Here is a 53577-nt window from a genome sequence, read left to right on the forward strand (position 1 = left end):
GCGCCGTTGTCGGCGTGAACGACCAGGCTCCCGAACCGTTCGCCATGGTGGTGCCGAGCAGCGCGCCATTGTCATAGACCGAGATGGTCGCGCCCGCCTCGGCGCCTGTCCCCGAGATTGCGGGGCGCGTGTCGTCGGTGGCGCCGCCATTGGCGACGACGCCCGTCACCGCGCCGACATCGTCAGTCACCGCACCGATCGCAGGCACGCCCGGCGTCGTCGTATCGACCGTCACTGTATAGGCTGGCGACGGTGCGCTTACATTGCCAAGCGCGTCGGTGGCAGTGGCGGTGAAGCTGTGCGCGCCCTGCCCCAGTGCGGTCGCTGGCGTGAAGTTCCAGGCGCCATTGGCATCGGCGGTGGTGGTGCCGACCTGCGTACCGTTGTCATAGATCGTGATGGTCGCGCCCGCTTCGGTGCCCGTGCCGGACAGCGTGGGCCGCGTATCGTTGGTCGCGCCGCCATTGGCGACCGCGCCGGTCACCGGCGCCACATCGTCGTTGACGGAACCGATCGTCGGAACCGGGGGCGCCGCCGCATCCACGGTCACGCTGCTCGGGCCGGACGTGTTGCCCGCCGCGTCCGTGGCCGTTGCGGTGACCTTGGTGCCGTTGGCGATGGGTGTCGTCGGCGTGTAGGTCCAGTTGCCGGATGCATCGACCTGAACCGTCGTGTCGGTGGTACCGTTGCCGTCGAGGTCCAGATTGACCTTGGCATTGGCTTCGGCCGTGCCCTTGATCACCTTGCCGTTGGTCGGTGAGATGGTGGGCGCGGCAGGCGGCGTCCGGTCGACGGGCTCCGCAGGCGGATTCTTGCTGCCGCCACCACCGCCGCCCCCCGCCGCTGCGGCCGCTCCGCCAAGCACGAGCGCGCCGAGGCCCAGCAACGGTGCGACACCCATGCCACCGCGCTCGCCGACGGCTTCAAATGAATAGGCGATCGGGCCGGAATTGCCGGCCGGTGCCACGCCATCCGCCACGCCCTGGCACGTAAGGCCGCCTAGCGAGACCGACCATGCGCCGTTGCCGCTGGGATCGACGAAGTCGAGTTGATAGGCCTCCTGCCCCGCGCAATCGAAGTAATCCTGCAATCGCACGACAGTTCCATCATTGAAGCGGATGATCAGATCGTCGCCGTCACGTTCTATTCCGGCAACGTCAGCCTTCGACGCTTCCACTTTTACAGCCGCAGGGCCCTTGGCTTTGAGAACCGCATTCTTCTGCTGGACAACATGGCTTTCAGAAGCGCCAGTCGCACGATTCTTGATATCGATACGCTTAGCCATCACTCACCCCTTACTTGAACCAAGTGCCAAGGGGAGGCCTTATCTAGCGAACGATATATTTCAAATCATGATTAAATCCTTGTTAACCCGGGTATATTGCACCCATTTTGGGTATATGGAACCAAAATCGAATGACGGTGTTCTTGGCGGCTATTTCACCATTTCGTCAAATAGAGTTAATATGGTTTTTCAATTCCAGTCTCGATAATGTATGCAATTAAGATCTATATCTTCCGACTCGGAACTGACAGACCATTGCGATGACGAATCCAGTGATGCCTTCGGCATTTGATCACGATCTGCATTGATCCCCGAATTTCCGAATGATTTTCGAGATCGAAATCCAGCAACCTTGATCAATCCGGATATTCTATCAAAACATGATCATTCACGGTGACTGGCAGCATGGCGATTTGAATTTCAATCCGGTGATCAAATTGGCTGGAGATCGAAATCACCATGGAAATATCTCTTCGCGGCCGGATACCCATAAGTCTCCCCATCCATCGCGAAGAATGAACGCGTCGCCGGAGCGGATGCCGCAGCGCCTTTCGGCGGACGCCCCGGCTTGATCCAGGGCGCCACCGACGGATCAGGCCGCTGCCGCCAGCGGTCCGGGATCGAGCGCGGCGACCCGTGCAAGCGCTTCAACCGTCGCGGCTTCGCGCTGCTCCACGCCCAGGGCAACGCCCTCCGCCACCACGAATTCGGGATTCGCGATACCGACGAAATCCAGCATGGCGCGAAGATGCCTCCCGGCATGCTCGTTCGTCGCCGCAGCCCCCGAATAGACGCCGCCCCGCGACTGCGCGACGATGACGCGCTTGCCGGCCGCCAAACCCACCACACCCTCCGGACCATAGCTGAACGTCCGCCCCGCCACGAGGATATGGTCGAACCAGCTCTTGAGCTGCGTCGGAATGCCGAAATTATACATCGGAACGCCGATCACCACGATATCGGCGGCCAGGAATTCCTCGATCGCCGCATCAGCGTCGGCGCTGGCGAGGCGATCGAGCGTGAGGTGCGGCAATGGCTCACTCGACAGGTCGCGATAATGCAACTCGATCGCCGGATCGGCAGCGCGCAGCCGGGACACCACCGCGGCCGAGACAGCGCGGCTGACCGAAGCGTCGCCCTGAACGGAGGAATCGATGTGAAGAAGTTTCATGGGGTGCTTTCCAAACGAGACGAAGACCCCAACTAGCTATGGCCGGCACATAGCCCCGCCAAGAACGCATATTTATAGGGCCTAGTCATATGCAGATGACCAAGATCGACCATGGCAATCGCAACTGCGCGCGGGTGAGCGAACTGCTCGGCCGGATCGGAGATCGCTGGACGCTGCCGGTGGTGGTGACGCTGAACGACGGCCCGCTGCGCTTCAATGCGATCCGCCGCGCCATCGCGGGCATTTCGCAACAGATGCTCACGCGAACACTCCGGGCGCTCGAACGCGACGGCATGGTCAGCCGCACGGTGCATCCGTCGGTTCCCCCGCAGGTCGAATATGCGCTGACGCCGCTCGGCCTTTCGCGCGCCGAAGAAGCATTGCGGCTGGGTCAATGGGTGCAGGCGCATCTTGCCGAGATCGACGGACATCGCGCCGCCTTCGACAATCGCGGATGAACTGAGGCGATATAGTGATCGCATCGCCCTTCCACCGGTTATTGCATACGTAGTCACAACTGCTATGCAGGATCGATGGGCAACGGGCCAACCCAGAACAGGAAAAGGCGCGCGACGTCGTACGACGTCGCCAGGCTCGCGGGCGTCTCGCAATCGGCGGTGTCGCGCAGCTTCAAGCCGGGAGCCAGCATCGCCCCCGAAACGCGCGACCGCGTCATGGCCGCCGCGATGCGGCTGGGCTATCAGCCCGATGCGATCGCACGCGGCCTGATCACGAAGCGATCGGGCATCGTCGCGATCCTGATCTCCAACCTGACCAATCTCTACTATCCCGAAGTTCTGGCCGAACTGTCGCAGGAACTCTCCGCCCGCGACATGCGCGTGCTGCTCTTCTCGCTGGCGAACGAGAGCGAGGTGGACCGGGTGCTCGACCAGATCTGGCGCTACCGCGTCGACGGCGTGATCTCCGCCGCGCGGCTGACCGACGCGCAGATCCGCCAGTTCGGCGAACGCGGCGTGCCGTTGGTGCTCTACAACCGCGCGGCGGAGGCGGTGCCCTGCGCCAGCGTGAGCTGCGATTCAGCGGGCGGCGAGCGCGAACTGGTCACCCGCCTGCTCGACACCGGCCATGCCCGCTTCGCCATCCTTGCGGGGCCGGAGGATTCGACGGTGGGCGAGGAGCGCGTGGCCGCGGCGCGCGCGCTGCTCGAACGCGCCGGCCATTCGGATATTCCACTGGCGCGCGGCAGCTACAGCTATGAAAGCGGCGAAGCCTGTATGCGCGAGCTGCTGCGCCAGGGCGACGCGCCCGATGCGGTGATCTGCGCCAATGACGTGATGGCGATCGGCGCGATGGATGCCGCCCGCGCCCATGATCTGCGCGTTCCCGAACAGATCTCGATCGTCGGCTTCGATGGCGTCGCCCCCGCGCGCTGGGCAAGCTATCGGCTGACCACCATCCGCCAGCCCGTACGGCGGATGACGCGGGCGGCGATCGCGATGCTCGCCGAACGGATCGACAACCCGGATCTGATCGCCGAGCGCCGCGTCTTTTCCGGCGAACTGATCCTTGGCGCCTCGGCCCGGATTCCGGCCGCATGAAGGATCATCGATGACGGACGCGACGCTGCTCTTCCTGCCCGGCCATATGTGCGATGCGCGCGCCTGGGCGCCGGTGGCCGATATGCTGGCGGCCGACGGCCACGACATCGCGCACGCCCGGCTCGATCGCGACGACAGCATCGATGCGATGGCGGCGCGCGTGCTGGCCGACCATCCCGGCCGGCTGGTGCCGATCGGCTTCTCGATGGGCGCCATCGCCGCACTGGCGCTCCACCGCGTGGCGGCGGTCCGGATCGACGGGCTATGCCTGGTCGGCATCAATGCCGGGCCGGACCTGCCCGAGCGATCGGCGATGCGGCGCGAGCAACAACAGGCGGTGCGCCACGGTGCACTGGCGCGGATCGCTCGCGACGGTCTGGTGCCGCATTATTTCGCGAGGGGCACCGCCAATGCCGCCGCGCTCGGCGACCTTTGCGTCGACATGGCCGAAGCCGTCGGGGCGGACACGTTCGTCCGCCAGAGCGAGGCGCTGCGGCTGCGCCCGGACGGACGGCCCGGCCTTGCCGCCATCGCCTGCCCCACGCTGGTGATCGGCGCGGAGGAGGATCGCCTCTGCCCACCCGACTGGCACCACCAGACCGCATCCGCGATACCGGGCGCCGAACTCCATATCATCGGCGATGCCGGGCATATGGCGCTGATCGAACGCAGCGACATCATGGCCGGGCTGATCCGCGACTGGCTCGACACGCACAGGCTGGGGAGCAAACATCATGCATGAGTTGAAGGCGCGGCTGGCGCGCGGCGAGCGGATCGTCGGCACCTGGGTGAAGACGCCGTCGCAGATCGTCGTCGAGGTGCTGGCGATGACCGGGCTCGACTGCCTGTGCCTCGACGCCGAACATGCGCCGTTCGACCGGCTGACGCTCGACGCCTGCCTGTTCGCCGCACGCGCGGCGGGCAAGCCCGTCCTGGTGCGTACGCCCAGCGCCGCGCCCGAGCATATCTTGAACGCGCTCGATTGCGGCGCCGACGGCGTCGTCATCCCGCATATCCGCTCGGCCGAGGATGCACGTGCGGCGGTGCGCGCGAGCCATTACGGCCATGGCGGGCGCGGCTATGCCGGTTCGTCGCGCGCCGCCGGCTACACCACCCGCGCCATGGCCGATCATCGCGCGCGCAGCGCGAACACGATCGTCATCCTCCAGATCGAGGATCCCGAGGCGGTCGATGCGATCGACGAGATCGCGGCCGTTGAGGGCGTGGACGCTCTGTTCATCGGCCGCGTCGACCTGACGGTCGCACTCGGCGCCGACAGCCAGGACGATCCGCGCGTGCTCGCAGCGGTCGAACGTGTCTGCCGCGCCGGCCGCGAGCATGGCCGCACGACCGGCATGTTCCTCGCGCGCGCCGCCGATGCGGAGACATGGGCGGCCCACGGCGCGAGTCTATTCCTGCTGGGGTCCGATCACGGATTCCTGCTGTCGGGCGCCGCCGCACTGATGCGCGAGGCGGGTGGCCCGCCGGCCTGAACCAGCCGCCCATTGAACAAGGGTCATGCCCCCGGCTTGCCACCGAGCGTACAAATGCCGGCGGCAACCGGATGATAGCCTGCGACCTCGAAATTCGAAGACGGCCCGTCCCTGTAGATTACCGCATAACCGCTATTGCCAGGATGCGAACCTTCAAAGACGAGCTTGACGCCCGTCCGGGGCGAAAAGGCATTGGGCGGTTCGCCGTTGGGGCCCATCGCACGGCTCACAATTTCGAATTCACCGCCAGCCAAGGCCTTGGCGGAGACCGGAAATCTTCCTGATCCATTCTTTGCGTACAGGATTTCGACTTCATACTCGAAACCCTCCCTTGCCTGCGGCCGTATCGCTACGCCGAACGTGTCGAAGAGCTTTCCGTCACCGCCGAAAACCTCGCAACTGTACAGGCGCGCAAGATGCGCCCGCTCCGCCGCCGCAGCTTGCAACGATGAGAACAATCCAACAGCCGCCCAGACGGCCGCTATCAAGGGAAGAGCGCGTCCCATCACCCGATTATTCCTCAATGGATGAATGTCCGCAACTGGGGCGTCAGCGGGATGGCAGCTCGCAAGTTGACGGCCAGATATCCGCCCCGAAAAAAATCAGGCGGTCACCACCACCTGATCGATCCATTCAGGTGCGGTCGGCGCGTCGCCGCCATGCACGGCGAAGACCACCGCCCCCTCCCCGGCCGCGAAGCTGCGCGACTGGCCGATGGGGATGGTGAGCGTGTCGCCCGGCGCCATCGTCACGACATCGTCGCCCGACCGCACCGTCAGTTCGCCCTGCTGGACGAACAGCACTTCGGGCTCGGCGCGGCGGTGATCGGGCACATGTCCGCCGGCATCGAAGGCGATGCGGCGCACATGGAAGCCATGCGACCAGGCCATCTGCCCCGCTTCGATCCGCTCGGCGGCATTGGCCGGGCCGATCACCGCGACTTCGGTGACGCCGTCGAAGCGCGACAGCGGCCCCGGCGGCAGGGCATCGAACGCATCGGCACGGACGACGCAGGCCGCGATCGCCGCCGCGCCGAAACGCTGGACACGCGCCACGGCAGCGGCATCGGTCGGCGGCATCGGCTTCACGCCCGGCGGCGGCACATCGCCCCTGACGGTATCGACCAGGCTGCCATTCTCCATCAGCATCAGCCCGAAACGGCTCGCCATCTCGAACACATAGGGCGCCCACAGCACGCGGCCCGGATCGTCGCCGCCAAGCACCGACCAGATAAAGCCGAGATCGGTGCCGATATTCTCGAAACCGCGAAACAAGTTGGTCGGCAGCGAGATGATGTCGCCCGGGTGCAGCTCGATCCGCGCATCATCGCCGGTTTCGCCCAGCTTGAAAGACCAGGTGCCGTTCAGCACCACGAACACCTCGGCGGTCTCGTGGCTATGCTGCGAATTCACGCAATGCGGCGGCTGGCGCGCGCCGCCGATATTGAAGCCGTGCGCCTCCGCGATGTGGATATGCTGGTCAGGATTTTCGGAAACGCCGGGGCCGATGATCGTGAAATTCTCCTTCGCCTCCGATCCCGGCGAACGCGTGTCGATGAACGCGTTCAGGCAGGGCACGAGCGCGTCGTAGCGGACGAGCCGGTCGGCAAGGGACTGGGGGGAAGACGCCATCGGAAAACATACCTGGAAAAGAAAGGCGGACGGCGCAGGGCACGCCATCCGCCAGGGGAGGATCAGAAATCGACTGACAGCTTCACGCCATATGTGCGCGGCGGCTGGAAGCTTTGCTGGATGCGCTGGCTGTTGCCGAGCACGCTGCGGTTGAGCACCGCGACATTGGTGATGTTCTCGACGAACGCCTCCAGCCCGAACCGCTCGTCGGTCGAACGCCACATCAGCCGCGCGTCGAACTTGTCGTACGGCTTCTGCCGGTCGAGCACGGTGTTGTAGTCGAGCGTGAAATAGCTGCTCGAATGCAGCCAGCTCAGATACGGCGTCAGCGTGCCGATGCCCGGCAGTTCGGCGTCGTAATAGATGTTGCCGGTGAATTTCCACTTGGGCGACATCGGGATGCGCTTGCCCGCGAAGCTCAGCAGGCGGGGATCGCCGTTGGTGGCGGTGTAGAAATCATTGGGCCGCGTATAATCGTCGAACTCCGCCTCCAGATAGGTGGCGCTGCCGTTGACATGCAGCCCGCGCGACGGCGCCAGATCCAGCGTCACGTCGAAGCCCCGGCTGTGCGCCTTGCCCGCATTCTGGATATAGCTGAGGTTGGTCGCCTGGTTCAGGATCGTGATCTGCAGATCCTTGAAGCGATAATCGAAGGCCGAGAAATTGACCTGGACCTTACCGCCGGCGAAGCGGTTCTTCGATCCGATCTCCCACGCCATCACGTTTTCCGGGCCGAAGGACTCGGGGATCGCCGCATTGGCGGTGTTGTTGTTGATGCCGCCCGATCGGAAGCCCGTCGACGCGCTGACATAGAGCATGTTGCGCGGCGTCACGAAATAATCGAGCCCGGCCTTCCAGATCGTCTTGTTGTAGGTCGGCCCGCCCGAGGTCGATGTGCCCACCACTTCGCCACCCGTGCGCGGGTAGCTGTAATTGACGATCCCGAACTCCTTCTTTTCGTGCGTGTAGCGGATGCCGCCGGTCACGCGCAGCGTATCGGGCAGCACATAATAGGATGCCTGCGCATAAGCGGCATAAGCGGTGATATCGAGCTTGGTGACGCCGCGCGTATCCGCCGCGGTCGCGGCCGGCGCCGTGTAGAACTGGCTGTAACGCTCGTCGAGCTTGTCCTTCAGCCCATAGAAACCGACGATCCACTGCAACGGATTGGTCGCGACCGACGCCACCTGGAATTCCTGGCTGAAGGTCTTCGCGTTGGTGTCGTTCTCCTGATAGCCGCTGGCGGCGAAGCCGGCGGTGACGCCCGGCGCAGGGAAGACGACGGCGGTCTGGTCCAGATCGGCGGTGCGATCGGTGCGGAATTTCTGCCAGCCGGTGATCGAACGCAGCAGGACGTTGCCCAGCGTGTAGCTGATCTGCGCGCTGGTCAGATATTCGTGCGTCCGTTCGAACGGCGCATAATCCCAGTTGTTGGTATATTTGCCGCCGACCACGGGCACGCCGACATCGACGCCGGCGATATCGGCGATGCCGTCGCGCACCGTCGGATTGTAGAAAACAGGCGTGCCGTTGATGGAGCGCTGGCCGGTCGCGGTATTCACCAGCGTGCCGGTGACGCGATAGCCATAGGCGCCGCCGCCCTGCCCGCTATTCTTCCAGTAACCGGCGCGCAGCACGATCTCCAGATCCTCGGTCGGCGTCCAGCGCGCCGACGCGCGGCCCAGCCATTCGTTGCGATCGAACAGGCTGATGCGCGGATTGGCGGTGCTCTTCACGAATCCGTCGGACCGGTTGCGCGCGCCCGCGAAGCGGAACGCCAGCGTGTCGCTCGCCGGCAGGTTGAGATAGGCTTCATATTGCTGGGTATCGAAGTTGGAGGCGCGGATGGAGGCGCCGCCCAGCACGCGATCGGTGGTCGGCAGGTTGGTGACGACGCTGACATTGCCGCCAAAGGTGTTGCGGCCGTACAGCGTGCCCTGCGGCCCGCGCTGCACCTCGACGCGCGCGATATCGACCAGCGGGATCAGCGCCTGTTGCGCGCGGCTCTGATACACGCCGTCGAGATAGAAGCCGATCGAAGGATCGTTGGTGGCGTTCACCGTTTCAGTGCGCACGCCGCGGATCGACGGGCGCGCATCCGAACCGGAACGGCCGAAGGTGAAGCCCGGCGTCACCTGTTCCAGCCGGCTGACGTCGCTGACGCCGGCGCGCTCGAGATCGGCGCCCGACAATGCGGTGATGGAGATCGGCACATTCTGCACGCGCTCGTCGCGCCGCTGCGCGGTGACGACGATATCGGCGACGCCCTGCTCCTCCGTCGCGGCGTCCTCCGCCGGGGCCGGAGCCGCATCCTGCGCATGGGCGGGCGCGATCGCGAGGATCACCCCGGTGGCGAGCGCGGTGACGATCGCCAGCCCTGATTTACGCGTGCCTGATTTACGCATGACGGGTCTCCCTGTGCCGTTGTTATGCACCAAGAGTTAGTCGGATTTGCATACGCATGCAACAAATTTGCCATCATGTGTGGATGAACGCGAACGGATTCAAAATCAACTCATTGATTCATATGTAATTTACTTACTCCATCTCACCGGTTCCGATTGCACAAAACGCCCCTCAGATCGACGCCGTGTCACCCTCCATGAAGACGGGCAGGAAGCTCCGCCGCTCGACGCCCGATTGCGAGTCGGCGATACGGCCGACCAGCAATTCAATCGCCGCATCGGTCATCTGGTCCATGGGCTGCTGCATGCCCGTCAGCCGGTAGCTCTGCCAGCGCGCCGGCCCGAAACCGCCGAATGTGACGACCGAGATATCCCCCGGCACCGCGCGCCCGAACGCGCTGCGCAACTGATCGAGGCACCCCGCCGCCACGGTATCGTTGACGCACAGCAACGCACCGGGCAGCGCGCCATCGTCACGCTGCAGAAGCTTCAGCGCCTCGGCCGCGCTTTCGTAGCGATAATCGACATGTGCCACGCTCAGCCGCGCATCGGGGCATCCGGCCAGCGCCGCGCGCACGCCGCGCTCCACCTCGGCGCCGACGAACGACCCCTCCGGCCCGCCGACCAGGCCGATATCGCGGTGCCCCGCCTTCAGCAGCCGCGTCGCCAGATCGCGCGCGCCCGCCGCGAAATCGCAACTCACGCTCGAAATCGGCAGGTCGAATACGCGGTTGAACATCACCAGCGGCAGGCCGTGCTGCTCGAAGGCGGAAACCGCCGCCTCGTCGAGCACGCCGGTCGCGAGCACGGCATCGACGCGGAACGACCAGATCCGGTTGATCGCATCCTGCACCGACGCGGCGTCCCCGATCGGGAACAGCAGCACCTGATAGCCGCGCTCCGCCAGCCGCCCGCTCAGCTCGTAGAGGAGTTCGGGGTAGAGAAGATTGGTCTGCCGCGCCAGGACGACGCCGATCAGGTTGGATTTGCCCGCGATCAGCCCGCGCGCGAGCAGGTTGGGCCGATACCCCACTTTCTCCGCCGCCACGAAGATCCGGTCGCGCAATGCGGGGGAGATCGAAGCCCCCGGCGTGAAGGCGCGCGACACCGTCGATTGCGAGATATTCAGCGCTTTCGCGACATCGCGCGACGTCACGCCCGTCCCGTTGCCCGCACCCCTAGCCTTGCGTCCCGCCACGCCATTTTCCTCCGGTTGTTGCATACGTATTCAAACAGCTCTACGCTCAGGAACGAATCGAGCGCCGTCCTGCGCATAGTGGATCGTATCAGACAAAAGCATCCGCCTTTGTCCGGGGTCCGATCCGCTAGGCCATTGTCTGGCGTCGCCCATCGAAGTCAGGGAGCAGTTCATGAGCAAGCCAGGCGAAGCCAAGTCCGAAAGCGCGGACGTCACGGCGCTGCGCATTCCCGCCACGCCCGATCCGCGCGAAACCGTCAGCCGCGTGCGCCAGCGTCCGGTCAAGGATCTGCTTTCCCCCCGCAGCATACGAACCCAGTCGCTCGACGGTTTCGAGGATGTCTATTCCGACATCGTCCATTACATCGCCTATTGCACGCACCGGATCTGGGCCGAAAAGGGCGTCGGGCTGATCTACAGCCATTATGACGACGCCGTCGTCGTCCATACGCCCTACGGCACCCAGACCTCTGTCGAGGAAGTGGTGGCGGGCACGATCCAGATGATGCAGGCCTTTCCCGACCGCGAAAGCCGGCTGGGCAATGTCGCCTGGACGGGCGACGACAAGCAGGGCTTCTACACCTCGCATCTCGGCACCAGCCGCATGACCAATCTCGGCCCCTCCATCTACGGTCCCGCGACGGGCAAGAAGGTGCGCATCCGCCACATCGCGGACTGCCAGATCCGTCGCAACCTGATCTATCGCGAATGGCTGGTGCGCGACAATGGCGCGCTGGTGCGCCAGCTCGGCCTCGATCCGGTGGAGGTCGCGACGAAGCTGGCCGCCGCCGCCGCCAGATCGGGCGTGCCGCCGATCGTGTCGGGCCTGCCGGAGCGCGGCAGCGGACAGAAGCATCCCGAACCGCTGGACCTCCCCTCCGGCCCGCAGGCCTCGATGGAGGACAATCTGCGCCACATGTTCCACGACGTCTGGAACCGCCGCCGCTTTGACCGGATCAAGGATTATTTCGCCGCCGACGTGAATGTGCAGACCGCGCCGGGCCGCGAGGTCCATGGCGTTCAGGGCATCATGTGGACGGTGATCAGCATGCTTGCCTCTTTCCCCGACGCGGTGATGCATTTCGATCATTTCTGCGACACGCATGAGACCGACGGCTATATCGCCGCGGTGCGCTGGAGCCTCAACGGCACGCATCTGGGCAATGGCCAGTTCGGCCCGCCCTCCGGCAAGCCGGTCAGCATCCTGGGCATGAGCCATTTCCGCTTCAAGAACGGCAAAATCGTCCAGGAATGGACGGTGTGGGACGAGATCGCGGTGCTGATGCAGATCCATTCGCCGCACAATTCCCTGATGGTCGCGGCCGACTGAGCCGGAGCGGAGACGAACCATGGCAGTCTATCTGAAGCGCGGCGCGACCGCGGATGCAAAGGCCAGCACCGATCGGCAGGTGCGCGACACCGTCGAACAGATCCTGGCCGATATCGAGGCACGCGGCGACGATGCGGTTCGCGAACTCTCGATCCGTTTCGATCAATGGGATCGCGACAGCTATCGCCTGACCGATGACGAGATCCAGGCGTGCATCGACACGCTGAACCCGCAGGATATCCGCGACATCGAATTCGCCCAGGCGCAGGTGCGCAATTTCGCGCGGATCCAGCGCGACAGCATGAAGGATGTCGAGGTGGAGACGCTGCCCGGCGTCGTGCTGGGCCACAAGCATCTGCCGCTCAACGCGGCGGGCTGCTACGTGCCCGGCGGCAAATATCCGCTGCTCGCCTCCGCCCACATGTCGGTGATCACCGCCAAGGTGGCGGGCGTGCCGCGTGTCGTCACCTGCGCCCCGCCCTTCCAGGGCAAGCCCGCCCCCGCGATCGTCGCGGCGCAGGCGATGGCCGGCGCCGACGAGATCTATTGCCTGGGCGGCATCCAGGCGGTGGCCGCGATGGGCATCGGCACCCGGTCGATCGCCCCGGTCGACATATTGGTCGGCCCCGGCAATGCCTTTGTCGCGGAGGCCAAGCGCCAGTTATTCGGCCGCGTCGGCATCGATCTGTTCGCCGGCCCCACCGAAACGCTCATCATCGCCGACGAGATCGGCTGCGATGCCGAACTCGCCGCCACCGATCTGCTCGGCCAGGCCGAACATGGGCCGGACAGCCCGGCGGTGCTGCTCACCACGTCCGAGAAACTTGCGCGCGAAACCATGGCGGAGGTCGAGCGGCTGCTGGAGATCCTGCCGACGCGCGACATCGCCCGTCGCGCCTGGGACGCGTTCGGCGAAGTGATCGTGGCGGAGGACGATGCGGAGATGGTGCGCATCGCCGACGAGATCGCGTCCGAACATGTGCAGGTCATGACCGCCGACCCCGATTATTTCCTGGCCAACATGACCAATTACGGCGCGCTGTTCCTGGGCGCGCGCACCAATGTCAGCTTCGGCGACAAGGTGATCGGCACCAATCACACGCTGCCGACGAAAAAGGCGGCGCGCTATACCGGCGGCCTATGGGTCGGCAAGTTCATCAAGACCTGCACCTATCAGCGCGTGCTGACCGACGAGGCTTCCGCGCTGGTCGGCGAATATTGCAGCCGGCTGTGCGCGCTGGAGGGCTTTGCCGGGCATGGCGAACAGGCCAATATCCGCGTTCGCCGCTATGGCGGGCGCAATGTGCCCTATGCCGGCGTCGCACTGCCGGCCGAGACCGCCGCATGACCGACGCGCGCTGAGCTGAAAGGAACCGCCGATGAGCACGACCGCAAGTGAATGGCGCAGCGGCTGGCCGGTCGTGTTCGGCGCGGCCCTCGCGCTCGGCACCGCGCTGCCGGTCTGGAACTATGTCTCGAGCCTTTTCGTGGCGCCGATGACCGCCGAATTCGGATGGACGCGCGGGCAGCTCGCCAGCGCGTCCGCCTCCGCCTTTTTCGGGTCGCTCGCGGCACCGGTGATCGGCAAGGTCGCCGATATCTTCGGCGCCCGCCGCGTGCTGATGCTGGGGCTGCTCGGCTATGCCGGCGCCTTCCTGGCGCTTGCTTTCCAGCCGGGCACGCTCGCCGCCTATACCGTCATCATCATGCTGCACACGATGATCGGCATCGCGTGCGGCGGCGCGATATTCTCGCGCGCGGTCGCCGGCTGGTTCGATCGCAGTCGGGGGCTGGCGCTGGGCCTGACCATGACGGGCGTGCCGCTTGCCGCCGCGCTCATCACCCCCGCGCTCCATCTCGTCATCGCCGGCTGGGGTTGGCAGAGCGGCTTCATCTTCCTCTCCGCGCTGTCGCTCGTCATCGGTATACCCTGCGTGTTCCTGCTCGTGCGCGAACGCGACCATGTCCAGACCGCCGGCCCGGGCGAAGGCCCGCCCCCGGCACAGGACGGCGCGAACTGGAGCGAGATCGCGCGCAGCAGTGGCTTCTGGCTGCTCGCGCTTGCCCTGCTCCCGATCAATGCGGCCGGCACCGGCATCATGAGCGCGATGGCGCCGATCCTCACCGACGGCGGCATGTCCCCCGCGCTTGCCGCCGGGCTGGTCTCGATGTTCGCCATCTCGGTGATCGCCTCGCGGCTGGGCGGCGGCTGGCTGATCGACCGGTTTCCGCCGCACCTCGTCGCGGCGGGCGTCGCTGCGGTCCCCGCGATCGGCTGCGCGCTGCTGCTGGCGGGCCAGGCCAATGTCGCGCTCGCGGCGGTCGCGCTGATCCTGATCGGCGTCCAGCAGGGCGCGGAGATCGATCTGGTCGGCTATCTGCTCGCCCGGCTGTTCGGCATGAAGAATTATGCGAGCGCCTATGGCGTCTGCGTCGTTTTCCTGGGTCTTTCCGGCGCGTTCGGCGTCGCCTGGTTCGGGCGCAGCTTCGATGCGCATGGCAGCTACGATACCGCGCTCGCCATCTCCGCCCCCTGCTATCTGGCGGGCGCGGCGCTGCTGTTCGCGCTGCGCGGCCCGATCCGCCGGTCCGCGCGCGCGGTGGCCGGCCATGGCCATGGCGGCGATGCCGCCGTGCCGGTGCAGGCATGACGCTGCCACGCACGCCGAGCTTCCGGCTGGACGGCCGCCGCGCGCTCGTCACGGGCGCCGGGCGCGGCATCGGCCTGGCGCTGGCCGCCGCGCTTGCAGAGGCCGGCGCCGAAACCGTGCTGGTCGCGCGCTCCGCCGACGAGGTCGCGGCCGCCGCCGATGCCATCCGCGACGCGGGCGGCACCGCGACCGGCGCAGCGCTCGACGTGACCAATGTCGATGCGGTGCGCGATTTCTTCGCAAGCCAGGCCGCGTTCCATGTGCTGGTCAACAATGCCGGCACCAACCGGCCGATGCCGATGCAGCAGGCGGAGCCCGAGGATTTCGACGCGGTTCTGGGTCTCAACCTGCGCAGTGCCTTCTTCGTCGCCCAGGCCTGCGCGCGGCGCATGATCGCGGAGGGCGTCTCCGGCAGCCTGGTCCATATCGGATCGCAGATGGGCCATGTCGGCGGCTCCAACCGCTCGCTTTATTGCGCATCCAAATGGGGGGTGGAGGGCATGTCGAAGGCCTTCGCGCTCGATCTCGCCGCCCATGGCATCCGCTCCAACGTGATCGCCCCGACCTTCATTGAGACGCCGCTGACCCGACCGTTCTTCGAGGATGCGGCGTTCAGGCAAAGCGTGCTCGGCAAGATCAAGCTCGGTCGCATCGGCCGGGTGGAGGATCTGATGGGCGCCCTGCTCTACCTCGCATCGGACGCCGCCGCGCTCGTCACCGGCACCAGCCTGCTCGTCGATGGCGGCTGGACCGCCGAATAGGGGCGATTCAGCAGATCCATTGCCTGCACGGCGCAACTCCGCCTAAGCCCGTGGACGAACACGGGAAAGGATCGCCATGTCGCGCCGGATTGCCGCCACGCTCTTGCTTGCCGCTTCGCAGGTCGCCGGCCCCGCCATGGCCGCGCCCGGCGGCTTCGACGCGGCGCTCGCCGATTTCCGCAAGCTCCACCGCGCGGAGGTGCAGCGCGCGGGGATCGCCGGCAGCAGCTTCTATGTGGTGCGCGACGGCGCGACCGTGGTCACCGATCATCTGGGCGAGCAGGACGCCGATGCGCATGTGCCCGTCGATGCGCAGACCGTCTATCACTGGGCGTCGATCACCAAGACGATGACGGGGATCGCGATCATGCAGTTGCGCGATCGCGGATTGCTCTCGCTCGATGATCCGATCGTCCGCTACGTGCCCGAACTCAAGGCGGTGCATAATCCCTTCGGCGACACCGACAGGATCACGCTGCGCCAGTTGATGAGCCACAGCGCCGGCTTCGGCGGCGCGACCTGGCCGTGGCGCGATCATGACTGGCAGCCCTTCGAACCCAGGGGCTGGGCGCAGCTCGTGGCGATGATGCCCTATACCCAGGTCGGCTTCCGCCCCGGCACGCGCTTCAGCTATTCCAATCCCGGCATCGTCTATCTGGGCCAGGTGATCGAGCGCCTTTCGGGTGAGGATTTCGAGGTCTATGTCGACAAGAACATCCTGAAGCCGCTGGGCATGCATGCCAGCTATTTCGACCGCACCCCGCCCCATCTGCTGCCCCACCGTTCGCACAGCTATTACATCCGTGACGGCAAGCGCGCCGCCGCGCCCTTCGATATCGATACCGGCGTGACCGTCTCCAATGGCGGGCTCAACGCGCCGATGCCCGACATGGCGAAATATCTGGCCTTTCTGATCGGCGATCCGCGCCGGACGGCCGATTTCGATCTGATCCTCAAGCGATCCTCGCTCGGGGAGATGTGGCGGCCGCAGATTTCTGCGGGCGAGGATTTCACGCAGGGCCGCATGGCGGCGACGACCGAGAGCGGCCTCTCCTTCTTCGTCGATCGCGGCAAGGGCGTGCGCCTGGTCGGCCATAATGGCGACCAGAACGGCTTTCGCGCCTATCTGAGCTTCTGTCCGGAACAGCGCGCGGGCAGCCTGCTGGCGTTCAACACCGAAACGCGCGGCGTCCAGAACAGCCCCGCCAATCGCGACACCGCGGAATCGCGTGTCGCCCTGGCGACCGACGCCCTGTGCGAGGCACTCGTCACACGCTAGCCGTAGCCGCCATCTGCGCGCTGCGTGGCGCCGCAAGGCTGCACTGGCCGAAAAGCGCGGTCAGCACGGCGACCGCGCCGGCCGCGACCGACACCCAGAAACCGCTGCCGGCGCCGAAGGCATCGATGACCCAGCCCGAGGCGAAGGAACCGACGGCCATGCCGATGCCGATCCCTGCCGTCACCCAGGTGATGCCCTCGGTGAGCCTGGCGGCGGGCACCAGCCGCTCGACCAAGCCGAAAGCGGTGATGAAGGTGGGCGAAACCGCCGCGCCGCTGGCGAACAACGCCAGCGCCAGCATCGGGACATTGCCGACGAACAGCAGCGGCACCGTCGTCGCCGCCGCGATCGCGACGGCGATGGCGAACTGACGAGCGAGCAGCATCTCGATCCGGAGCGCGCCATAGACCAGGCCGACGAACAGCGAACCGACCGCATAGCCGCCCAGCACCAGCGTGGCCGCCGCCGCATCGCCGAACTCGGCGGTGAGCGCGATCACCGTCACCTCCGCCGTGCCGAAGATCGCGCCGACCGCGACCAGCGCAAAGGCCAGGATCTGGACGGGGCGCAGCGCGATCGCGGGCGCGCCGCCGTCCTTTGCCACAGGCTGCACCACAGGCTCAGTGCGCTTCTGCAGGATGAAGGCGACGGAACCGATCGCCAGGAAAAGCGTGGAGGCGAGCGGCCCTGCTTCCGGGAACAAGGAAACGCTGAGGCCGACGGCCAGCGCCGATCCCGAGATATAGACAAGTTCGTCCGCGACGGATTCGAAGGCGAAGGCTGTGCGGAGCTTCGGCGTGCCGCGATAGAGTGCGGTCCAACGCGCGCGCACCATCGCCGGGATGCTCGGCATCGCCGCGGCGAGCAGCGCGAATGCGAACAGCATCCAGTCCGCCCCGCCGAACCGCGTCGCCGCGATCAGGCCGGCGAAGCCCGCGACCGATAGTGCCGCCGCCGGGGTCAGCACGCGGCTCTGTCCCAATCGATCGACCAGACGCGAGACCTGCGGCGCGACGAGCGCATTGGTGAGCGCGAACGTGGCGGCGACCGCGCCCGCCAACCCATAGGCACCCCGCGCCTGTGACAGCATCGCGACGATGCCGATCGTCGCCATGGCGAGAGGAAGACGGGCGATGAAACCCGCAGCCGCGAAGCCCTTGGCGCCCGGCGCCGCGAAGATCGCACTGTACGGATTGAGCATTGGAACACTCCTGCACGCCGCACCGACTCATTGACATACGCAGCGTATGCAAATGCGAGCTAGTGACATACGTCGCGTATGTCAATATATATACGGCGCGTATGTGACGGAGGAAGGTCGATGGCGCGCAGGCCGCGCAGCGAAATGATCGCGGAAACAAGGGCGAAACTGATCGACGCGGCACGCCGCGCATTCGGCACCTTCGGCTACGCCGATGCGTCCATGGACGATTTCACCGCAGAAGCGGGGCTGACGCGCGGCGCGCTCTATCATCATTTCGGTGACAAGAAGGGACTGCTCCAGGCGGTGATTGCGCAGATCGACGCCGAAATGTCGGCACGGCTGAGCGTGATCGCCGCCGCCGCGCGCGATCCCTGGCAAAGCTTCGTCGACGAGAACATCGCCTATATCGAGATGGCGGTGGAGCCCGAGATCCGCCGCATCGTCATGCGCGACGGCCCGGCGGTGCTCGGCGATCCGTCGACCTGGCCGTCGCAGACTGAATGCGTCCGTTCGATGACCGCCAGCCTCCAGCGGTTGCGCGACGAGGGCTATGTGACCGACATCGATCCCGAAGGCACTGCGCGGCTGTTGACCGGCGCGGGCCTGTACGCCGCCCAGTGGATCGCCAATGCGGACGATCCGGCCGCCACCTCGAAACGGGCGGTGCAGGCGTTCAGGGCGCTACTGGATGGGCTTCTGGCGAAAGTCGCCCCTGCATCGGACGGCGGATAACCAAAGGACCGGCGCCACTCATCCTTGCTTCCGGCCAAAGCCGGAGGCGGGCCTCCGCGCACTCGGTGATGAGTATGGTCGCGGCTCAGGGCCGATCCGGCCGAGTTCCTCCAATCTTTCGCGAACCCTCTCGTCGAACCGGTCATAGGGATCCGTATCGCCGGGCTCGGCATCCGCCACCGGCCGGGCCGGCCCGACAGGCGGCTTGGGCAAGACCGGAACGCGATCGTCGCGTCGCACCACACCGAACAGCCAGCGCAGCCATGCCGGCCGAATTATCGCCAATATGATGAAGACCATCATCATGATGCCGACGATGCCGCCAAATGCTGGCGGCGGCCCCGGTGGGGCGGTTGGCGCAGACGTGGCCTGGGGTCCAAACAGGCCTCCATTCGCAATATGCGCGGCCGAACGCTCCTGACCAGGCATCTCCCATCGCTGTAGGACGGGCCGCTGCAAAACGGCCCCGAATTGACCAGTCGCGCGACGGTCACCATCGCCCCGGGTGCGAATTTCGCCGCCAGCTTGGCCGGGTCGCCATCGGCGGGCCAGTGGAAGACGAGCAGGAACATCGCGACCGCCGCGACGGGGATCACCATTCTCGGCGTCAGACCGATCGCATTGCGCCGATCGCTGACCCGCCATTCGTACCAGGCGACGCAAGCCCGCTGCCTTTCGCGCCATGCCGCATGATCGGTGAAGAACAAGGCCGGCGTGCGCAGCCCTTCCGTCTCGGGCTGCTCCAGTGGCCGCCCCTCCCGATCGTAGAGCGCGTCGTTGCGTCCGAATTGCGGACGCGCCGGCATGCGGGTGTCGCGCCGCTCGCGGTTCGGATCCATCAGGCCGGCGCCCAGCGTCGCGATCGCGCGGAGCCGATCCTGCACCGCTGGATGGCTGTCGCCTTCATGGTCGGCCGGTCCGTCGAACAGCACGCCGCCAAATGGCGGATATCCCGTGCTCTATTTGCTCGATTCCTATTGGATGTTTGGCTCGGCGGTCGACAATGCACGCCTGAATCAGCCCGATGTCATGATCGTCGGCATCGGCTATCCGCTAGACGATCCCGCTTTCATCGCGCGCGCGACCAGTGCGATCGACGATCACCAGGCCACTCTCCTCTCCGACGCGCCGGCCCGGCTCAAGGCGATCTACAGCTTGCGTACCCGTGACCTGAGCCCGCCGATCAGCGCCGATATCTGGCAGATCGGCGGTGCCCCGGAGATGGCCGAAAGCTCGGCGCGATTATCCGGGGGACTGGATGATTTCCTGGAGATGATCGAGCGGGAAGTGAAACCGCGCGTCGCGGAGATCGCGCCCATCGACACCAGCAAGAAGGCATTGTTCGGCCATTCGCTGGGCGGCCTCGCCGTGCTCCACGCGCTGTTCACCCGGCCGGAACGCTATGACAGCTTCATCGCCGCCAGCCCCTCGATCTGGGCGGCGCCAGTGCTGTGGACGAGCAACAGGCGTTCAGCCGCCGTGTCGAACAGGGCCTGACGCCGCCCCATATCCTGTTGACCATGGGAGAAAAGGAGCAGGACGGGCCCGCCGCCCCCGCGAAGATGGTCGATAAATATGCGCGAGATGGCGCGGCGCCTGCGCACAATCCAGAGCCTGGGCAAGCCACTCCCCGTGCAGGACGTCGTCTTCACCGACGAGGATCATGGCAGCGTGCAGCAGCACTCGGTCAGCCGCGCCATAGCCTTCGCGTTCGGCAAGGCGGAGCAGTAGGGTATCCATCGCGGCACGGCTTCCGTGTCGCTCCCGGACCATGTAGGATCGCCGGCCATGGTGCGTGATCGCCCCAGCAAAGCGGCGGGAAGATGCGATTTCTTGGCGTTGAGTCGACCGGAACGGTTCGCGGCCTTCACTCTCGAACGATAGCGGAGCGCGCTCGCCATCTGGCGATCGCCGCCAGCGGCGGTTCGGGCATCGACGGATGATCCCGTCCAACGGAATCAGCCGCCTGTCCGCCGTCTCCATCGCCTTGGGCGCCTGGGCTGTCGTCACGCTGATCAGCGCCGCCCAGGGTCAGCTTTTCGCCGCCTATCATGGTCGCCAGCAGGATTGGTGGCCAACGCTGGGTTACACAGCCACCGTCTTTTCGGTCTGGGCGCTGCTGGCTCCCGCCATATTGAAGGCGGTCGAGAGCATCCGGACGGCAGCGCTGCCCCGCCTGACCACGGCGACGCTGCTGGTGCTGGGATATCCGATCACCACCACCGTCCATGTCATGCTGTTCGTCGGCTTGTTCTGGCCGGTCTATGGCGCGAAAGCCGCATCGCCATTCGCGATGATCGAGCCCGTGCTGCTGGCGAACCTCGACAAGTCCGCTTTCGCCTATCTGGCGTTGATCGCGGTCGCGCGTTTTCGCTGGCACCTGCGTGAACGCGCGGCGACCGAAAAGCCGGCCGAAGCCACCCGGGCCGATGATGAAGGCCTGTGGATCCGCGTTGCCGGCGGCACCCACCTCATCCGCTTTCCCGAAATCGATTGGATCGCGGCTGCCGGTGACTATGCCGAGGTCCATGCCGGCGACCGGCGCCTGCTGACCGACCGGTCGCTGGCCGCATTGACCGAGGAACTTCCGGAGCAGGAGTTCGCGCGTATCCATCGTGGCGCCATCGTGCGACTCGACCGCGTCCGCGAAGTTCGGCGGCTTGGTCGCGGCGACGCGAGCATCCTTCTCCATACCGGCCACGCGCTCCGCCTCAGCAGGCGCTATCGCGATAAGCTTGCCGCCCATCTGCCGCTCTGAACCCGTTCGGCGAACGGGCGGTCCCGCTCACCGATCGACGCTAGATTGCCGGCGCGCCTCCGTGGAAGCCCGCACTGCGATGACAATGACGGGGTTCGCCGCAATGGACTTGATGCGTTTTATTTCCCTTCTCGCGCTGCCGCTCTTCGCGGCCACGCCCACCGCCAATGCCGCAAGCGCCGACGATTCGGTGCTGGTGATCGGCGCGCTCCATGGCCTTCACGATCGCGAGCCGGCCTTCGGCTACGACCGGTTGCACAGCGCGATTACCAGCTTCGCCCCGGATGTGTTGGTGCTGGAGGTTCGGCCAGACGAACTCGCCGAGCGCAAGCAGACGCCCGGCCGGCCGGAATATCCGGCGGTGATCTGGCCCCTGCTCGCGCAAATGCGGCTGAAAACGGTTGCGATGGAGCCCGGGGGAGAGTTGTTCAAGACCATCACCAGCGAAGCGGGAGCGGCATTTGAGGCGTTGAAGCGGAGCAACCCCGATGGCGCGGCCACACTCTCGCGCCTCGACACCGCCGTCGAAGACGCGTTGCTCGCCTATTGGCAGCGCCCCGAACAGGTGCAGGACGAAACGACGGCATCGCTCGCCGCCAGCGTGCAGACCGCGCAGTTCGCGCTGGCCGGCCGTGCATTCGCCGAAGCCCAGTCGCGCTGGGAAAGCCATATGACCAGCCAGGTGCTGGAGACGGTGCGCGCCAATCCCGGCAAACGGGTGATGGTGATCGGAAGCTACCGGAACCGCGCGATGCTGGAGCGTGCCGTGCAAGATGCCGCGCCGCTTCGCGCCGTCGGCGCATCGAACTGGTTCGGACGAACAAGCAAGGAAAACCTCAATCAAGGAAGATGACGATGAAGCGTTTGTATCGGGGAAGCTGCCATTGCGGCGCGGTGACGTTCAAGGTCAGCATGGATGTCGGCGCGGGCACCGGCAAATGCAATTGCACCTTTTGCTGGAAGCAGCGGAACTGGAGCGTCGGAGGGCTGAAACCCGAGGATTTCGAACTATTGACCGGCAGCGAGGCACTGTCGACCTATGCGCGCAAGACCGAGGCATTCGAGATATCCCACAATTTCTGTGCGAAATGCGGAACCCAGACGCATGGCAGCGGCTATCTCGAGGAACTGGGCGGTGCATTCGTCTCGGTGCGGGTCGCCGCGATCGACGACCTGAGCGTCGAAGACCTGGTTTCAGCGCCAGTCACCTATGCCGACGGCCTGCACGACAATTGGTGGAACAGCCCGGAGGAGAAGCGCCATCTTTGATCCGGTGGCGGCCGCCGCTTGAACTCAAGAGGCGGCCGCCGGCTTCGCCGAAAAATACTTGTCGAACTTGTCCGCCTCGCCGCGATGTGCGTCGGCGTCTGCCGGCGCGTCTTTCCGGCGCGCGATATTCGGCCAAAGCGCCGCATAGGTCGCGTTCAGTTCCACCCAGCGGGCGGCATCCTTGTCGATATCGGGCAGGATGGCGTCGGCGGGGCATTCCGGAATGCAGATCGAGCAGTCGATGCATTCGCTGGCATTGATCACCAGCATGTTCTCCCCCTCGTAGAAACAGTCCGCAGGGCAGGCTTCGACGCAATCCATATATTTGCACCGGATACAGGCATCGGTGACGACATGGGTCATGTCTCATCCCTCCTCTTGGTGTTCGGAGCGCCCCGCTATCGGTTCATCGCTCGACGAAGGCGCGTTCGATCACATAGTCGCCCGGTTCCCCCACCCCCGGCGAGATCGCGAAGCCGCGCGCGTCGAGCAGAGCGGACAGATCGTTCAGCATCGCATTGCTGCCGCAGATCATCGCACGGTCCAGCGCCGGATCGAGCACGGGCAGGCCAAGGGTTTCGGTGAGCTTCCCGGTATCCAGCGCCTGGGTGATCCGGCCGGTGTTGCGGAACGGCTCGCGCGTGACGGTGGGATAATAGAGCAGCTTCTGCCGGACGTCCTCGCCCAGCCAGGGATTTTGCGGCAGTTCGTTGGTGATGAAATCCGCATAGGCCAGTTCCTGGCAGGTGCGCACGCCATGGACCAGCACCACCCGCTCGAACTTCTCATAGGTTTCGGGATCCTGGATGATGCTCATGAACGGCGCCAGGCCGGTCCCGGTGGCGAGCAGATACAGGTTGCGCCCCGGCCGGAGATCGCGAACGACCAGCGTGCCGACCGGCTTGTTGCTGACAAACAGGTCCTGCCCTGGTGCGATATGCTGGAGCCGCGAGGTCAAAGGGCCATCCGGCACCTTGATGCTCAGGAATTCCAGTTCCTCGCTGTGATTGGGGCTGGCGATGCTGAACGCGCGCAGCAGCGGCTTTCCGCCGAGATCGATGCCAAGCATGACGAAATGGCCGCTCTCGAAGCGGAACGACGGATCGCGCGTCGTCTTGAAGCTGAAAAGCCGGTCGCTCCAGTGATTGACGCTGAGGATACGTTCGGTGCGCAAGCTGGCCATTGGGGATGCTCCTGATGAGCCTTGCCTGTTACGCCGGCGCGCTAAATTGAAAAAACTGGTAATATCTCTATGGATCATCGATAAAACAGCTATGCGTTTCAGCCTGCGCCATTTGCAGATCTTCACGGTGACCGCGCGGCTGGAGAGCATCTCCGCCGCCGCGGCGGAACTGTCGATGTCGCAATCGGCGGCGAGCGCCGCGCTGCTCGAACTCGAACGGCGCTATGACAAGCCGTTGTTCGATCGCGCCGGCAAGCGTCTGCGGATCAATGAAACCGGCCGATCGCTGCTACCCGCCGCGCGCGACCTGCTCGATCGCGCAGAGGAAATCGATGCCCTTCTGAGCGGACACCGGGGCCCCGGATCGTTCAGGCTGGGGGCGACGCAGACAATCGGCAATCATGTCGCGCCGCTGCTGATGGAACGCTATGCGCGCGCATATCCCGAAGCGCCGCTGACGCTGGAGATCGCCAATACCGCGATGATCGCCGGCAAGGTGGCGGATTTCTCGCTGGATCTGGGGCTGATCGAAGGCGAGTTGGCGCACCCGGACCTGTCGATGACCGAATGGCTGGGCGACGAACTGGTGCTGATCTGCAATCCGTCGCATCGGCTCGCCCGTCAGGCGCCCACGCCGATCGCTGCCCTGCTGGCGGAACGCTGGGTCGTTCGCGAAAAAGGATCGGGCACGCGGCAGACGCTTGACCGCGCCATGCATCCTTATAGCGATCGATGGCGGATCGGCCTGGAGCTCCAGCAGGGCGAGGCGATTGTCGAGACAGTTGCCGCGAGCGCGCTGATTGGATGCGTGTCCCATCTCGCCGCGCGCGATGCGCTCCGGCTCGGGCGCATCGTTCGCCTAGTGGTACCGGACCTCGATCTCCAACGGCGCTTCTTCATCCTGTCGCACCGTGAGAAATATGTGACGCCCGGCATTCGCGCCTTTCTGGGGATTTGTGCCGAGACCACCTCGCCGAACACCAGCAACTAGCGACGTCGCCAGTCATTGTCGCCGGGGCATCGGCCTCTCCTCATGCGCTGGCGGATGGACGCGTCCGTCCTTCAGCATCAGCCGCCCGTTGACGAAGGCGGTGGTGACGCGCTCCAGCGCGTTCAAATCCTCATCGGGATTTCCGTCGACGACGATGATGTCGGCCAGCTTGCCCAGCTCGATCGTACCAAGCCGATCCGCCATGCGCAGGATCTCCGCGCTTGTCCGCGTCGCCGCGACCAGCGCCTCTCGCGGTGTGAAGCCGACTTCGACAAAGGCGCGCAATTCATCGATATAGGCGCCCGGCATATAGTCGATCCAGTCGGTGACCAGATCGGTGCCGACACCCATCTTGATGCCGGCCTTCTTCATCTTGCGCATCATCTCGACGATCGTCGTCTCGTTGAGCTCGAACCGGCGAGAGGTCGATCCGAAATAGCCGCCACTGCTGCGCTGGATGATGCGGTACGGCACCAGCGTCGGCACCGATGCGATCTTGCGCTTCGCCATCAGCGCGATCGCGGCATCGCTGCGCGGCAGCGGATGCTCGATCGAGTCCACCCCGGCCTTGATCGCCATGTCGATATAGCGGGTCTCCGCATCCACCGTCACCGGCAGGCCCAGCGCATGCGCCTCGTCCACCGCGGCATCGATCTCGGCTTGCGAATATTCGCTCGCCAGCTTGATCAGGTCGGCGCCCTGGCGGAACTGCAAACGCACGGCCTCGCGCCACTGGTCGGGGCCAGAGGCCAGTCTCACCGTGCCCAGCGGGTTTTCCGGCGCGGTTCCCAACCCGTCGCCATGGCCGCCTGTCGCGGTGATCAACTGCCCAGCCGCGAAGATGCGCGGCCCTGCGAGGCGCCCGGATGCCTGCCAGCGCTTGAGCACGAAGGGCACGTCGCCCGCCGAGGCGACATCGCGCACGCTGGTGACGCCCGATTGCAGGAAGATGGCCATACGCGAAACCGCGCGCATCGCCGAATCCGCGCCGCTGTTGATCGCATCCTCGAAACCGGCATCGAATTTCTCGACATAGGTCAGGTGGGTGTGAAGGTCGATCAGCCCCGGCATCACCGTCTTGCCGGTGATATCATGGACCACCGCATCGGCGGGCCAGTCGCGCTCGCCGGGCTTCAGGATCGCGGTGATCCTCTTGCCCTGCACCACGATCGTCGCAGGCCGCGCCGCCGCGCCGGTGCCGTCGAACAACCGTCCACCGACCAGCACGAACGATCCCTTGGGTGCGTTGTAATCGGCCGGAACCGGAATGCGCAGCACGTCGTCGGATGTCGGCACGGAAGACGGCAGCCATCGGCCGCGATCGTTGATCGGCGGCGCATCGGGGCCGGCATCCTGCGCCGCCACAGGTTGCATCGCCGGAAAGGCAAGGCCAATGGCAAGCAGCCGCGCCAGCCGACGCTTTGTTCCGTCGATCATCTTATTGCTCCCGCTTCAGGAGGAAATCGGCGGGCGGCGTGGCCCCCAGCAGGTTCTGCACGAAATAGTCCCAGGTACGGCGGACAGGGTAAAGGTCGGGCTCGGGCGGTGCGCCCTTGCTCACCGCGTTCAGGTCCACCATCCCATGATTGCGATTGGGCAGGATCAGCATGTCGAAACTCTTGTTCGCGGCGATCAGCGCATTGGCCATCTGCATCGTGTGATCGGGCGAGACATTGTCGTCCATGCTGCCATGGACCAGCATCAGCTTGCCCTTCAGCTTGCCCGCCAGCGGCGGATTGGCCTGGCTCAGATAATTGTCGCCGACCGGCCAGCCCTGATAGCGTTCACCCCAGGCCGAGATATAGGCGCGCTGATCGTGATTGCCCGCGGATGACACCGCGACCTTGTAGAAATCGGGATAGTCGAGCATCGCGCGGGTCGAAGCGAAGCCGCCGCCCGAATGGCCATAGATGCCGACACGGCCCAGATCGAGTTCGGGATAGCGCGCCGCGAGCTGCTTCAGCCCGGCGACATGATCCTCCAGCGCCCCCGCCGATCCCATATTGCCATAGGCATAGTCATGGAATGCCTTGGACCGGAACGGCGTGCCCCGGCCATCGATCGTGACGACGATGAAGCCGAGTTCGGCAAGCGCGGTGTCGGCGGCGGTGAACATCCACGAGAAGCTCTTGGCCGATCGGATGATCTGCGGCCCCGGATAGATGCCGTCGATCACCGGATAGCGTTTTGCCGGGTCGAAATTGCTGGGGCGGAAAATCGTGCCGTAAATGTCGGTGGTGCCGTCCGCCGCCTTCACCTTGAAGCGTTCAGGCGGTTTCCAGCCGGCCGCGGCCAGGCGCGTCACGTCCGCCCGCTGCAATTCGCGGATCAACCGCCCGTCGGCCGCGCGCAGCACGCTCACCGGGGGCAGATCGACGCGCGAATGCGTATCCACGAAGAAACGGCCATCGGGGGAAAAGGCCACCTCATGATCCGCATCCTCAGGCGTCAGCCGCTGCAGCCCCGATCCGTCGAAGCGCACGCGATAGAGCACACGCTGATACGGGTCCTCGCCGGGTGCGGCGCCTCCGGCCGTGAAATAGACATAGCGCCCGCGCCGATCGACATGGGAGATGCCGCGCACCACCCAGTCGCCCTGTGTCAGCCGGTTGCGCAGCGCGCCGGTGCGGCCGTCGAACCGGTAAAGATGCCGCCAGCCGTCGCGATCCGAGGTCCAGAACAGGTCGTCGCCCGCCAGCCGCGCATCATATCCGTTGGGAACGAAGGTCTTGGCGGTCTCGGTCACCGGCGTCGTCACCGCGCCGGTCAGCGCGTCGACGACATGGATGCGCGCGCTCTTGTAACCGCGCACATCCTCGCTGAAGCAGACGCGCGGCGCGTCCGGGTCCCAGCAGGTCAGCAGTTCGATATCGATATGACGGCCGACCGGCGGCGACTGCACCGGCGTGATCGCCTGGGTGTCGAGGTCGATCAGCATCGGCGTGGCCTGTGCGATGTCGGGATCGCCGGCATAGTTGAAATGATATTCGTGGACGCGCGGCGGCCGGCCCATCTCGGTTTCCATCACCGCCGTCCGGCTGGTCTTGCTGATGTCGGTCCGCCAGGCGAGGAGACGGCGCGAATCCGGCGAGAAGGAGACGCTCGGCTGCGGCGGCATCTTGGTCAATCGCGAGGTCACCGTGACGATGACCATGTTCAGCGCATAGCCGTTCTCGGCCGTGCCATCGCGCGTGAGCCGGGTTTCCTTCCCCGTCTCGACGTCGCGCATCCACAGATTGTCGTCGCGCACGAACACCGCACGCCGCCCGTCGGGGGACAGTACATCACCCGGCCGCGCCGGCGCCGGGATCGTGGCGCAGACATAGTCGGCGAGCGAGCAGCGCCAGCCCTTGTCTTTCACAGAGAAGCTTATCGCCTTGCCGTCGGGCGTGAAAGTGAAGCTGGCGAAGGGCAAGGCTTCGGGCATGACCTGGATCTGCGCGGCCGCCGCAAGCCCTTTCGCCAGCCGCGCATGATCGAATGCCGGCCCCTGGTGGTTGGCGACGGGATCGACCAGTATGAAGGTCCGGCGCTGCTGATAGCTGTCGAGATACCAGAAGCGATTGCCCTCGCCGATCCAGTTTGGCGCAAGCGTCGTTCGCGCCACGCGCTTGTCGAAATTCTGCATCGCCGCCGCGCGTTCATAATCCGCGCCGCTGACCTGCGCGTTCACCGGCCCGGCCGCCAGCAAGGCGGGCAGCAATATTGCTGACAGCGCGACGCCGCGCCTGACTGCCGATCGATCATATCCCCAACCCATAATTGTCTCTCCCCGCTCGATATCATGATTGATCATTGTGGATCACCGGCCACCGCCGATGCCGTGCTGTCGTCACCCCGTGTCGCCGCCCAGAAGCTCAGCGCCGCGAGCAGCGCGAAGGGCGCCGCCACAGTCGCCATCGCATGGCCGAGCATGGCGCTGCCCCCCAGCAGGTCGCTGGTCGCGCCGATCAGCGGCGCGCCGAGCGCGGCGGTGATCGAAATGACCAGAACATAAATCCCGATGGCGGCACCGCGCAGTTCGTTCGGAATGCGGAAATTGATCGCGATCACCGGGATCGAAACCGCAACGCTGCACGCGACCAGGAAGACGATGCCAAGCACGGCAAGGCTCGCCAGATCCGGCATCATCGCCAGGCACGACGTCGGTGCGCACACCAAGGCAGCGATCGCCGCGGGCAACACCAACCTGCGGTCTCCGCCCCTCGTCCGGGCGATATTGGCGAAGCGGCTGCTGATCAGCAGGCCCAGCAGGTTGGTTCCCAGGAAAGCCAGGCTCAGCGCCACCGCGAAATCGCCAGGCTGCAGATGATGCAGCCGCATCAGCGCGGGGATGATCCAGACCTGCACGCCAGAGGAAACACCCGACATGAAGAACATGCCGACGAACAACGGCACCAGGAAACGGCGGTGCGCCAACAGCGCGCGCGGCCCGCCACGAATACCGCCCATTTCCATGCGCGCCGGCTCGCGCATGGCCAGCATGAACGGCACCAGCAGCAGGGTCAGCGCCGCGGATGCGATCAGCAGCAAGCGCCAGGGCGAAATGCCCATCAGCAGCGCAGGATCGGCCGCCGCCGCCGACACCAGCGCCGCATAGCCCAGCCCACCCAACAACACGGCGCCCGCACTGCCCAGCGTCTGCCCCATCGCATAGCTGGCGGTCGCGAAGGCGCGGCGGTTCCGATCGAAATAATCGGCGATCAGCGACATCGCGGCGGGATAGGTGAACGCCCCGCCCGCCCCCATCACCGCCTTCGCCAGCGCGAACAGCCACATGTCGCGCGCGAGGCCCGTCAGCAGCACCCCCACGCCCCAGAGCAGCATCGCGGCGATCAGGACGCGGACGCGAACGACACGGTCGACCAGCATGCCCATCGGGATCGCGAGCAGACCATAGACCACATAATAGCTGGTCGAATGGGCGACGCCGAGTTGCAGATCCGAAAGCTGCAGGTCGCGCTTCATCGGCTCGATCAGCAGGCCGATGATCTGCGTATCCACCGCCTTGAGCAGCCCGACCAGCACGAGCACGCATTGCGCATAGCGCGCATGCCGAAGCTCCGGATATGCCGGGCCATCGTTCGGTGGGGTCAAGACGCGCCTCCATCGCTGTGATTCCGCCGGCCATTATCTACGCATGGTCAGGCGAATGCCCAGCGTGCGCGGGCGCAGCGTCACGAACGGGTTGGGCGAGCTCAGATTCTTGAGGATCACCGCATCCTCGTTCGTCAGATTCTCCGCATAGAGCGCGACCGTTCCCCAGCCGGCATCCAGGCCGATCGATCCGTCGAGCGTCGAGAATTCGTCGTTCACCGCGTACAGCGCATTGCGGCCAGCATTGGCGAAGGCATTGGGCGTCGCATCGGTGAACTGGCCGTCGATCCGGGCATAGGCCTGGTTGCTCGCGCCGACATCCCAGCGATATTCGATGCCGCCCGACAGCTTCCACCGCGCGAGGCCGGGCAGCCGATCGCCCTTCGCCGCCGGCACGATGATGTTCGTCGGCACGCTGTCGATCCGGCCATCCTGCACGGTCACCGTGCCGTAGAGGTTCAGGCCGCGCACCGGCCGCGCCGCCATCTCGAATTCGATGCCCTTCACGCTCGCCTTGCCGGCATTGGCGATGAACGAGCGCCGGTCGGAAATGCGCAGGCCGTCGATCTGGATGTTCGTCCAGTCGATGTAGAAGCCCGCAAGGTTGAGCGTCAGCAGGCCGCCAAGCCAGCTCGTCTTTGCCCCAAGTTCGTAGTTGATCGTGGAATCGGGCTCATAACCCTCCGGGATCACATAGTCCGCCGGATCGATGGCGCTCGTGCCGCGATTGGCGTTGACCTGCCCGATGCGGAATCCCTTGCTGACATTGGCATAGACCATCAGATCGCGCGTCGGCTCGTAGGACAGGCCGGTGCGCCACGTCGTGTTGGTGCTCGCCGCCTTGTTGCTGAAGCTCAGCGGCGCCGCATATTTGAAGGTGGCAAGGTTCAGCGTCACCCGATCCTTCTCATCATAGGATGCGGTGGTGCGGAACACGCGCATGCCACCGCGCAGCTTCAACCCGTCCAGGATCTCGTAGCTTGCGTCGGCATAGCCCGCGAGCTCGGTGGACGCCGTGGTGATGTTCGTGTCGAAATAGCTGTCGCTGCCCGGCGCCACACCATAGGTGGCCTTGAGATAGTCGTTCAGGCCGGGGGCGGTGATCAGATAATCGGGCACCACGGTCTTGCGATCGATGTAGAAGGCGCCGACCACCCATTCGAAGCGCGATTTGGTGTTCGAGACCAGGCGGAGCTCCTGAACGTAGAAGCGAGAATTCCATGGATCGCTGTTCGAAACGAAATTCGGCGTGCCCGGTCCCAGCAGCGCACCGTTGTCGAGCAGCATGGCGCTCTTGTTCTGCTGATAGGTGGTCGATGCCGTCAGCGTCGCGAAATCCTCGAAACTATAATCGAGCGCGAGATTGTAATTGGTCAGATTGTTGCGGCGCGGCTCGGGGATGGCCGAGGATCGTTTGAACTTGCCAAGCGCCGGGTTCCACGCATCGGCATCCTGGGGATCGCTATCCTGGTGGATCACCTCCGCCTTCACCGTCAGCGCGTCGCTCGGCGTCCAGCGCAGCGCGATGCGGCCGCCCCAGTCGACCGTGTCGTTGCGGGTGCCCAGGCGAACGTTGCGGACCCAACCCTCCTCGTCGCGATAATAACCGACCACCCGCAATGCGAGCGTGTCCGTTACAAGCGGCACATTGACCATCGCGTCATAGCGCTGACGAAAGGCGCCGCCCTTGGTGACACCCAGATCGATGCGCCCGGCCGCCTCGAATGCGGTCGCATCAGGCTTGTTGGTGATAATCCTGACGGTTCCCCCCAGCGAGCCCGATCCGAACAGCGTGCCCTGCGGACCGCGCAGCACTTCGATGCGCTCGACGTCGAACAGCCGCAGATCGGGTTGGACGATCGCGCCGAATGTGTCGCTGACCGGCGTCTCGTTGATATAGACCGCGACCGGATCCTGCGTATTGCCGCCGGTCAGGCTGGTTGCGACGCCCCGGATGTTGAACGACGCCCGGTTCTTGACGCCCTGGTTCATCGTCAGCCCCGGCACCGATCGCGCGAAACCTTCAAAGCTGTCCATGCCCCGCGCCTGGATCTCCTTCTCCGAGATCGCGGTGACGGCGCTCGGCACGTCCTGCACCGTCTCTTCGCGCCGGTTCGCGGTCACGACGATCTCGTTGCCCTCCGCAGCCGCCTGTTCGGCCTGGGGCTGCGCCTGGGCCTGGGCTGCGGGCGCGATCAGCGCGGCGCTGATCAGCAGCAGGCGACGGATATTGGTTTGGTTCTCAGCAATCATCATTCCCCCCTTTTTGGTATGCGTGTCGCGGGCCGGCATCTGCCGAATCCACAGTTCACGTGATCAAATCTTTGTTTTCCTGCGTTTTATCCCCGACTCTCTTTTTTAGGCCGGTTGACCAAACTATGAATGATATGCTTAGGTGCCACTTGTCAAGCCGGCGGTGCGCTGGAAGAACGGGGATCGGATGCGGGAAGTCGACGAAGCGAATACGGAGGCGAAGCGCCGGCTGGTGATCGACGCGGCGGTACGCTGCCTCGCCCGCAACGGCGTCGCGAAGACCAGTATCGCCGACATCTGCAAGGAAGCCGGAATGCGATCCGGCCATCTCTATTATTATTTCGAGAACAAGGATGCGCTGCTCGCAGCCGTCATGCTGCGTAATCATGACGAGACGGTGGAAACCATCGAACATATGTTCGATGGCGGAAACCTGATCTCGCAGATCGTCGACGTGCATGTCCAGGCGGAGGCCGGCCGCCTCGCCTACGGTCTCACCCCAGCCGTGCGCATCGAACTGGAATGTTACTTCAGCCGCCTTCCCGAGGGCGAACAGTCCCGCGCGCGATCGTCCGACCGCCTGCTCGACGCCATGCGCGGCTCCGCCCGCAACGCCGTGGCCGCCGGGCGACTACCAAAGGATCTCGATGTCGAAGGCTTCGTCAGCGCCGTCGCGCTGATCTGGCAGGGGCTCTCGTTCAGCCGCCTCGCGCCCGATTTCGATATCGAGGAAATGCGGCGCACCGTGCACCTGCTGATGGAGCCATGGCTTTCCGTCTCAGGCTGAACAAGCCAGCGGAACGCGCTTAGCCGATTATCGCCCGCAGCGCGGCCGCCGGCCAGTGATAGCGCAATTCGGCCTGGCCCGGCAGGCCGCCGGGCGGATCGTCGAGCCGCTCGACGACACGGCCGCCCAGCCGATCATAGACGCGGCACGCCGCCGCGTTGGCGGCATAGACGAACAGATGGATGCCCGTTTCGGCATCGCGCGCGAGCACGTCGCCCGCCCCCGCCGCGAACAGAATCCTGCCGATGCCAAGGCCCTTGCGATCCGGATCAACATGGAAATTGTCGAGCAATACGCCCCAATCCGGATGCGGATCGGGCGCGAAACCCGCAAATCCCAGCAGTGTCGCGCCATCCTCCGCCACGAGCACACGGAACCCACCACCACCCAGCCGCGCCGTCCATAGCCGACGGCGATCCTCATCGAGTTCCCCATCGAGATAGGCATCCGGATAGATGCCACGATAGGCGGATCGCCAGCTCCGCGCATGCAGCATCGCCACCGCCTCCGCATCGCCGGCGTCCGCTAGCCGGATCGTCAGTTCGTCATTCATCCCGGCCCTTATTCCACAGCATCGGGGAAGCCGGAACAACCATCACCCCTCTCGATCAGGCGCTCCAGCACGATCGTGAAAACCTCTCTTGTTATTTTTATCCGGATCATATTGTCAAAATCCGGGGCTTCGTATAGCCGCGTCGGCAACGCAAGGAGACTCAGATGAAGGGCGACAGTCGCAAGGCCGCGATAAGCGCATATAAGGAACGCAAGGTGGAGGCTGGCATCTACTCGGTCCGCTGCGCCACCTCCGGCGATACCTGGCTCGGCAGGGCGCCGGACCTTTCAACGATACAAAACCGGATCTGGTTCACGCTGCGGCAGGGGATCAACAGCCATCGCTCGCTTCAACAGGCCTGGAATGCCCATGGCCCGAACGCCTTCGTCTTCGAGATCGTCGAACGGCTGGAGGAAGAGGAGAGCGCCTATATCCGCGATCGAACGCTGAACGATCGCCTTGCGCACTGGGCGGCAACGCTTCGCGCGGCGCGCATCTGACCGTCCCGGATCGCGCCGATCCCTCCAAAATTTGGTTTCGAAGGACAACCGCTCTTACATCCCGACGGTCCGGCCCTAGATAGCTTGGGATGACGACGCTTCTTCTGGCAGGCGCCACAGGTCTGGTCGGCGACGAGGCGCTGAAACTGGCGCTTGCGGACACGCGCGTGACCCGGATCGTCGCGCCGACGCGCAGGCCGCTGCCGCCGCATCCCAAGCTGCTCAATCCCCTCCTCGACAGCCGCGATCTGCATCCCGAGGCCGACTGGTGGGCGGTCGACGGCGCGATCTGCGCGCTGGGGACGACGCGGGCACAGGCGGGATCGGCGGCCGCCTTCCGCGCGATCGACCATGATTTTGCACTGGCCGTCGCCACCCGGATCCGCGAATGCGGCGCCACGCGCTTCGCGCTGACCTCCTCGATGGGCGCGGATGCGCGATCGCGCTTTCTCTACACCCGAACAAAGGGCGAACTCGAGAACGCCGTCATCCGCCTCGATTTTCCATCGCTGACGATCGTCCGCCCCGGTTTCCTCGGCGGAGACCGCAGCGAGCATCGGCCGATGGAGCGGTTCGTCGGCGGACTGCTGCGCATCGCGGCGCCGATCCTGCCCGCCGGCGCCCGGATTAGCCCGGCCGCGACGGTTGCGGCCTTTCTGGTGGACGCGGCATTGAACGGCGCTCCGGGCAAACATGTCGTCACCGCAGCCCGGATCGCGACCGCCGCCGCGCGAGACCGCGCCTGATGGCGGCACGCAATCCCTATTATCAGGGACCATCACCGATCATTTCGACGGCAGCCGCTTTCTCAACCCCGCCTGAAACCGACCGCGGCCTTGGCGGCATCCTGCGCTGGCGGCGGACCGCACCCGACAATCCATGGCCGGGATCGGTGCCGGTTACGCCCGTCGTCCCCGAAACGCGCGTCAAGGGGCTGCGCGTGACGATGATCGGCGCCTATGATCCGCGCTGGTTCATAGCCGCACAGCATACCGATCCCCAAGAAGCGATCCGCATCATGCAAGACCTGGAAGCCCGCGCGGCGCTCGACATCCATTGGGGCACGTTCAAGTTGACCGACGAGCCATAGGAAGAGCCCGCGCAGCGCCTTGACGCCGGGCTGAAGGCGCAGGGCATCGATCCGTACGCCTTTCCCGCTCTGCGCCCGGCGGGCGTCGTGGAGTTCGGCTGATTTAGGCCCTCACCCCTCCTCCCGTCATTTCCAGCGCGATCCCGACAAGCGCACGCACCGTCGGCGTCTCGTCGGCGCGGCGCCAGGCGAGGCCGGTTTCCAGCATCGGCGCGGCATCGGGCAGCGGCAGGTAGCGGACGCCGGTACGCGCCAGGTGGCGCAGCGATGCGGGCACCAGCGCCACGCCCATTTCAGCCGAGACCAGGCTGATGATCGTCTGCATCTGGATCGCGCGCTGGCGGATCAAAGGCTGGCGCCCCTTGGCCCGCCAGCTTTCGAGGATCAGATCATGGAAGGTCGGCGACACATGACGCGGGAAGATCAGCAGCGGCAGATCGAGCCACGCCTCTCCTTCCAGCCTCGGTTCACCGTTCCTTTCCGCACACACCGCGATCCGCCCTTCGGCAACCCACGCCTCCGGCACCGCCGCGACCAGCGGTTCGCGCAGCAGCGGGCGATAATCGAGTGAAGCGGGCAGCGCGGCCTCGGGCGGGATCAGCAGCCCGGCGTCGATCCGCCCATCCACCAGCGCCGCGATCTGCACGTCGCTCGTCTCTTCCGCCAGCATCATCTCGACATGCGGAAAGGCGGCGGAATAGCGGCGCACCAGCGCGGGCAATATGCTGTAATCGGCGGAGCTGACGAACGAGAGCGCCAGCCGCCCCGCCACGCCGTCGCGCAGCCGCTGCGCCGCGCCCGGCAGCGCGCCGATCGCAGCCACGGCGGGCCGCACATGATCCAGCCATTGCCGGCCCAGCGGCGTCAGCGCCACATTGCGCTTGGTGCGCGTGAACAAAGGCGCCCCCAGTTCGCGCTCCAGCGCCATGATCGACTGGCTGAGCGGCGGCTGCGTCATCCCCAGCCGCTCGGCCGCGCGACCGAAATGCAGTTCCTCGGCCAGAGCCAGGAAATGTCTGAGCTGCCGCAGGTCCATCGCACTTATTCTCATTTCGACTTTATCAGATCATATAAATATATTTCACAACCTATCGCGGCAAGGCGTAAACCCGGGCCAGGGACAATCAGAGGGAGCGGGCACATGCCCCATTATCGTTCGCGTACCAGCACGCATGGCCGCAACATGGCGGGCGCGCGCGGCCTGTGGCGCGCCACCGGCATGAAGGACGAGGATTTCGGCAAGCCGATCATCGCCATCGCCAACAGCTTCACCCAGTTCGTGCCCGGCCATGTCCATCTGAAGGATCTGGGCCAGCTCGTCGCGCGCGAGATCGAGGCGGCGGGCGGCGTCGCCAAGGAATTCAACACCATCGCGGTCGATGACGGGATCGCCATGGGGCATGACGGCATGCTCTATTCGCTGCCCAGTCGCGATCTGATCGCCGACAGTGTCGAATATATGGCCAATGCCCATTGTGCCGACGCGCTGCTCTGCATCTCGAATTGCGACAAGATCACGCCGGGCATGCTGATGGCGGCGATGCGGCTGAACATCCCCGCCATCTTCGTCTCGGGCGGCCCGATGGAAGCGGGCAAGGCCGATCTGCGCGGCAGGACGGTGGCGCTCGACCTGGTCGATGCGATGGTCGTGGCCGCCGACGAAAGCTATACCGACGAGGAAGTGGCAGTGATCGAACGATCGGCCTGCCCCACCTGCGGCAGTTGCTCGGGCATGTTCACCGCCAATTCGATGAACTGCCTCACTGAAGCGCTGGGCCTGTCGCTGCCCGGCAACGGATCGGTGCTCGCCACCCATGCCGATCGCGAACGGCTTTTCCTGGAAGCGGGCCGCACCATCGTCGATCTGGCCAAGCGCTGGTACGAACAGGACGATGCCCGCGCGCTGCCGCGCAACATCGCCAGCTTCGCCGCGTTCGAAAACGCGATGAGCCTCGATATCGCGATGGGCGGGTCGACCAACACCGTGCTCCACCTGCTCGCTGCCGCGTTCGAGGGCGGCGTCGATTTCACCATGGCCGATATCGACCGGCTCTCCCGCCGCGTGCCCTGCCTGTGCAAGGTCGCGCCCGCCAAGCAGGATGTGCATATGGAGGATGTCCACCGCGCCGGCGGCATCATGGCGATCCTGGGCGAACTCGATCGCGCGGGGCTGATCGATGCAACGCTGCCCACCGTCCACGCCCCCACGCTTTCCGATGCGCTCAACCGCTGGGACATCGGCCGCACCAACAGCGAAAGCGTGCGCGACTTCTTCCGAGCGGCGCCGGGCGGCGTGCGCACCACCCAGGCCTTCAGCCAGAGCAACCGCTGGCACGAATTGGACACCGATCGCCAGAACGGCGTGATTCGTAGCGCCGAGCATCCCTTCTCCAAGGATGGCGGCCTGGCCGTGCTCTCCGGCAATATCGCGCCCGAGGGCTGCATCGTGAAGACCGCGGGCGTCGACGAATCCATCCTGACCTTCCACGGCACGGCGCGCGTCTATGAAAGCCAGGACGCGGCGGTCGCGGGCATTCTGGGCAATGAGGTGAAGGCGGGCGACGTCGTCGTCATCCGTTATGAAGGGCCGAAGGGCGGCCCCGGCATGCAGGAAATGCTCTATCCCACCAGCTATCTGAAATCGAAGGGGCTGGGCAAGGCGTGCGCGCTGATCACCGACGGGCGCTTCTCCGGCGGCACATCGGGCCTGTCGATCGGCCATGTCTCGCCCGAAGCGGCCGAAGGCGGGCTGATCGCGCTGGTCCAGACCGGCGATCCGATCGTGATCGATATCCCGAAGCGTGAGATCAAGCTCGACGTCGATGACGCCGAACTGGCGCGCCGCGACGCGGAGATGCGCGCACGCGGAGACCGCGCCTGGAAACCGCTGGGCCGCAAGCGCAACGTCTCCGCCGCGCTGCAGGCCTACGCCGCACTCACCACCAATGCCGCCAAGGGCGCGGTGCGCGACGTGAGCCAGGTGACGCGGGGCTGATCGCCGGGGTGGCCGTCTACCATTCAGGTGCCACGCCCTATCGACCGTCCAGAAACGCCAACATCACCGCGTTGAATGCCGCAGGGTCCTGCATCACCGCGAAATGGCTGAGGCCGCGCAGCGTGATCCGCTGCGCGCCCGGGATGGTGCGCGCCAGATAGGCCGAGTGTTCAGGCCTTATGACTTCGTCATGCTCGCCATCGACGATCGCCACCGGCACACAGATGGTTGCCAGATCGGCGGGCTTGTAATCAGGCTGGGTCGTCCACATCCGCTCCATCGCGGCCTGGAAATCCCCATAATCTGTAGGCGTGGGAGAAAGGCGCGCATAGTCGGCCTTCGCCCGCGCACCATATGCGATCATCGTCGCGGCCGATCCGCCCTTCAGATCGAGGCCACTCGCATCCATGTTCGCGCCGAAGGCGAGCACACGCTCGACACGCTCGGGCGCCTTCATCGCCATCACCAGCCCGATGATCGCGCCATCGCTCCATCCAACGATCGGGGCCCTGCGGACATGCAGCGCATCCATCACCGCCAGCACATCCTCCGCCATCAATTCATAGGTGAAGGGGCGTGCATCGCGCGAGCTTCGTCCATGGCCGCGATTGTCGATGACGATGACGCGCCGTTTCTTTGACAGCGCTTCGATCTGGTTCGCCCAATATTCGCCATTCCCCATCCCCCCATGCAACAGGATGACAGGCGTTCCCTTGCCATAGATCGCATAATGGATCCGCGCACCATTGATCGAGACCGAGCCGGATGCGGCGGACGCCGGCATCGCAGGCACTTATGCGGTCTTCGGCACCCTGCTGACTGCCGAACATGTCGCCGAGGCGCTGCTCTTCGATACCCAGGCCTGGCGCCATCTGGCGCGAACGATGTTCGACGCTCTGGATAGGGTGTTCTAGGCCCCGAATGATCAGGGCAAGAAGGTCGCGCCGCTCCGATCGCCGATCCGTACCGTCAGCTGTCGCCCCTTGTTCGCGGATGCGGGATTGGCGGTATCGAGCGTCACGGTGATCGCTTCGCCATTGCTGAGCCGGCCGGTGAACGCGCTCCAGCCTGGCGCGGTGAAGAGCGGCCCCGCACCGGCGAGGCTCAGCTTCGCGGTCGGCGACGCCAGCGCGAGCGTGCCCGAGGCCAGGCGATCATCCGCCGCCTGCTTCAGCGCGATCGCGCCCTTGTAGCGAATGCCGTCAATGGTGATGGAAAAGGATCGCACCGTCAGGCCGCGATCGGCGGCGTCCATCCGATATGTCGGCATGTCACCGGCGCGAAACAGCCGCCGGCCGCTCTTCGCCTCGGTCAGCGCACCCGCCAGGATCGCCGGGCGGCCATTCACCAGCACGTTGGAAACACCGACGGCAAACTGCGCCGGCTCCACGAAAGTCGCCTTATCGATGATCGTCTTCGGATCGAACACGGTCAGGTCCGCGATCATGCCGGGCGCGATCGTGCCGCGATCGACCATGCCGAGCATCGCGGCGGGCAGCGCCGTCGCCTTGCGCACCGCTTCCTCCCAGCTCAGCGCGCCACGTTCGCGCACATAGCGGCCGAACGCGCGCGGAAATGCGCCATAGTTGCGCGGGTGGACCTTGGTCGCATTGGTCGATCCGCAATCGCAGGCGATCGCGGTGTCGGGATATTGCAGGAAAGCGGTCAGGTCCTCCTCCGATCCGAAACGGAAGATACCGAACGGATTCTCCGTCTCGACCAGTTTAAGGACCGTTTCGGTGGCGTCGGTCGATCCGACCTCCCGCATATAGTCGGTCAATTCCTTGCCCTTGCTGGGCAGGAACAGGCCATCGGGTCCGCCCGCGCGCGCCTTGATCGCCGCCGTCGTCTCCTCCGCGATCCGCGCGCGTTGTGCGGGATCAGCGAGCCGCTTGAGCAACGCGTCGCGCCCGCCCTCCTGCGCCCAGGACGGAATGATCAGCGCCCCCAGATAGGTGTTGGCATGGATATAGGGATAGATGTCCGCCGCCACGTAATCGCCCGCCCGGGTGAAGGCGCGCATCGTTTCGACGACATCGCGCGCGCGGCCCATTTCATTGGGCCACAGCTTGATATGGGTGACGACGGGCACCAGCCCCGCGCCCTTGCCGATCGCGATGGTCTCGTCGATCCCGGCGATCGAGCTGAAGTTCGGCGGCGTCACACGATCGTGGTTGCTGAACAAGGTCCGCCATTCGCGGGCCGGTGAGACGATCCGGATCACCTCGTCCCGTGTCGCGAAATAGGCGGGCTTATAATCCAGCCCGGCACCGACCCCCCATGCGCCGGCGGCGAGATTGCGCCGGACCAGCCCGCGCATTTCCGCGATCTGTGCGGGCGTCGGTCGGCGTTCCGCTTCTCCGACCACGGCCTGCCAGACATTGTTGAAGCCGACATAGGCGCCCAGATTGACTGCCAGTCCGTTCTTCGCGAAGTCCGCGAGCTGCCCGACAATGTCTTCCCCGCCGATGCCGCTATAGCCACCGTCCGCGTTGATGATCTCGGTCGTCACCCCCTGTCGCAGCATATTCTCCGACCGCGCCACCGCGTCGCGGATCGCGTGGCTATGAACGGAGATGAAGCCGGGACTGACGAACTGTCCGCGCGCGTCGATGACCGTTTCGGCCGTGGCGCCGCCCAGATCGCCGATCTTCGCGATCCGATCCCCCGCCACCGCGACATCGCCCGCGAAACCCCGCTTGCCGGTTCCGTCCTGGATGGTGCCTCCACGGATGATGATGTCGTAATGCGGCACATCGGGCGCGGCCGACGCGGCAGTTGGAAGCAACAGAAGGGGAAGCAGCCAGGATTGTTTCACGTCGGGAATTCTCCGCTCGATTGCGGCGACGATAGTCCGACAATACCGGGAGGCAAGCAGAGAGGCTCTGGAAAAGAGCGATGAGGGTGCGGGAAGAGGTGTGCATTCACGGCTGCGATCGCCAGATCAGAAAAGCACCATCGGAATGTTACCGGAATCGGGCCGCTCAGGTTCGGCCGGTCACCAGTTCCGGTTCGTATCGCTCAACCAGTCCGCACCGCCGAAGCCATAGCTGGCCCAGTTCATCGCGAGCTTGGTGACGAACACCGTATCGTCACGGTCGATCAGCGCGTTAAGCCCATCCCTCACCTGATGGGGTGACCATTTGGTATCGATGAGCCAAACCGAATCCAGCTTACGGCAATGCGTGAACTTCGAAAGAAACTGCTGCACTTCTGTGTAATTTTCATCTGGAAGCTTCAGATCGTACGCAACCAACAGAACAGGCATCGGACTCTCCCTGAAGAGCATGCTGCTCCTTGCAGGCAAGCGAAGTCCAACCCTAAAAATGTCCATTTTGAAGGCATTTTTGGGCTTTAAACCATAAAATTCTTTCTGAACCTCTCCGCTGCTCCTGCTCCTCTGTGGATCTCAGCGGCCAATTTCAATTCTTGCGGTATTATTTACTCAAGCCCTTAAGTATCTGATCGCCTGCCCTGTTGCGTCAAAATGACGATCAGCACTGGCGGCAGTCTCGGCGTCGACATTGTCGCTCTTGCCACGTGCGGCGGCGGCCGCCGGTCTTTCGGGTGAAACGCTGGGTGGAATACCCACCGATCTGGTCACCAATAACATCGCGATGCGATTCAGAGTTCGCGCAGCCTGATCTCGCGAATGCACTCATCCGGCGCACCGGAAATCGCGGTGAACAACACTCGGGAACGGTTGATCCGATCGATCGGATCAACCTTACAAAGCATCGATCGCGAACCGGCGCCTCGCAAACGCGCGATACGTTCGATCAGCGCAGCGGTTCGTTCAGCCGGCGCAGCGCAACATGGCGAACACGACCGGCATGGACCTTCAGCCCGCTGACCTTGCCCTGAGCATCACGATCGAAAGCGACAGCGCCCAGCGTCCAGGACGGGGATTCGAAGCGATCGGCCACCACCGCCTTCAGCGCGACCGGATCGGGCATCCAGATCGATCGGACGGACAGATGATCGCCCTCCACCGCGATCGTATATGTCGCGTCCAACTCATCACTATAATAATTCCCCGCGTAATCCGCGAGCGTCGCGGCCGAGGGCGTGGCGAGGGTGATCCGGTCGAAACGTGTGACGCGCGATTCATCGGGCGACACCTGTTCGATGGCGGCGATGGTGCCGTCCGAAGCCTTCACCGTGGTGAAATAGCTGCGCACCGGCGGCCCGGAATCGAAGCTGCCATTGGCGCGCTGCGTCATCTTGGTCGGCTTGCCATAGCCGCCGTCCAGATACAGCCCGTCGGTGCGCGCCTCCAGCTTCAGCGTATGCGCATATTGATTGAAATAGGTACCGACGAGCGGCGCGGGATTGGGTTTCTTGTCGATGGCGGGAACGGCGGGCGCCGGCACCTTGGGCAGATAGAGATCCGCGATCGCCGCGACGCGCGCGGTAAGGTCCAGCCCGAAATTCTTGCCCGCCGCGTCGAAGGGCGTGTTGGCGGTGATCGCCACCGCGAAATCCTGCTGCGGATAATAAACGAAGATCGCACGGAAACCGGCATCGGCGCCCGAATGGGTGATCACCTCGCGCCCGCCGATCCTGGTGCGCTGGAGCGCGAAACCGTAAGTGATCGGCTTGCCGTCCGAAAGCGTGCCATTGGTCGTCACCTGATCGATCAGTGCGCGATCGCCCACCACCGGATTTGTGAAATTGCCCGCCCATTTGGCGAGATCCTCGACGGTGGTGAACAGGCTGGTCGCGCCCGCATTATCGTAGTTGAGCAGCTCGCGCTTCCACGGCTTGTCCGGGTTTTCACGATTATAGGATTGCGCGCGGCCCGGCACGATCTCGTCGACATCGTCGAAGAAGAAGGTCCTGGTCATGCCCAGCGGCTTGAAGATCCGTTCCTCGGTGAACTGGCGCAGCGTCTGCCCGCTCACCGCGTGCACGATTTCCGCGAGCAAGGTGTAGCCGGTGTTGGAATAGCTATATTCGCTGCCGGGCTTGAAGTTCAGCGCCCGCTGGCGCGACACCATGTTCACGACCTGCTTCTGGCGCAGGCGATTGTCCATATCCTGCCCGCCCAGCACGAACAGCGACCATTGGTCGCGCAGTCCGCTGGTATGATGGATCAGGTGATTGACCGTGATGACCTCGCCAAAATCCGGGACATAGGGCAGGTAGCGCCGGATATCTGCATTAAGGTCCACCTTGCCGTCGCGCGCCAGCAGCGCGATTGCGAAGGCGGCGAATTCCTTGGACACGCTCGCCACATGGAACTGCGTCTGCGGCGTGATCGGCCGGCCATCCTCCATGTCGGCGATGCCATAGCCCTTGGCATAGACCAGCTTTCCCTTGCTGTAGACGCCCAGTGCCGCGCCCGGATCCCCGGCCCCGATGCTCGCGAACAGCGCATCAACCGCAGCTTCGCGCCCCGCCTCCAGCGCCTCCGCCGCGGCGGGGCTGGCGGACTGCGCCAGCGCCGGTGAAGCCATGGATGCGGCAAGCGCGGCGAAGAGAAGCGAACACTGCAGGGTCTTGGCTGAGCGCATGGAGAATCTCGCGATGGATTTGGATAAACAGAAAATCGATTTCATATCATGAAAATCGATTCGTCCAACCGGACAGAAAAAAAGTTGGGTCGCGCAACCGACACCGCGCCCGATACTGCGTGATCACCTCTTCAAACATCGATTAAAGGAGCCTGATGGCCGAAACCTTCACCCCCGACGAACTCGCCCGCCTGCGCGCCGAGACCCCCGGCACCGCGCATCGCATCCATCTGAACAATGCCGGCGCGGCGCTGATGCCCGCGCCTGTGCTGTCTGCGGTCACCGATCACCTTCGGCGGGAGGCGGAGATCGGCGGTTATGAGGCAAAGGCCGAACAATCGGATCGGATCGAAGGCGTGTATCGCAGCGTCGCCCGGCTGCTCAACGCGCATGTCGACGAGATCGCGCTGGCGGAGAACGCGACCGTCGCGTGGCAATGGGCCTTTTATGCGCAGACCTTCAGCCCCGGCGACCGCATCCTGACCACTACCGCAGAATACGCCGCCAACTACCTCGCCTATCTCCAGATCGCCCGGCGCACGGGCGCGGTGGTGGAAACGATCCCGGATCGGACGGACGGAACGCTCGATCCGCGGGCGCTGGAAGCGATGATCGACGGACGCGTCCGCCTGATCGCTATCACATGGATCCCCACCAATGGCGGGCTGGTCAATCCCGCCGCCGAAGTCGGCCGGATCGCGCGTGCATACGGTGTTCCCTATCTGCTCGATGCCTGCCAGGCGGCCGGGCAATTGCCGATCGACGTGGATGCGATCGGCTGCGACATGCTCGCCGCCACTGGCCGCAAGTTCCTGCGCGGGCCGCGCGGCACCGGATTCCTCTATATCCGCCGCGCTCTGCTGGAAAGCATCGAACCCGCGATGATCGACCTGTTCGGCGCCGAATACGCAGGTGATGGTGGCTATTCACTGCGCCCCGATGCGCGCCGGTTCGAGAGTTGGGAATCCGACTATGCCGCCCGGCTCGGCCTGGGCGTGGCGATCGATTACGCGCTGGAGATCGGGCTCGATCGGATCGAGAAGCGCTGCCGGCTGCTCGGCGATCGGATGCGCGCGCGGCTGGCGGATATTCCGGGCATTTCGATCCATGATCTTGGCCCCGATCCAGCCGCCATCATCGGCTTCACCTTGTCCGACATCGCGGCCGCCGACGCGGTCGCGCGGCTTTCGGCGCAGGGCTTCAATCTGTCGGTCTCTGTCCCCACCAGCACCCCGATCGACGCCTGGCGGCGCGGGTTGCCCAATCTCGTCCGCGCCTCGCCGCATTATTATAATAGCGAGGAGGAGATAGACCTGTTCGCCGACGCGGTCGCCAGGCTGGCCTAGCGCAACCGGTGCATCGCGCGCCCGTCTTCGCGCTTCGTGCGTTATCATCGCGTCATAACCAGGATCGCCCCATGCCATCGCGCCTTTCCCTCGTCGCCCTGCTGCTCCTGACCGCCGCCTGCGATCGTGGCGCGGCCCCGACCGCCGACAAGGGCAACAGAACAGCCGAGGCCGCCGGCGATGCCGCACGCGGGCCAGTGGCCAACGCAGCCGTCGAGACCGACGCGGCCGATGCGAACGCAACCGCGCCGGAACCTTCGAAGATCGAGCTTTCGGACGAACAGGTGCGTGCGCAATACACGCCTGCGCTTGAGGCCTGCCTGAATTCCGGCGATGCCGCCAAAGGTGTTTCGGTGGCGATGGGCGGATGCTTCCATGCCGAACTGAAGCTGCAGGACGACCGGCTGAACGCCGCCTATCGCGCCGCCCTCGCCAAGCGCGATCCCGCCGGTCAGGCCAGGCTGCGCACGGAGGAGCGCGCCTGGATCGGGGAACGTGACGCCGAATGCCGCGGGGTCGTGTTGGGCGGAACGATCGATCTGGTGGAAGTGCCCGCCTGCCTGCTGAACGCCACTATCCGTCGGCGCGTGACGCTCCAGCCCATGGCCGGCTGACCCTCGCCCAACGGCCGCGCCACAGGACTCGACTCCCGCGCCGAGTGACGGCAGCATGGACCCGCGTGACGTTTCTGGGGAGAATCGCCTTGGACCATTTCGACCAATCCTATTTCCGGCGCCGCGCAGACGAGGAACGCGCCCGCGCCCGCGAACAACAGGGAACGACGGCCGCGATCTTCTATCACAAGCTGGCCGACGCCTATGAGCGCCAGGCCACCAGCGGATCGCATATTCCGAACGCCGGCGCGCACGCTTCCAGCCAGCACGCCTGAATTCAGGTCGACAGGAACCGAACGGCCACGATGAGCCCGGCTCGTCGCGATGGCACATGCCCATCAACCGACGGAGGGAGAAGCAGCCCTTGCCAGCGCATGGATTTGCACCGCCCGATCAGAGAAAATTTGACCGAATCGGAAATTCTTTTGATGGTTCGCCCTTACCGATATCGAACGACCGTATCCAAGGGAGACAATGACAGTGCGTTTTGGACAATTTCTCGCCGCGAGCTGCCTGCTTCCCCTGATAGCCGCAACGTCTGCCATGGCGCAGGAGCCGAGCTACGATATCGTCATCAAGGGCGGTCGCGTGATCGATCCGGAAAGCGGTCGCGACGAAGTGGCCGATGTCGGCATCAATGGCGGCACCATCGCTGCGATCTCGACCGGCCCGCTCAAGGGCAAGCGCGTGCTCGATGCCAAAGGCCAGGTGGTGGCACCAGGCTTCATCGATTATCACGCCCATGGCCAGGACCTGAAAAGCCAGGGCTTCCAGTTGCTCGACGGCGTGACCTCGGCTTTCGAAATGGAGATCGGAACGATGCCGGTCGCCAATTTCTATGCGGAGAAGCAGGGCAAGGCGCTGATCCACTATGGCGCCACCGCCAGCTTCCTGTGCGCGCGTATCGAGGTGCTGAGCGACAAGAGGTGCGGCACGCCGGGAGCGCCCCCGACCGCCGCGCTCGTCATCTCCCCACAGGCGCTGGTCACCTCCGCCGACGAGCAGCAGGAAGACCGGATCGTCGCGGCGGTGGAGCGCGAGATCGCGGCCGGCGCGCTCGGCATCGGTATCGGCCTTGAATACACGCCCGCGACCGGGCGGCGCGAAATCTACAAGGCGTTCAAGGCCGGAGCGAAACATGGCGTACCGGTCTTCGTCCATGCCCGCATGCGTGAGCCGAGCCGCGCGCCGGGCATGCCGATCGCGGTGGCCAACGAACTGATCGCCGACGCCGCATCGACCGGGGCCGCGCTGCAACTCGTCCACGTCACCTCGACCTCGCTCGGCGACGCACCGACCGTGATCGAGATATTGAAGGGCGCAGCCAAGCACGGCGTCGATGTCACCACGGAAGCCTACCCCTATGAGGCGGGCTCCACCGCCCTCGGATCGGAGTTCTTCTCGGAGGGTTGGCAGCAGCGCTCGGGCATCACCTACAAGGATGTCCAGTGGTCCGCGACCGGCGAGCGGCTCACCGAGGAGAGCTTCAACAAATATCGCAAGGAGCAGCCCGGCGGCGAAGTGGTCATCTTCATGATCCCGCAGGTCGCGATCGACACAGCGATGGCCGATCCGTTCGTCACCATCGCGTCCGATGGCATGCCGATGGTCGAATCCAACGTCCATCCGCGCGGCGCCGGCAGCTTCAGCCGTGTGCTCGGCCATTATGTGCGCGAACGCAAATTGCTCGACCTCAAGACCGCGCTCGCCAAGATGACGATCATGCCCGCCAAGCGCCTCGAGAAGGTCGCGCCTGCGATGGCGCGCAAGGGCCGTATCCAGGTGGGTGCGGACGCTGATATCAGCATCTTCGATCCCGCCACCGTCAAGGACAACGCCACTTACGACAAGCCGCTCCAGGCATCGAGCGGCTATCGCTACGTACTGGTCGCCGGCAAGGTGATGGCGGAAAACGGCAAGATCACGCCGAACCTGTTCCCGGGAGTCGGCGTCAAGCGCGGCGACAAATAGGGAGCGGGCCGCCCGTGCCTGGAAATGCCATGCGAACAGGTGACAAGCACCCGTTCGCATGGCGCAACCGCAAGGACGGCGATCCTTGCAAATGCCGTCGCCCGGTCCTCAAGGCGCGATCCGCTTGGCCTCCTGCGACTGGCCGGCCTGGACCAGCGCCACGCCCGTCACCTTCCCGTCAGGCCCCGCGACGAAGCGCAGTTGCGCGTCCGCCACGCGCAGGAAGAAGTTGAGTGGCGCCTCCGCGAAGATCGGAAAGGCCGGCTGCCCGGTCAACTGCGCCGTCAGCCCGGCACCTTCGCGCGCGACGTTGATCGCAACGCCGGGCGCGAGTTCGTAGCGGCCGACCACGCGGTCCAGCTCGGCCGGCGGCAGCGTCACCTCGGTCCGCTTGACCAGTGTCGACGGCGGCGGCGGGGGCGGAACCGGAACCAGCGGCTGAAGCGGCGTCCCCAGCAGAATATGGCTGGCGAGATCGTCGCTTGAAGGTTCGACCGATGCGTTGGTCAGCACGACGACGGCGCTGCCTCTTGCGGGCTCCAGCAGCATAGCCGCACGGAATCCGCCAGTGCCGCCGTTGTGGAACAGCGTCTCCCGGCCCTTGTCCACTTCGCTGATGATCCAGCCCAGCCCGATGGCCCTGCCGGGCGCGCCGAGCGGCCACCGTTCCGCAGTCGCCAGCTTCATCGCCGGCCCGATCGGCGACTTCGGATCCAACGCGGCACTCACGAAGATCAGCATATCAGTGATGGTCGATCGGAGCGCGCCGGCGCCGGCCAGCGTGGGCAAGCTCCAGGCGCCGGTGGGCCGCATATAGGCATCATGCCCCTGGGCAAAGCGCGCCTTCTGATCGGTCGAAAGCGTGATCGCGGTATCGCGCATGCCGAGCGGACCGGTGATCCGTCGCGCGATCATGGTCTCATAATCGCTGTGGCCAGCACGGCCGAGCAGATAGCCGAGCAGGCCGACGCCAAGGTTCGAATATTCAAACTGGCTGCCGACATCCCGCGTCAGCTCATACCCCGCCAGAAAGTCGAGCATCATCTTTTCGGTATAGTCGCTATACGGGTCCTCGGGATTGCCGAAGGGCATGTTGCTCGGCAGCCGCGGCAGGCCCGAATGCTGGTTCGACAGATCACGCAGCGTGATCTTGCGGCCGTTCCGCTCGGGCATCTTCGCGCCGGCGGGCAGATATTTCTCGGCCGGATCGTCGAGCGAAACCTCACCCTTCACGACCATGTCGGCCAGCAGCAGCGCCGTGAATATCTTCGACATCGAACCGATCTCGAAAACGGTGCGATCGCCGAACGGTGCAGCCTTCCCTCCGGGACCGCGCGCGACGATCCGCCGGCCCGATCGATCGAGCACGCCGACAGCGATCCCCTCGCCGGGGCGCTGGGCGATGCGGGCGTCGATCAGTTCCGCGATCTTCGCGTTCGCAGGCAGCACCCAGTTCGCCGGCAGCGGCGGCCGCGCGGGCGCCGCCGCCGGCTTGGCATCGTTCTGGGCATGAGCGGCCGCAGGAAGCGCGGTGAGCGTCAGCATCGTCAACAATGGCCTTGCAAGCTTTCTCATGTTTTTCCTCTTCTCAATGCGTTCATATCGTCAATCCACGCCTGGAGCCGCGCCGTGGCGCTGCCCACACCTTCGCTCGGTTCGAACAGTCGAACCAAAACGCGAAATCTTACAGATGACAGAAAAAAAATCGGAGGTGGGGTATCGTCGTGCGGACGGATCGGGCGCCACATGCATCATGCGGCCATATGCGCCGCTCGTGGCAAAGGCGTTTGAAACTCCCGCGGTCGATACGATCAATTCGGGCGCGAACACCGCTTCCACCGGTCATCCCTCAATCGCGACCTGAGTGCACATCTGCAGAGGGATCGACACCCGAGATTCCCACCGCCCCAAATTTCACGAGCCTTTATTTGAAATCAAATCCGGCCCATATCCTGAAAAACAAGCTCGGACACTATCCGATGGGAAACGCCATAGTCGCCGAACATTGCCTCTGGATTGCGTCACCTGAAAATGCCCTGGCCGGTGCTCGCGACGATTGGAGCATCGTGGAAAAGTGGAAACGATCCTTCGCAAAGTGATGCGATCATGGACAACTTCGGCCACCTGCGTGGGAGGGGCTCAAAGCATGTCATGGCGCTAAGCACAGGCTGCGCGCGCGCCTCCTCGCCGAAGCCACAATCGAGGCCGCAGCCCCCAGGCCCAAAAACATCGCAATTTAAGGAAGTGGAGGCCCGAGCCGGAATCGAACCGGCGTGCAAGGATTTGCAGACCCTCCGGTGGCTATTCCAACGAATGCCACCGGATACCAAAATGTACTAATTTCAACGGTTTGTTGAAACGATTTTAAAGATGCATGCCGTGGGCTACCATCGTTTACCATCAAATTCCGTGCGCGATTACACAGGAATTACACACGGCAAACGGTGGCAGTAGCCGCAGACAAAGAGAACATATTGAGAACAAACTGCCCCGCCGTTACCCTCCTGCCTTTCCGATTCGACGATGGAGGCAGGCAATGGGGATGACGATAGATAGGTTGGCAGCACCTGTGATGACGGATATCGAGCTGTCCCGTTCGATCGCTGGATCGCTAAAGGCTGCCCCGACGAGACTCCTTGTCGAGCTTCGTGACGATGCCGCGCGGGAGCTAGGCGATATGATCGTTAGCGAACTGACCATGTCTTATCCCGAAATGATCGAGGCATCAGCGCCTAGGTGTTTAGTCCCGGCATCTGGTGGATCGGATTGACGATGAACCGGTCTGGCTCGGACGTCCAGATCTTGACGATGTATTCATAGGGTGTGAGGCCGCTGAGGGTTTTAAGCCGACGGGCGAAGTTATAGGCGGCCATGAAGTCGGCGAGTTATGTGCGTAGCTGATCCTGGCTTTTGTAATGGAAGCGTTTGGCGGTCGCTTCCTTGATGGTGCGGTTCATCCGCTCGAACTGACCGTTGGTCCAAGGGTGGTTCGGCTTGGTGAGCCGATGCTCGAGTCATTGGCCTCGCAAATCATGTCGAAGCGCATCTGCCGCGAGCAGGCGGTGCAGCGCTTGAGTGGGTCAAGTGCGGGATCGATGGTTGCAAGGCGTAGAGGCAATCGTCGAGCGGCAGCAGTGTGTGCTGCCGGAACGCGACGACCATCGCCTCCTCGGCTTCAGTCAGGGTGGTGGAATGAGGGCCTTCGGCCCGGTCTTCAGATCCTCGACCGTCGTCCGCTTACGCCACTTCGCCACCGTCTTCGGGTTGATCCCCAGTTCCCGGCTCAGCGTCGCGAGCGAAGCTTGCGATCGCTGTATTGCTGCTCGGACGGCGTGCGTGGTCATGGCGCTCCCGTAACGAACCTGTCCCATATCGCTTCCTTCCATTCCAACGAAAGGATCGCACCATCAAACTGTGGGATCAAACAAATAGGTTCGAATTTTATATCCCTGCCTGACCTAGGTTATCGACTAGAAGTCTTCGTGGCCTTGATGGACAGCGCCAAGCTTCGAACCTCGCGAAGCAATGCTCCAAAGCTTTTTCCCTCACTTGGATCATCATAGCGAGATATTGATATCAACTTCCCGCTTACTGATGTCAAACAAGATGCGCTACGAGTTGTATAGGGGTATTCTCCATGGGGAGGCCTCTCGCCACCCACGTAAAGACAAACCCCATCATGACCGATATTAATTGAATCGCCGTTTAACTTAATTGGATATCCAACACCATAAGAATTATCTGATGTATAATTCATTTCCTTCGCCATAAAGTCACGATATAAAGGAACGTCAAATTTAGGCCCTAAATTTTTTAAAAGACCTTCGAGTGTAATATCAATCTTCTCATAAGCAGTCAGAGAGACAATTGCAGTGAAATCCTTAAGCGGATCATGCATTGGAGTTTCGCATCGCACAAACATTAAAGCCATTCGGCCGCTAGAGTTGTTTAAAAATTTCTCACCATTTTTTCCGATTTCAGGACTTGGTAAACAAAATTTCTCAGGAATCATTACCTGAAAGGATTTTCCAAAAATCTCAAAATGCTGCGCCCTTTCAGTTGGCGAAGCCGCTGACAACAGAAAGCACGCAGCTATTGCAGCTTCGATTGCGCGCATTCTTTTCATATCAACCCTCTGGCTAAGGTCACCGAACTTCACCGTTTTGAGGCACGTTCGCCCGTTTGGCAACGCCGGCTGACGGATTTTGATCCAGAAACCACTCGCCCCAATCAAGAGCCCAGGTGCGACTTTCCACTCGGACTACCGCTCATCGGCCCGTACCCGCGCGCGCCCTTACTGAAACCATCATATCGGCGCCTCCCCGTTGCAGGCGATCCATGATCATGCGAATTCCAAGGGATGAAGCGTGACTACAGCCGCTCATTATAGTGGCGGCTTTTCAAGGAGATGTCCATGAATTTGAAAATGAATGCACCTCCTACGCGAGCTTCAATTGATGACGTCGAAGCCTTCGAAGCCCGTCGCGATATTCAGCCACCCAAAGATTATTCATCATTCTTGATTAACTACAATGGAGTTCATGTTGATGGGAACGTAGCCTTCTCCATTTTTCAAGATGATGGATATTCAACCATGCATAAATTTTACTATTTAATAGATATAAAGAAGTCCACATCCCTCGGCCCGTATGGGGCATTTAAACCGAAATGCTGACGTGTGAGCTTTGATGTTCGGACCTGCTAGCTGTGAATGGACTGGATTGAGCACTTCCGGATTATTCTAGGACTTCACCTTCTCCAGCGCCCACCCCCTTCGATAGCTAGGGGCTTGCAACCCATCCACCAAGGATGCACGCACTAGGCAACAGGACACTCAGGAGTCCGTCATGGTGATCGAAGATGTAGACCCCGGTTTTAGCCCGGTAGAGCTAGCCGCTGAGCTTGTCATGGCATGGCTAAGCAATCCTAATACCAGAGTGGATGCAGCGGATGTCCCCGTATTCCTCAAGGCGATCCATGGAGCCGTTACAGAGCTATCAGGTGGCACGACCATAGGTGATGGGCTTACAGCCTCTGGCAGCGCCGCTGAGGCAGCGCCAGAGCATGTTCCCGCGGTTACGGTTCGGAAGTCGCTAGCGTCTCGGGATCACATCATCTCGATGCTAGACGGCAAGCCGTACAGGACGCTGACCCGGCATCTCTCCACGAATGGCCTTACGCCTAAGGAATATCGCGAGCGGTACAATCTGAAGCCTGATTACCCAATGACAGCCCCGTCCTACAGTGAGGCACGCAAGGCTATGGCGTTGAAGATCGGGTTGGGGCGGAAGCCGGGGCAGAAGGTTTCGAAAGCCAAAAGATAAGCAAAGCTGTAAGGTAGCAATGTCTGGTCGTCGGGAGGGCAGCGTGATGGCAGCTAGCGACCTTTGGAACCTCGTCTCACCTTTTCTAGCGGCCGGAACGGCGGTGTTTTTAGCAAGGCGCCAGGACCGGGAGCGGATTAGCTGTTTCGTCGATTGGACGTACGACATCGGAGACGACGGGCCGTTTGACTGGCTTTATGTGGGCATACACAATCACTCGTCGAGCAAAATCGCTATAAAAAACATACGGTTGCTAGATGGCTCCTTTCCGCGAAAAGCCATTGAAGGAACGGCTATATCCTTCGATGACCCTGTAGACCTGAACTTCCCATATAAGGTCGATCCGGGCGACATCCTGAAACTTTCCCTTGATAGGGACGCTGTAGCCAAAGTGGTCAAGGGCAATGGGGCCTTCTGGAGTCTTCTAAACCCTTTGCTGCGAAGACCCAGGGCTGTGATTGAATGCGTTACGACAGCAGGGACGCATCTTAGAAGCGAAGCAGAAACCGCACTGCCGTGGACAGAGAGGCAGCGATGGGCGCGGCACTGATCCTCGATGCCGAACCCTGTCATTTGGGTATACTTGATCGAGACGTATTGGCTGCCACGGTCGCTGTGGTGGATCAGGCCG

51 protein-coding genes, 1 tRNA gene and 1 pseudogene are annotated in these 53577 nt (G+C 64.1%); 29 read left to right on the forward strand and 24 right to left on the reverse strand.

What is annotated here, in order from left to right:
- Both ACODTA_RS27290 and ACODTA_RS27295 read right to left on the reverse strand, forming a co-directional pair.
- A partial coding sequence (locus ACODTA_RS27290) for an Ig-like domain-containing protein (protein WP_489070440.1) occupies nucleotides 1-1285 on the reverse strand: 1285 nt, incomplete at its 3' end.
- Between the two features lie 592 nt (nucleotides 1286-1877).
- Nucleotides 1878-2456, reverse strand: a complete 579-nt coding sequence (locus tag ACODTA_RS27295) for an FMN-dependent NADH-azoreductase (protein ID WP_489070442.1) — start codon at nucleotides 2454-2456, stop codon at nucleotides 1878-1880.
- A gap of 89 nt (nucleotides 2457-2545) precedes the next feature.
- Here ACODTA_RS27295 and ACODTA_RS27300 point away from each other — a divergent pair, with 89 nt between their 5' ends.
- The 4 genes from ACODTA_RS27300 to ACODTA_RS27315 all read left to right on the forward strand — a co-directional run bounded on the left by ACODTA_RS27300 (nucleotide 2546) and on the right by ACODTA_RS27315 (nucleotide 5508).
- Complete coding sequence (locus ACODTA_RS27300) at nucleotides 2546-2914, forward strand: winged helix-turn-helix transcriptional regulator (protein ID WP_489070444.1); 369 nt, start codon at nucleotides 2546-2548, stop codon at nucleotides 2912-2914.
- A gap of 75 nt (nucleotides 2915-2989) precedes the next feature.
- The gene (locus ACODTA_RS27305; protein WP_489070446.1) at nucleotides 2990-4015 is read left to right on the forward strand and encodes a LacI family DNA-binding transcriptional regulator; all 1026 of its coding nucleotides are present in this window, start codon (nucleotides 2990-2992) and stop codon (nucleotides 4013-4015) included.
- 10 nt (nucleotides 4016-4025) lie between these two features.
- The gene (locus tag ACODTA_RS27310) at nucleotides 4026-4757 is read left to right on the forward strand and encodes an alpha/beta fold hydrolase (RefSeq protein WP_489070448.1); all 732 of its coding nucleotides are present in this window, start codon (nucleotides 4026-4028) and stop codon (nucleotides 4755-4757) included.
- A complete protein-coding gene (locus ACODTA_RS27315) occupies nucleotides 4750-5508 on the forward strand; it encodes an HpcH/HpaI aldolase family protein (RefSeq protein WP_489070450.1) in 759 nt (252 codons plus the stop codon). Before ACODTA_RS27310 ends, ACODTA_RS27315 begins: the two co-directional genes overlap by 8 nt.
- Before the next feature lie 23 nt (nucleotides 5509-5531).
- Here the strand turns inward: ACODTA_RS27315 and ACODTA_RS27320 are convergent, their stop codons facing one another.
- From ACODTA_RS27320 to ACODTA_RS27335, 4 genes are all read right to left on the reverse strand, one after another.
- The gene (locus ACODTA_RS27320) at nucleotides 5532-6014 is read right to left on the reverse strand and encodes a hypothetical protein (protein WP_489070452.1); all 483 of its coding nucleotides are present in this window, start codon (nucleotides 6012-6014) and stop codon (nucleotides 5532-5534) included.
- A 96-nt stretch (nucleotides 6015-6110) separates the two neighbouring features.
- On the reverse strand, nucleotides 6111-7139 hold the full coding sequence (locus ACODTA_RS27325) for a cupin domain-containing protein (protein ID WP_489070454.1): 1029 nt from the start codon (nucleotides 7137-7139) through the stop codon (nucleotides 6111-6113).
- Between the two features lie 62 nt (nucleotides 7140-7201).
- On the reverse strand, nucleotides 7202-9544 hold the full coding sequence (locus tag ACODTA_RS27330) for a TonB-dependent receptor (protein ID WP_489070456.1): 2343 nt from the start codon (nucleotides 9542-9544) through the stop codon (nucleotides 7202-7204).
- Nucleotides 9545-9716: 172 nt separating this feature from the next.
- Nucleotides 9717-10742 carry a LacI family DNA-binding transcriptional regulator gene (locus ACODTA_RS27335; RefSeq protein ID WP_489070458.1) on the reverse strand — a complete coding sequence of 342 codons (1026 nt, stop codon included), beginning with the start codon at nucleotides 10740-10742 and terminating at the stop codon, nucleotides 9717-9719.
- A gap of 172 nt (nucleotides 10743-10914) precedes the next feature.
- On the opposite strand from ACODTA_RS27335, the gene ACODTA_RS27340 reads away from it, so the two are divergent.
- From ACODTA_RS27340 to ACODTA_RS27360, 5 genes are all read left to right on the forward strand, one after another.
- Entirely contained in the window at nucleotides 10915-12072 is a 1158-nt protein-coding gene (locus ACODTA_RS27340) for an ester cyclase (protein ID WP_489070460.1), read from the forward strand.
- Between the two features lie 19 nt (nucleotides 12073-12091).
- Nucleotides 12092-13420 (forward strand): histidinol dehydrogenase, encoded by a 1329-nt coding sequence (hisD, locus tag ACODTA_RS27345; protein ID WP_489070461.1) that lies wholly within the window; start codon nucleotides 12092-12094, stop codon nucleotides 13418-13420.
- Between the two features lie 31 nt (nucleotides 13421-13451).
- On the forward strand, nucleotides 13452-14723 hold the full coding sequence (locus ACODTA_RS27350) for an MFS transporter (RefSeq protein ID WP_489070462.1): 1272 nt from the start codon (nucleotides 13452-13454) through the stop codon (nucleotides 14721-14723).
- Nucleotides 14720-15484, forward strand: a complete 765-nt coding sequence (locus ACODTA_RS27355; RefSeq protein WP_489070463.1) for an SDR family NAD(P)-dependent oxidoreductase — start codon at nucleotides 14720-14722, stop codon at nucleotides 15482-15484. The genes ACODTA_RS27350 and ACODTA_RS27355 overlap by 4 nt, the downstream gene beginning before the upstream one ends.
- Before the next feature lie 76 nt (nucleotides 15485-15560).
- Nucleotides 15561-16763 carry a serine hydrolase domain-containing protein gene (locus ACODTA_RS27360; RefSeq protein ID WP_489070464.1) on the forward strand — a complete coding sequence of 401 codons (1203 nt, stop codon included), beginning with the start codon at nucleotides 15561-15563 and terminating at the stop codon, nucleotides 16761-16763.
- On the opposite strand, the gene ACODTA_RS27365 is transcribed toward ACODTA_RS27360, so the two are convergent.
- A complete protein-coding gene (locus ACODTA_RS27365) occupies nucleotides 16753-17964 on the reverse strand; it encodes an MFS transporter (RefSeq protein ID WP_489070466.1) in 1212 nt (403 codons plus the stop codon). The genes ACODTA_RS27360 and ACODTA_RS27365 overlap by 11 nt on opposite strands.
- Nucleotides 17965-18084: 120 nt before the next feature.
- On the opposite strand from ACODTA_RS27365, the gene ACODTA_RS27370 reads away from it, so the two are divergent.
- Nucleotides 18085-18699, forward strand: coding sequence for a TetR/AcrR family transcriptional regulator (locus ACODTA_RS27370; RefSeq protein WP_489070468.1), 615 nt, complete (start codon nucleotides 18085-18087; stop codon nucleotides 18697-18699).
- A gap of 302 nt (nucleotides 18700-19001) precedes the next feature.
- Here the strand turns inward: ACODTA_RS27370 and ACODTA_RS27375 are convergent, their stop codons facing one another.
- Nucleotides 19002-19631, reverse strand: coding sequence for a hypothetical protein (locus tag ACODTA_RS27375; RefSeq protein ID WP_489070470.1), 630 nt, complete (start codon nucleotides 19629-19631; stop codon nucleotides 19002-19004).
- 22 nt (nucleotides 19632-19653) lie between these two features.
- Between ACODTA_RS27375 and ACODTA_RS27380 the strand changes: the two genes are divergently transcribed.
- From ACODTA_RS27380 to ACODTA_RS27400, 5 genes are all read left to right on the forward strand, one after another.
- The gene (locus ACODTA_RS27380) at nucleotides 19654-20196 is read left to right on the forward strand and encodes an alpha/beta hydrolase (protein WP_489070472.1); all 543 of its coding nucleotides are present in this window, start codon (nucleotides 19654-19656) and stop codon (nucleotides 20194-20196) included.
- 78 nt (nucleotides 20197-20274) lie between these two features.
- Entirely contained in the window at nucleotides 20275-20430 is a 156-nt protein-coding gene (locus tag ACODTA_RS27385; protein WP_489070474.1) for a hypothetical protein, read from the forward strand.
- Between the two features lie 208 nt (nucleotides 20431-20638).
- Nucleotides 20639-21457, forward strand: a complete 819-nt coding sequence (locus ACODTA_RS27390; RefSeq protein ID WP_489070476.1) for a LytR/AlgR family response regulator transcription factor — start codon at nucleotides 20639-20641, stop codon at nucleotides 21455-21457.
- Nucleotides 21458-21569: 112 nt separating this feature from the next.
- Nucleotides 21570-22310 carry a hypothetical protein gene (locus ACODTA_RS27395; RefSeq protein ID WP_489070478.1) on the forward strand — a complete coding sequence of 247 codons (741 nt, stop codon included), beginning with the start codon at nucleotides 21570-21572 and terminating at the stop codon, nucleotides 22308-22310.
- A gap of 2 nt (nucleotides 22311-22312) precedes the next feature.
- Nucleotides 22313-22726, forward strand: a complete 414-nt coding sequence (locus ACODTA_RS27400; RefSeq protein ID WP_489070480.1) for a GFA family protein — start codon at nucleotides 22313-22315, stop codon at nucleotides 22724-22726.
- A 24-nt stretch (nucleotides 22727-22750) separates the two neighbouring features.
- Here ACODTA_RS27400 and fdxA read toward each other — a convergent pair whose 3' ends face one another.
- Both fdxA and ACODTA_RS27410 read right to left on the reverse strand, forming a co-directional pair.
- Nucleotides 22751-23089: a ferredoxin FdxA gene (gene fdxA / locus ACODTA_RS27405; protein WP_489070482.1), complete on the reverse strand. Its 339-nt coding sequence runs from the start codon at nucleotides 23087-23089 to the stop codon at nucleotides 22751-22753.
- A 43-nt stretch (nucleotides 23090-23132) separates the two neighbouring features.
- Nucleotides 23133-23909 carry a ferredoxin--NADP reductase gene (locus tag ACODTA_RS27410; protein WP_489070484.1) on the reverse strand — a complete coding sequence of 259 codons (777 nt, stop codon included), beginning with the start codon at nucleotides 23907-23909 and terminating at the stop codon, nucleotides 23133-23135.
- A 91-nt stretch (nucleotides 23910-24000) separates the two neighbouring features.
- Between ACODTA_RS27410 and ACODTA_RS27415 the strand changes: the two genes are divergently transcribed.
- Complete coding sequence (locus tag ACODTA_RS27415) at nucleotides 24001-24900, forward strand: LysR substrate-binding domain-containing protein (RefSeq protein ID WP_489070486.1); 900 nt, start codon at nucleotides 24001-24003, stop codon at nucleotides 24898-24900.
- A 12-nt stretch (nucleotides 24901-24912) separates the two neighbouring features.
- On the opposite strand, the gene ACODTA_RS27420 is transcribed toward ACODTA_RS27415, so the two are convergent.
- From ACODTA_RS27420 to ACODTA_RS27435, 4 genes are read right to left on the reverse strand one after another with little or no spacing between them, the layout of a single operon-like run.
- The gene (locus ACODTA_RS27420) at nucleotides 24913-26337 is read right to left on the reverse strand and encodes an amidohydrolase family protein (RefSeq protein WP_489070488.1); all 1425 of its coding nucleotides are present in this window, start codon (nucleotides 26335-26337) and stop codon (nucleotides 24913-24915) included.
- Nucleotide 26338: 1 nt separating this feature from the next.
- On the reverse strand, nucleotides 26339-28660 hold the full coding sequence (locus ACODTA_RS27425) for a S9 family peptidase (protein ID WP_489070490.1): 2322 nt from the start codon (nucleotides 28658-28660) through the stop codon (nucleotides 26339-26341).
- Between the two features lie 32 nt (nucleotides 28661-28692).
- Nucleotides 28693-29997, reverse strand: a complete 1305-nt coding sequence (locus ACODTA_RS27430; protein WP_489070492.1) for an MFS transporter — start codon at nucleotides 29995-29997, stop codon at nucleotides 28693-28695.
- Nucleotides 29998-30030: 33 nt separating this feature from the next.
- Nucleotides 30031-32250 carry a TonB-dependent receptor gene (locus tag ACODTA_RS27435; protein WP_489070494.1) on the reverse strand — a complete coding sequence of 740 codons (2220 nt, stop codon included), beginning with the start codon at nucleotides 32248-32250 and terminating at the stop codon, nucleotides 30031-30033.
- 142 nt (nucleotides 32251-32392) lie between these two features.
- Here ACODTA_RS27435 and ACODTA_RS27440 point away from each other — a divergent pair, with 142 nt between their 5' ends.
- Nucleotides 32393-33037: a TetR/AcrR family transcriptional regulator gene (locus ACODTA_RS27440; protein WP_489070496.1), complete on the forward strand. Its 645-nt coding sequence runs from the start codon at nucleotides 32393-32395 to the stop codon at nucleotides 33035-33037.
- Between the two features lie 19 nt (nucleotides 33038-33056).
- Here ACODTA_RS27440 and ACODTA_RS27445 read toward each other — a convergent pair whose 3' ends face one another.
- On the reverse strand, nucleotides 33057-33590 hold the full coding sequence (locus tag ACODTA_RS27445) for a GNAT family N-acetyltransferase (RefSeq protein ID WP_489070498.1): 534 nt from the start codon (nucleotides 33588-33590) through the stop codon (nucleotides 33057-33059).
- Between the two features lie 164 nt (nucleotides 33591-33754).
- Between ACODTA_RS27445 and ACODTA_RS27450 the strand changes: the two genes are divergently transcribed.
- The 3 genes from ACODTA_RS27450 (at nucleotide 33755) to ACODTA_RS27460 (ending at nucleotide 35180) form a co-directional block, all read left to right on the forward strand.
- Nucleotides 33755-34090: a GIY-YIG nuclease family protein gene (locus tag ACODTA_RS27450; protein WP_489070500.1), complete on the forward strand. Its 336-nt coding sequence runs from the start codon at nucleotides 33755-33757 to the stop codon at nucleotides 34088-34090.
- An 89-nt stretch (nucleotides 34091-34179) separates the two neighbouring features.
- Complete coding sequence (locus ACODTA_RS27455) at nucleotides 34180-34836, forward strand: Rossmann-fold NAD(P)-binding domain-containing protein (protein WP_489070502.1); 657 nt, start codon at nucleotides 34180-34182, stop codon at nucleotides 34834-34836.
- Entirely contained in the window at nucleotides 34836-35180 is a 345-nt protein-coding gene (locus tag ACODTA_RS27460; protein WP_489070504.1) for a hypothetical protein, read from the forward strand. The genes ACODTA_RS27455 and ACODTA_RS27460 overlap by 1 nt, the downstream gene beginning before the upstream one ends.
- A gap of 103 nt (nucleotides 35181-35283) precedes the next feature.
- Here the strand turns inward: ACODTA_RS27460 and ACODTA_RS27465 are convergent, their stop codons facing one another.
- The gene (locus ACODTA_RS27465) at nucleotides 35284-36216 is read right to left on the reverse strand and encodes a LysR substrate-binding domain-containing protein (RefSeq protein ID WP_489070535.1); all 933 of its coding nucleotides are present in this window, start codon (nucleotides 36214-36216) and stop codon (nucleotides 35284-35286) included.
- Nucleotides 36217-36321: 105 nt separating this feature from the next.
- Between ACODTA_RS27465 and ilvD the strand changes: the two genes are divergently transcribed.
- Nucleotides 36322-38175 carry a dihydroxy-acid dehydratase gene (gene ilvD / locus ACODTA_RS27470; RefSeq protein WP_489070506.1) on the forward strand — a complete coding sequence of 618 codons (1854 nt, stop codon included), beginning with the start codon at nucleotides 36322-36324 and terminating at the stop codon, nucleotides 38173-38175.
- A 37-nt stretch (nucleotides 38176-38212) separates the two neighbouring features.
- Here ilvD and ACODTA_RS27475 read toward each other — a convergent pair whose 3' ends face one another.
- The gene (locus ACODTA_RS27475) at nucleotides 38213-38959 is read right to left on the reverse strand and encodes an alpha/beta fold hydrolase (RefSeq protein ID WP_489070508.1); all 747 of its coding nucleotides are present in this window, start codon (nucleotides 38957-38959) and stop codon (nucleotides 38213-38215) included.
- Between ACODTA_RS27475 and ACODTA_RS27480 the strand changes: the two genes are divergently transcribed.
- Nucleotides 38922-39089: a hypothetical protein gene (locus tag ACODTA_RS27480; protein WP_489070510.1), complete on the forward strand. Its 168-nt coding sequence runs from the start codon at nucleotides 38922-38924 to the stop codon at nucleotides 39087-39089. The two genes, ACODTA_RS27475 and ACODTA_RS27480, sit on opposite strands and share 38 nt — an antisense overlap.
- 11 nt (nucleotides 39090-39100) lie before the next feature.
- Here ACODTA_RS27480 and ACODTA_RS27485 read toward each other — a convergent pair whose 3' ends face one another.
- The 3 genes from ACODTA_RS27485 to ACODTA_RS27495 form a co-directional block, all read right to left on the reverse strand.
- The gene (locus ACODTA_RS27485) at nucleotides 39101-40993 is read right to left on the reverse strand and encodes an N-acyl-D-amino-acid deacylase family protein (protein ID WP_489070512.1); all 1893 of its coding nucleotides are present in this window, start codon (nucleotides 40991-40993) and stop codon (nucleotides 39101-39103) included.
- Between the two features lie 180 nt (nucleotides 40994-41173).
- Nucleotides 41174-41443 (reverse strand): hypothetical protein, encoded by a 270-nt coding sequence (locus ACODTA_RS27490; RefSeq protein WP_489070514.1) that lies wholly within the window; start codon nucleotides 41441-41443, stop codon nucleotides 41174-41176.
- Between the two features lie 511 nt (nucleotides 41444-41954).
- Nucleotides 41955-43634, reverse strand: coding sequence for a serine hydrolase (locus tag ACODTA_RS27495; RefSeq protein WP_489070516.1), 1680 nt, complete (start codon nucleotides 43632-43634; stop codon nucleotides 41955-41957).
- Nucleotides 43635-43846: 212 nt separating this feature from the next.
- Here ACODTA_RS27495 and ACODTA_RS27500 point away from each other — a divergent pair, with 212 nt between their 5' ends.
- The 4 genes from ACODTA_RS27500 to ACODTA_RS27515 all read left to right on the forward strand — a co-directional run bounded on the left by ACODTA_RS27500 (nucleotide 43847) and on the right by ACODTA_RS27515 (nucleotide 47622).
- Complete coding sequence (locus tag ACODTA_RS27500) at nucleotides 43847-45037, forward strand: aminotransferase class V-fold PLP-dependent enzyme (protein ID WP_489070518.1); 1191 nt, start codon at nucleotides 43847-43849, stop codon at nucleotides 45035-45037.
- Between the two features lie 71 nt (nucleotides 45038-45108).
- Nucleotides 45109-45651, forward strand: coding sequence for a lysozyme inhibitor LprI family protein (locus tag ACODTA_RS27505; RefSeq protein ID WP_489070520.1), 543 nt, complete (start codon nucleotides 45109-45111; stop codon nucleotides 45649-45651).
- Nucleotides 45652-45740: 89 nt separating this feature from the next.
- Nucleotides 45741-45926 (forward strand): hypothetical protein, encoded by a 186-nt coding sequence (locus ACODTA_RS27510; RefSeq protein WP_489070522.1) that lies wholly within the window; start codon nucleotides 45741-45743, stop codon nucleotides 45924-45926.
- Nucleotides 45927-46125: 199 nt separating this feature from the next.
- A complete protein-coding gene (locus tag ACODTA_RS27515) occupies nucleotides 46126-47622 on the forward strand; it encodes an amidohydrolase family protein (RefSeq protein ID WP_489070524.1) in 1497 nt (498 codons plus the stop codon).
- 108 nt (nucleotides 47623-47730) lie between these two features.
- Here ACODTA_RS27515 and ACODTA_RS27520 read toward each other — a convergent pair whose 3' ends face one another.
- Nucleotides 47731-49167: a serine hydrolase gene (locus ACODTA_RS27520; RefSeq protein ID WP_489070526.1), complete on the reverse strand. Its 1437-nt coding sequence runs from the start codon at nucleotides 49165-49167 to the stop codon at nucleotides 47731-47733.
- Between ACODTA_RS27520 and ACODTA_RS27525 the strand changes: the two genes are divergently transcribed.
- Nucleotides 49154-49486, forward strand: coding sequence for a hypothetical protein (locus tag ACODTA_RS27525; RefSeq protein WP_489070528.1), 333 nt, complete (start codon nucleotides 49154-49156; stop codon nucleotides 49484-49486). The two genes, ACODTA_RS27520 and ACODTA_RS27525, sit on opposite strands and share 14 nt — an antisense overlap.
- Before the next feature lie 381 nt (nucleotides 49487-49867).
- Here the strand turns inward: ACODTA_RS27525 and ACODTA_RS27530 are convergent.
- The 3 genes and pseudogenes from ACODTA_RS27530 to ACODTA_RS27540 form a co-directional block, all read right to left on the reverse strand.
- A tRNA-Cys gene (locus tag ACODTA_RS27530) sits at nucleotides 49868-49940 on the reverse strand.
- A 414-nt stretch (nucleotides 49941-50354) separates the two neighbouring features.
- Nucleotides 50355-50993, reverse strand: a pseudogene (locus ACODTA_RS27535) (integrase core domain-containing protein).
- Nucleotides 50994-51085: 92 nt separating this feature from the next.
- Nucleotides 51086-51781: a hypothetical protein gene (locus ACODTA_RS27540; RefSeq protein ID WP_489070529.1), complete on the reverse strand. Its 696-nt coding sequence runs from the start codon at nucleotides 51779-51781 to the stop codon at nucleotides 51086-51088.
- 255 nt (nucleotides 51782-52036) lie between these two features.
- Between ACODTA_RS27540 and ACODTA_RS27545 the strand changes: the two genes are divergently transcribed.
- Entirely contained in the window at nucleotides 52037-52297 is a 261-nt protein-coding gene (locus ACODTA_RS27545; protein WP_489070531.1) for a hypothetical protein, read from the forward strand.
- Between the two features lie 172 nt (nucleotides 52298-52469).
- Nucleotides 52470-52946, forward strand: coding sequence for a Ros/MucR family transcriptional regulator (locus ACODTA_RS27550; protein WP_489070533.1), 477 nt, complete (start codon nucleotides 52470-52472; stop codon nucleotides 52944-52946).
- Nucleotides 52947-53577 lie beyond the last annotated feature (631 nt).

This window comes from Sphingomonas sp. FG14 (assembly GCF_057809675.1).

Coding starts and splice junctions, on each gene's coding strand:
- ACODTA_RS27370 (WP_489070468.1), top strand. CDS start 18,085: ATGGCGCGCAGGCCGCGCAGCGAAATGATCGCGGAAACAAGGGCGAAA.
- hisD (WP_489070461.1), top strand. CDS start 12,092: ATGGCAGTCTATCTGAAGCGCGGCGCGACCGCGGATGCAAAGGCCAGC.
- ACODTA_RS27515 (WP_489070524.1), top strand. CDS start 46,126: ATGACAGTGCGTTTTGGACAATTTCTCGCCGCGAGCTGCCTGCTTCCC.
- ACODTA_RS27320 (WP_489070452.1), bottom strand. CDS start 6,014: ATGGGACGCGCTCTTCCCTTGATAGCGGCCGTCTGGGCGGCTGTTGGA.
- ACODTA_RS27455 (WP_489070502.1), top strand. CDS start 34,180: ATGACGACGCTTCTTCTGGCAGGCGCCACAGGTCTGGTCGGCGACGAG.
- ACODTA_RS27325 (WP_489070454.1), bottom strand. CDS start 7,139: ATGGCGTCTTCCCCCCAGTCCCTTGCCGACCGGCTCGTCCGCTACGAC.
- fdxA (WP_489070482.1), bottom strand. CDS start 23,089: ATGACCCATGTCGTCACCGATGCCTGTATCCGGTGCAAATATATGGAT.
- ACODTA_RS27410 (WP_489070484.1), bottom strand. CDS start 23,909: ATGGCCAGCTTGCGCACCGAACGTATCCTCAGCGTCAATCACTGGAGC.
- ACODTA_RS27495 (WP_489070516.1), bottom strand. CDS start 43,634: ATGGCTTCACCGGCGCTGGCGCAGTCCGCCAGCCCCGCCGCGGCGGAG.
- ACODTA_RS27460 (WP_489070504.1), top strand. CDS start 34,836: ATGGCGGCACGCAATCCCTATTATCAGGGACCATCACCGATCATTTCG.
- ACODTA_RS27545 (WP_489070531.1), top strand. CDS start 52,037: ATGAATTTGAAAATGAATGCACCTCCTACGCGAGCTTCAATTGATGAC.
- ACODTA_RS27475 (WP_489070508.1), bottom strand. CDS start 38,959: ATGCCGGCGTCCGCCGCATCCGGCTCGGTCTCGATCAATGGTGCGCGG.
- ilvD (WP_489070506.1), top strand. CDS start 36,322: ATGCCCCATTATCGTTCGCGTACCAGCACGCATGGCCGCAACATGGCG.
- ACODTA_RS27445 (WP_489070498.1), bottom strand. CDS start 33,590: ATGAATGACGAACTGACGATCCGGCTAGCGGACGCCGGCGATGCGGAG.
- ACODTA_RS27550 (WP_489070533.1), top strand. CDS start 52,470: ATGGTGATCGAAGATGTAGACCCCGGTTTTAGCCCGGTAGAGCTAGCC.
- ACODTA_RS27300 (WP_489070444.1), top strand. CDS start 2,546: ATGCAGATGACCAAGATCGACCATGGCAATCGCAACTGCGCGCGGGTG.
- ACODTA_RS27505 (WP_489070520.1), top strand. CDS start 45,109: ATGCCATCGCGCCTTTCCCTCGTCGCCCTGCTGCTCCTGACCGCCGCC.
- ACODTA_RS27465 (WP_489070535.1), bottom strand. CDS start 36,216: ATGGACCTGCGGCAGCTCAGACATTTCCTGGCTCTGGCCGAGGAACTG.
- ACODTA_RS27520 (WP_489070526.1), bottom strand. CDS start 49,167: ATGCTGACGCTCACCGCGCTTCCTGCGGCCGCTCATGCCCAGAACGAT.
- ACODTA_RS27400 (WP_489070480.1), top strand. CDS start 22,313: ATGAAGCGTTTGTATCGGGGAAGCTGCCATTGCGGCGCGGTGACGTTC.
- ACODTA_RS27340 (WP_489070460.1), top strand. CDS start 10,915: ATGAGCAAGCCAGGCGAAGCCAAGTCCGAAAGCGCGGACGTCACGGCG.
- ACODTA_RS27315 (WP_489070450.1), top strand. CDS start 4,750: ATGCATGAGTTGAAGGCGCGGCTGGCGCGCGGCGAGCGGATCGTCGGC.
- ACODTA_RS27490 (WP_489070514.1), bottom strand. CDS start 41,443: ATGCCTGTTCTGTTGGTTGCGTACGATCTGAAGCTTCCAGATGAAAAT.
- ACODTA_RS27310 (WP_489070448.1), top strand. CDS start 4,026: ATGACGGACGCGACGCTGCTCTTCCTGCCCGGCCATATGTGCGATGCG.
- ACODTA_RS27360 (WP_489070464.1), top strand. CDS start 15,561: ATGTCGCGCCGGATTGCCGCCACGCTCTTGCTTGCCGCTTCGCAGGTC.
- ACODTA_RS27425 (WP_489070490.1), bottom strand. CDS start 28,660: ATGGGTTGGGGATATGATCGATCGGCAGTCAGGCGCGGCGTCGCGCTG.
- ACODTA_RS27500 (WP_489070518.1), top strand. CDS start 43,847: ATGGCCGAAACCTTCACCCCCGACGAACTCGCCCGCCTGCGCGCCGAG.
- ACODTA_RS27295 (WP_489070442.1), bottom strand. CDS start 2,456: ATGAAACTTCTTCACATCGATTCCTCCGTTCAGGGCGACGCTTCGGTC.
- ACODTA_RS27330 (WP_489070456.1), bottom strand. CDS start 9,544: ATGCGTAAATCAGGCACGCGTAAATCAGGGCTGGCGATCGTCACCGCG.
- ACODTA_RS27415 (WP_489070486.1), top strand. CDS start 24,001: ATGCGTTTCAGCCTGCGCCATTTGCAGATCTTCACGGTGACCGCGCGG.
- ACODTA_RS27385 (WP_489070474.1), top strand. CDS start 20,275: ATGCGCGAGATGGCGCGGCGCCTGCGCACAATCCAGAGCCTGGGCAAG.
- ACODTA_RS27305 (WP_489070446.1), top strand. CDS start 2,990: ATGGGCAACGGGCCAACCCAGAACAGGAAAAGGCGCGCGACGTCGTAC.
- ACODTA_RS27355 (WP_489070463.1), top strand. CDS start 14,720: ATGACGCTGCCACGCACGCCGAGCTTCCGGCTGGACGGCCGCCGCGCG.
- ACODTA_RS27420 (WP_489070488.1), bottom strand. CDS start 26,337: ATGATCGACGGAACAAAGCGTCGGCTGGCGCGGCTGCTTGCCATTGGC.
- ACODTA_RS27390 (WP_489070476.1), top strand. CDS start 20,639: ATGATCCCGTCCAACGGAATCAGCCGCCTGTCCGCCGTCTCCATCGCC.
- ACODTA_RS27450 (WP_489070500.1), top strand. CDS start 33,755: ATGAAGGGCGACAGTCGCAAGGCCGCGATAAGCGCATATAAGGAACGC.
- ACODTA_RS27365 (WP_489070466.1), bottom strand. CDS start 17,964: ATGCTCAATCCGTACAGTGCGATCTTCGCGGCGCCGGGCGCCAAGGGC.
- ACODTA_RS27395 (WP_489070478.1), top strand. CDS start 21,570: ATGCGTTTTATTTCCCTTCTCGCGCTGCCGCTCTTCGCGGCCACGCCC.
- ACODTA_RS27350 (WP_489070462.1), top strand. CDS start 13,452: ATGAGCACGACCGCAAGTGAATGGCGCAGCGGCTGGCCGGTCGTGTTC.
- ACODTA_RS27435 (WP_489070494.1), bottom strand. CDS start 32,250: ATGATTGCTGAGAACCAAACCAATATCCGTCGCCTGCTGCTGATCAGC.